The organism is Plantactinospora alkalitolerans, from assembly GCF_015690345.1.
Taxonomy (GTDB): Bacteria; Actinomycetota; Actinomycetes; order Mycobacteriales; family Micromonosporaceae; genus Plantactinospora; species Plantactinospora alkalitolerans.
Genome location: NZ_JADPUN010000225.1, coordinates 1 through 42,645, shown reverse-complemented (window position 1 = coordinate 42,645; position 42,645 = coordinate 1). Strand labels below are relative to the sequence as shown.

The following is a 42,645-nucleotide window of genomic DNA, read 5'->3' as shown; positions in this document are numbered from 1 at the left end:
TCGTCCGGCTGGACCTGTCGGGCCGGACCGCGCTGGTCACCGGCGGCGGCGGCGGAATCGGTCGGGCCTGCGCCGTCCGGTTGGCCGCGGCCGGCGCGGCGGTCACGGTGGTCGACCGGGACGCCGACCGGGCCGACGCCGTCGCGGCCGAGATCGGCGGTCGGGCGGTCGGGGTGGACCTGTCCGACCCGCGGGCGGCCGGCGAACTCGACGCCGAGGTGGACATCGTCGTCAACAACGCCGGCCTGCAACACGTCGCCCCGCTCGAGGAGTTCCCGCCGGAACGCTTCCACCACCTGCACCGGGTGATGGTGGAGGCACCGTTCCTGATCATCAGGCGGGCCCTGCCCCACATGTACGGGCGGGGCTGGGGCCGGGTGGTCAACATCTCCTCGGTGCACGGACTGCGCGCCTCGCCGTACAAGGCCGCGTACGTCTCGGCCAAGCACGCCCTGGAAGGGCTCTCCAAGGTCGTCGCCCTGGAGGGCGCGGCGCACGGCGTCACCGCGAACTGCATCAACCCGGCGTACGTGCGTACTCCGCTGGTCGAGGGTCAGATCGCGGCGCAGGCGAGCAACCACGGCCTCGCCGAGAGCGAGGTGATCGAACGGATCATGCTCGCCCGGGCGGCGATCAAACGGCTGATCGAACCGGACGAGGTCGCCGAACTGCTCGCGTACCTCTGTTCACCGGCCGCGGCGTTCATCACCGGTGCCTCGATTCCCCTCGACGGGGGCTGGACGGCGAGCTGAGTGGGCGACTCCCGCAGAATGGACGCCGTGTCCTCGCCGATCGAGTTTCTGGAGCTGATCGAGTTTCTGGAGCTGTTGGCCCGGGAGGCCGCTCCGATCGAGTTCGAAGGGCCACTGGTCGCCGCCCGGGCCGCCGGTGTCCCCGCCGAGCGGCTCGGTGAGCTGGAGCAGGCGAAGGTGGTGGCGCTGCGGGTACGGGCGCTGCTGGAGCGACGCCGACGCCGCGAGGCGGAACTCTCCGGCCTGTACGACACCGCGAGCGACCTGGCCGGGCTGCGGGACTCCGACGCCGTACTGCAGGCGATCGTGCGCCGGGCCCGGCATCTGCTCGGCACCGACGTGGCGTACATGACGCTTGTCGACGACGAGCGCGGCGACACGTACATGCGGGTCACCGACGGCTCGATCTCGGCCCGCTTCCAGGGTCTCCGACTGCCGATGGGCGCGGGCCTGGGCGGCCTGGTGGCCCAGACCGGCAGCCCGTACGCCACCGCGAACTATCCGGAGGACGCCCGGTTCCACCACACGGGGGAGATCGACGCCGGGGTGGGCGAGGAGGGCCTGGTCGCCATCCTCGGGGTACCGCTGCGGCTCGGGTCGCGCGTGATCGGGGTGCTCTACGCCGCCAACCGTTCGGTCCGGCCGTTCGCCCGGGAGGAGGTGGCCCTGCTGCTCTCGCTGGCCGCCCACGCGGCCGTGGCGATCGACACCGCCCGGCTGCTCGCCGAGACCCGGGCGGCGCTGGCGGAACTCTCCGCCGCCAACTCGACGATCCGGGCGCACAGCGCGTCGGTGGAGCGGGCCGCCGCCGCGCACGACCGGATGACCGCGCTGGTGCTGCGCGGCGGCGGGGTGGAGGACGTCGCGGCTGCGGTGACCGAGGTGCTGGGCGGGGCGCTGCTGGCGCTGGACGCCGAGGGCGGGACGCTGGCCCGGGTCGGCGAGATCGACGAGCCGGAGCGGGCCGCGCTCGACGAGGCGGTCGTCGCATCCCGCACCGAGGGGCGCAGCGTGCGCCGGGGCGGCCTCTGGTACGCCGCCGTGGTCGCCGGTGCGGAGAACCTCGGTGCGCTGCTGCTGCGCCCCGACGAGGAACTGGTCGACGCCGACCAGCGGATCCTGGAACGTGCCGCCCTGGTCACCGCGTTGCTGCTGCTGTTCCGGCAGACGGTCGCCGACGCCGAGGGGCGGGTCCGGGGTGAGTTGCTGGACGATCTGATCGCCCGACCGGTACGCGACGTGGCGGCGCTGCGTGGCCGGGCCCGCCGGCTGGGCGTGGATCTGGACGCTCCGCACGTACTCGTCGCGGTGGGCGACGACGCGGTGGCCGGCAGTGCCTCGGCCCGGCAGCGGGTGACGTCGTGGGCCACCACGTACGCCTCGACCCGGGGTGGCCTGGCGGCGGCCCGGGACGGCCGGGTGGTGCTGATGCTGCCCGGGGAGGATGCCGGGACCGCGGCCCGGACCGTCGTCCGGGACCTGTCCCGGGTGCTCGGCCGGCCGGTCACCGCCGGGGCCGGCGGATCGGCGGTCGGCCCGGCGTCACTGGCCGGGGCGGCCGTGGAGGCCGACCGGTGCCTGACCGCGCTCCGGGCGCTGGGCCGGTCCGGGGAGGGTGCGAGCAGTGCCGAACTCGGCTTCGTCGGGCTGCTGCTCGGCGCGGTCGACTCCGGTGGCGACCGGGAGGTGGCCCGGTTCCTCACCGACACGGTCGGGCCGGTGGTCGACTACGACGCGCGTCGGGGCACCGCGCTGGTGAAGACGCTGGAGGCGTACTTCGGGGTCGGGGGCAGCCTGGCCCGGGCCGCGGAACTGCTGCACGTGCACGTGAACACGGTGACGCAGCGGCTGGACCGGGTCGGGCAGCTCCTCGGCCCGCAGTGGCAGAAGCCGGAACGGGCCCTGGAGGTGCAGCTCGCACTGCGCCTGCACCGCCTGCGCGGCCAGCGGTCGAGCTAGCCGCGCCGGCCGGCCGTCGCCGATGCCGCCGGCCCCCCAGCAGGGCATCGACGCCAGCTTGCCGGGCGGCGACGCCAGCTCAGCGGGCGGCGATGCCGGAGATCACGGTGTCGACGATCCGGGCCGGCAGGTCCCGCTCGTCGAGGTCCGGCTGGGCCCGCAGCAGCCGCTGCATCGCCAGCGGTGCGGTCAGCAGCGCGACCGTGAGTTCGGGGTCGAGGTCGGCCCGCAGTTCGCCGAGTTCGATGCCCCGGCGCAGCACCTCGCGGAGCATCCGCCGCCGCGGCTCGACCAGTTCCTGGTAGAGCCGGTACTGCTCCGGGCTGCGGTTCATCATCGGCATCAGGCAGGGCATGATCTTCCTGACCCGGGGGTCGGGATTGTGCCCCGACGCTCCGACCAGGGTGATCAGGTCCTCCCGGACGGACTGCCCCGGCGGTTCCGGCGGTGGCGGCTTGAGCCGGCGCAGCGCGTCCTGGAGCAGTGCCTCCTTGCCGGACCAGCGCCGGTAGATGGTGGCCTTGCCGACCCCGGCCCGGGTGGCGATCGCCTCGATCGACAGCGCCTCGATGGTGCTGCCCTCGGCGAGCAGATCGAGCGCCGACTCCAGGATCGCCTCGTCCGCGCGGATGCTCCGCGGGCGCCCTGGCGCCCGCGGAGCATCCGTCGTTTCGGTCACGTCAACCATTGTCACTCAGTGGTTACGCCGCGACCAGTTCGGGATCCACCACCGGCTCGGTGGGCTGTACCGGCGCCTCGGCGGAGCGGCCGGGCATCCAGCGCAGCACCACCAGGATGCCGAGGGCGGCGAACACCGCCGACAGCCCCGCGGCCCAGTGCATGGCCGAGACGAAGGCGTCGTTGGCCGCGCTCAGCACCGGCTGACCCACCGGGCCGAGCCGCTCGGCGACCGCGTACGCCCCGGAGACCGACTCGGTGGCCGCGTCCCGGACCGGTGCCGGCAGCGCCTGCGCCGCCGGCTCCATCTGCTCGCGGTATACCCCGGAGAGTACGGAGCCGAGCACCGCGACGCCGAGCGCACCGGCGACCTGACGGACGGTGTTGCTGACCGCCGAACCCACTCCGGCCTTCTCCCGGGGCAGCGCCGACATGATCGACTCCGTCGCCGGCGGCATGATGTTCGCCATGCCGACGCCCTGGAAGAAGAAGATCGCCGCGACGATCCAGATCGGGGTGTCCTCGGTGGCGAAGGCGAACCCGGCGAGCGCCCCCGCGGTCAGCAGCAGCCCGACCAGCGCCACCGCCCTGCCGCCGTACCGCTTGACCATCGCCGCGCTACGCGGTGCGAAGACCAGTTGGGCGGCCGCGAACGGCAGGAACAGCAGGCCGGTCTCCAGCGGGCTGTAGCCACGGACGAGCTGCAGGTAGAACGAGCTGAAGAACATCACGCCCATGGCGGCGAAGAAGACCAGCCCGATCACCGCGACCGGGGCGGCGAACCGGGGCACCCGGAACAGCCGTACGTCCAGCGACGGGAAGGCCACCCGACGCTCCCAGGCGACGAACGCGGCCAGCACCGCCAGCCCGCCGATGATCGAGACCCAGACCAGCGGGCGACCGAAGCCGTGCTCGCCGCCGTCGATGATCCCGTACGACAGGGCGACCAGGCCGATCACCGAGAGCAGTACGCCGACCACGTCGATCCGGCCGGGCTTCGGGTCCCGCGAGTCGGGCACCAGCAGCGCGACCGCGATCACGCCGAGCACCACCACCGGCACGTTGATCAGGAAGACCGAGCCCCACCAGTAGTTCTCCAGGAGCAGTCCACCGAGGATCGGGCCGATCGCCACGCCGAGGCCGACCGCGCCGGCCCAGACCCCGATGGCGCGTCCGCGCTCCTTCGGGTCGAAGACGTTGGAGATGATCGACAGCGTCACCGGCATCACGGCGGCGGCACCGAGGCCCATCAGGGCACGGGCCCCGACCAGTTGCCCCGGGCTCTGCGCGTACGCCGACAGCAGTGAGGCCAGACCGAAGATCGCGAGGCCGACCATCAGGAACCACTTGCGCCCGTAGCGGTCGCCGAGCACGCCGAAGGTGAAGAGCAGGCCGGCGAAGACCAGCGTGTAGGAGTTGATGGACCACTCCAGCTGGCCCTGGCTGGCGCCGAGGCCGTGCACCGGGTCGGCGAGGGTGCGCAGTGCGACGTTCAGGACCGTGTTGTCCAGAACGATGATCACCAGGCTGACCACGAGTACGGCGAGAATCGCCCAGCGCCTCGGGTGCCCGGTGTTTTCGGATAATTCCATGCCTAGGTGTCCCCCCGACACCCCGCATCGCCGGATTCGGCGGCGGGGAAGATTTCTTGACCGCACCGACGATAACGAGAAGAGAACCGAAACGACACCGTCTCGTATCGTATTGTGAGCGGGCTCACCCGGGCCCGCGACCCCGGTGTGCGACGGCCGCCCCGCCGGCGTGCGGCAGCCCGAGTTCCGCACGGAACCAGCCCGCCCGGAACCGCGAAACCCGTGGTCAGAAGAGGTTCAGCGGGGATCAGGTCAGCGCCGCTGCGCGGTGATCCCACAGAGCCCGGAGACCAGGTGCAGGCGCTCCTCGGTCGGGTCGGTGAGCGGCGGCACCAGCAGGGTCGGGATGCCGACCTCGACCGCCGCGCCGTCGTAACCGGAGCGGTCGCCGACCATCAACGCCGCGCCCGGCTCCACCCCGAGCTCCGCCAGCGCGATCCGGAAGATCGCGGGATCGGGCTTGGAGACCCCGTGCTCGTACGAGAGCACGTAACTGTCCACGTACCCGGCCAGCCCCGCCGCCGCGAACACCGGCCGCAGGTCGAAGTGGATGTCGCTGATCACGCCGATCCGGATCCCGGCCCCGGCCAGCGCGGCCAGGGTGGGCGCGACATCGGGCGCGAACGGGTTCTCGGTCGGGTCGGACTCGACCTCGTACAGCGCCGCCGCCAGCGGATCCGGGATACCGGCGGTGGCGAACAGCAGGTCGTAGCTCTTCCGGTGCAACGCGACCGACCGGTCCGCCACCGCGTCGGCGCGCACGACCTCCGGCTGCTGGAACGCGTCCAGCAGCGCCGCCTCGATCCGCGCCACCTCCGGCGGTGCGGTGTCCAGCCCGGCCCGGCGAAGCGACCGCTCGACCCAGACCGTCAGCGGTGGCGTGTGGACGAGGGTTCCCCGCCAGTCCAGCAGCACGGCGGTGATCGACGGCAACGGTCCTCCCAGGGAACGTCGGATGTGCGTGCCACGCTCGACCGGCGTACCGCCCGTCACGCTACCCCGGCGGGCATCGGGCCGAGATCGGGCGCGGGAGCCGGCGTCGAACGACCATCCTGTTCGGCGGTGATCAACCGACGCAGGGAGAGCGCAACCGCCGAGGCCACCAGGCAGCCGCAGCTCACCAGCACGATCCAGAGCCCACCCAGTCCGGCGTGCAGGAGCGGGCCGGCGCTGACCGGAGCAACGACACCGGAGATGCCCCAGACCATCGAGGCGAGCGCGTTGTAGCGGCCCCGGAGCGCATCGGTGGCGAGCGCGTTGACCAGCGCGGGGCTGGTCGGTGACAGCAACGTCTCGCCGACCGCGAAGATCGCGCCGAAGGCGATCACCCCCAACGCGCTGACGATCGCGCTGTCGATGTCGATCACGGCGGCGAGGCCCAGCACCAGCCAGGCGGCGGCGAAGACGACACCGACGACGGCGAGTGCGATCGTACGGCTGCGCCCCTGCATCTTCTTGAGGACGAACAGCTGCGCCACCACGATCACGATCGTGTTCGCGGTGAAGGCGTACCCGATGATCTGTGGGGTCACTCCGACGGTGGCGGTGGCGAAGCCGGTGAAACCGACCTCCAACTGCGCATAGCCGGAGACCGTCAGCAGCACACTGAAGACGATCAGCCGCCGGAACGGCCGGTGCCGCAGCACGACCGCCCAGCCCCGGTTCCCCCGACCCGCATCGACATCGGCCGGATGCGGCTCGACCAACCGCCGACCCACCCCGGGCATGGCGAGCAGCAGCAGGAACGGCGCGAGGTAGCACACCATGTCGATGAGGTAGATCAACTGGAAGGTGCTGGGCCGAGCCACCTGGACGATCGAACCCGACACTGCCGATCCGACGCCGATGCCGAGGTTGAGGAGCGTGAACTGGAGCCCGAAGACATTCTGCCGCTCCGCCGGGGTGGTGAGCGAGGACAGGAGCGTGTTCTGCCCGGCCCAGATCACCCCGGCGCCCACCGAGGCCAGCGTCAACGCGATCCAGGCGTGCCAGACCTCGGTCACCAGCGCCAGCCCGCCGACGCCGGCCGCCTCGATCAGCAGCGCCGGCAACACGATCCGACGGGCGCCGAACCGGTCGATCAGCGTGCCGCCCAGCGGCGCGATCAGGAGCGCGCACAGGCCGAACCAGCCGATGAGCAGACCCACTGTCGTAGCGTCGAACTGACGGACCTCGGTGAGGTAGATGAAGAGAAAGGGAAGCGTGAGCCCGCGGCCGATGGCCGAGAAGATCGTGCCGACCAGGAGCCGGCGCGCCTCGGGGCGACTGGGCAGGGCGTTACGCAACATTCGGGAAGTCTCCCGCGTGCCCCTGACGGATTGCGACCGAGTTTGCCGGGCTGGTGACCAGACCCACAGCAGGGGGCGGGCAACGGACCCACCTCCGGGTTGACCTCAACCCGGCTTGAAGTGGCATCGTCCCGGGATGACGTTGACGAGCCGGTTGGTGCCGGAGGCGTACCGGGCGACGCTCGGCGTACCGGCCTTCCGCCGGCTGCTCTCCGCGCTGGTGGGCTCGCACCTCGGCGACGGGATGAGTGTGGTCGCCATCGCGTGGCTGGCACTCCGGCTCGCCCCGCCCGAGCGGGCCGGTCTGCTCATCGGGGCTGCGGTGGCCGCGTACACCCTGCCGGCCGCCGCCGGTGCGCTGCTGCTGGCCCGCTGGCTGAGCCGGGTCCCGGCCCACCGGCTGGTGATCGCGAACGCCGGACTCCGGGCCGGCGCCCTGGGCGCGATCGTCGTGCTGCACCTGCTGGGCCAGCTCACCGCCGGCCGGTACATCGCCCTGCTCGCCGGTTCGTCGTTGCTCACGGCCTGGGGCAGCGCCGGAACGTACACCCTGATCAGTCGGATGTTTCCGGCGGACCGCCGGCTGCCGGCGAACGCCCTGGTCGGCACGAGCCAGCAGGCGGCCTTCGTCGTCGGGCCGGCCCTGGCCGGCCTGCTGGTCGCCGGGGTTCATCCGGCGGTGGTGCTCGGCGTCGACGCGCTCACCTACCTGCTGCTGGCGGTCCAGGCGAGCCGGCTCGACCTGCCGGCGGTCACCGCCGCCCCCGACGGGGACGGGCGGCCGACCGGTACCGGTATCCGGCTCCTCCTCCGCCGGCCCGAACTGGTCGGGCTCGTCGGCGTCACCGCCGTCTTCTACTTCCTCTACGGGCCGGTCGAGGTCGCCCTTCCGCTGTACGTCGCCGACGAGCTGAACAGCGCCGCCCGCCTCCTGGGGGCGTATTGGACGGTGTTCGGAATCGGGGCGGTCGTCGGCGGGCTGCTCGGCGGCACGTTCACCGCCGCCCGGCAGTGGCCGGTCACCATCGCGGTCATCGCCGGCTGGGGTCTGTCGCTGCTGCCGTTCGGGCTGAGCGCACCGGTCTGGCTCACCCTGTGCTGCTTCGCCGTCGGTGGGCTGGTCTACGGGCCGTTCCCGGCGTTCAGCCTGGCCCTGTTCCAGAACGCGGCCGAACCCGCCGACCTGCCGGCGGTGCTCGCCGCCCGCAGCGCGGTGACCACCGCCGCCATGCCGCTCGGTGCCGCGCTCGGCGGTCCGCTGGCGACGGCGCTCGGAGCCGGCGGCACGCTGCTCGGATCCGGGGTCGCAACGGTCGGGCTGGCCGCCCTCACCGCCGGCACGCTGCTGATCCACGCCCGAACGAGGCGTCCGATCACCGCCAGACGACGGCTCGGGGTTGAACCACGATAGGTGGCATGAGCACCGTTCTTAACAGCAAAAATCTGGTTCTTGATGGAAAGGTGGCCTTCGTCACCGGTGGCGGACGAGGCATCGGCGCGGCGGTGGCCGTACGGCTGGCCGAGGAGGGGGCCGACGTCGCGTTGACGTACCAGAGCGACGCCGGTGCGGCGGCAGCCGTGGTCGACCAGGTCAAGGCCATCGGTCGGCGGGCAGTCGCCATCGCGGCGGACAGCGCCGACGTCGCGGCGGTCACCTCGGCGATCGACCGGACGGTCGAGGAGTTCGGCCGGCTCGACGTCCTGGTCAACAACGCCGGGGCGTACCTCGTCGCCCCGGTGCAGGAGATCGGGGCGGCGGCGCTCGACGAGACCATCGCGGTGAACATCCGGGCGCCGTTCGTGGCAGCGCAGGCCGCTGCCCGGCACATGACCGACGGTGGGCGGATCATCAACATCGGCAGCAACGTGGGCGTGCGGGCTCCGTTCCCCGGGCTCGCGCTCTATTCGATGAGCAAGACGGCGCTGACCGGGCTGACCAAGGGACTCGGCCGCGAACTCGGGCCGCGCGGGATCACCGTGAACCTGGTGAATCCCGGGCCGACCGACACGGCGCTGAACCCGGCCGACGGCCCGTTCGCCGAAACGATCCGGGGCTTCACCGCCCTCGGCCGGTACGCCGCACCGGCCGAGATCGCGGCGGCCGTCGCCTTCCTGGCCGGCAGCGGCGGCTCGTACGTCACCGGTGCGACCGTCAACGTCGACGGCGGTTTCACCATCTGATCGTCCATTCATGATCCCGAAGAGTTCGGACCGCTTCACGGCGGCCGAACTCTTCGGATTGGACTTCGAAGCCGGTCACCTGCGAAGACGCTTCCGTTGCCATTTCGCGGACCGCGAGTCGACCGCCCGACCGGTGCCGGCCGCGCTGGATACGGGCGAGGCATCCGGGCAGGGGATATAGCCGGGATCGGCCGAAGGTTACGGCCGTGATGTCATAGTCGGCATCATGTGCAACTCGTCGGTTGTCGACGGTGAACAAACGGACATCGGAAGTTGAGCCCTGCGGAACTTTCACGCTGGAGTCCCACACCTGTCACCGTCAATCGAGGGGCCAAAAAGGTTGATGGCTATTCGCAATCCCAGTGCCGTCGACCATACGGCCGTACGTCCGGACTGGACGTGTAGCTGCGGAGCGCTGCGCTGGCCCTGTCCCGACGCACGGACGCTGCTGCTGCGGACCACCGATCCGTACCGGCTTTCCACTCGGGCGGGTGACTGGATGCGGGAGGCGGCCCGGGACCTCGCCGACGTCACCCCGGCGGAACTGTTCGAGCGGTTCCTGAGTTGGACGCGGGACCGAGCGTGAAACGGACGCGGGCGCACCAGATCAGGAAGATCCGCAGCCGGGGGCCGTCGTTGCCCGGGGGGCGACAGGCTATTTTGCTCGGATGAGTCTGCTCGATGACGTCGCGAGGCGTGACAGTTGGCGATGCTGGGTGTGCGACGAGCCGGTCGACGCCGACATGTCGGTGAACGACCCGCGTGGTCCCAGCGTCGACAGTCGCACCGCCGACAAGAAGGCCAAGGTCGCCGAGCGACTCGCGCACCGTGCCTGCAACACCCGCAAGGGCGCGGTCAAGGTGGTCATCGCCTGGCCGGACCGTCTGCGCGTGGTCGAGCCCGCGCCGCTGATCACCGTCGCCGAGCGACTCGAACGCAAGGGCGGCCGCGAGCTGGTCGCACGCTGTCCGAGCAGGAAGGACGCCCAGGAGGCGGCGGACTGGCTGGTCGACCGGTTCTCCCGGCTGGTGCCCGGACTGCCGGTGACCGCAAGCGTCAACGCGGGCGGCGGACAGTACCTCGTCGCCCTGGCCACCCGCCGCCGCTGACCGGTCACCCTGGTCGGCGGCGGCGGATGAGGCATGGCGCCCGGCAGCCATCCCAGCACTGACATCGGCTGGGTCGCATACCGGCCGTTCTCCAGCCGCCGACATCGGTGGCGTCGGTGGCGTCGATCAGTTTCCTGATCAGAAGGGAGGCGCGTCCTGGCCCATCAGCGCCAGCACGACGCCTCCCTTCCCGCTCTTGAGGCTCTGGACCACGACCTTGCCGGTGCTGCCGTCGGGCAGCTCCAACGTGAAGGTCTTCCCGACCGCGTTCTTGGGGCCGTTGCCGGCACTGTTGGCGGGTCGGAAGTCGCCTGCCCACGGCGGGGTCCCACCCTTGCGGGCGGGCTCGGCGAAGAGTGCGGCGGTCCCGGGGGTCCTGGTGCCGTCCGAGGAGAGAAGCACTGAGGCGCTGCGATAGGTAGCCATATGCACCAAGGTTATCCCGGACTGCGCTCGTTCGGACCACGACAGTTCCGGGCAACGGGTTTTCCTCACTCCGGCCCACGTCTGGTGGCGGACGCTGGGGTTGCCTGGTCTCGTCTGTTCATGTCGTGCCGCGTCACCGATGTCGAGGATGTGCTGGTGCGACTCGAGTGACTCACGTCTTCGACGGCTCGGCACTGCGCCGGGCTGAGGCGGTCCGGTCTGACGGTCACGGTGTAGGTCTCGGGTTGGATGGTCCGCAGGAGGAGCGGATCGGCGATGGCGGGTCGGAGCCGGATCGCATCCAGGGCGGCAGTGAGGCGGCTCCGGGGCCATTCGAGCACGGTGACCAGTGCGCCCAGCGTGACCGGTCGACCGGCGTGCACCAGTGCGGCGAGCACGGTCAACGCGTCGTACCCGACGGGCTCGGCGAGGTTGCTGACGCTCATCTGCTCGCTCAGCCGGGCGAAGAACTGGCCCATCCTGCCCAGCCGGGCCCCGGCCGTCGTATCGGCACCGAAGATCTTGATGCCCCGCTGTGCGGCCACCGCGATCTCGCCGTGTGCGCCGGTGTCGGCGTGCCACGCCCGGAGCCAGACGTCGTCGTCGATGACGTACCGCTGCCGGCGCCCGCCGGGGTCCGGTCGGCGTACGGCCAGTTCCATGGCTTCCAGGTAGCCGATGGATTTGGACACCGATGCCGGACTGACCTGCAACCAGCGCACCAGATCGGCTGCCGTCAGGCCGCTGGCGTCCGCGGTGAGCAGGCAGACGAACACCCGGGCGGTCATCCTGGGCAGACCGGTCGCGGCCAGCAGGGTCGCGAACTGGTCCACGAAGTCGCGCACCGTCTCGGTCGACTGCCCGTCACGCATCGTCTCAGTCCGCCGGGGACGGCGTCGGCGGGCACGGTGGCCAGCGGCCTGCTGGGCGTCGTCGGCCAGGTAGGCGCCGGGGACGGCGTTGCGGGCGACCTCGCGGCTGATCGTGGAGGTCGGCCGGCCGAGTCGGCGGCCGATCTCGGCGTATCCGAGCCCGTCGGCCAGCCATGTCGCGATCCGCCTACGGTCCTCGTAGGTCAGCCTGACTCCTGGCACCGGCACCTCCTCCCCTTGCCTTTATCAACAGTACATTGCAACGGCTCGGCTGAGATAGTTGCATTGATTCACAATGCCGTTGCAACGATTGGCTCGTGGCCTGAGTTTTCTGCGCTGATTTGTTTGACGAAAGTAGAAATGCAACGTAGCTTTCAACAAACCTGAAGGGGAGGACAACGATCATGCACGTGATGGCCGTATCGACCGTCTCGGACAACAGCAATTTCTGGAGTGGCCTGAAGAAGGCACACACCATGCTCCCCAAGGGAGCCACCTGGAAGGTGGCGGTCGCGAGCAAGGACGGGGCCAAGGCGGTCAACATCATCACGCACGACTCCGTCGACGGCGTGCGGGACTTCTTCGAGACACACGCAGGCGCCTACGCCACGACGGAGTACTTCGAGGCGGACGCCGCGAACGCGGTCGGTCTCCCCCGATGACGATCGACGTGCCAGGCGTTCAGGCCCGGATCGCCGTACTCCTGGCGGAGTACGGCATCCCGAGCGCCGCGATCGGCGTGCTCCGCGCCGGCGAGTTCACCGAACTCGCGGTCGGCGTCAAGAACGTGGAAACGGGCGAACCCGCGACGATCGACACCGTCTACCAATGCGGCTCCATGACCAAGACATGGACCACGCTGGCCTTCATGCAGCTCGTCGACGAGGGGAAGGTCGACCTGGACACGCCGGTGCGGACCTACCTGCCCGGCTTCAGGGTGGCCGACCCCGAGACGAGCGCCAAGGTCACCCCGCGTCACCTGCTGCACCACACCAGCGGTGTCGAGGAAGCCTACGGCGATCCCGGCGAAGACGAAGACGTCTACGAGCGCATGGTCGACAACATCGCCGATGCGCCCCAGGTCGCCCCGCCGAGCCGCACCCACGGCTACAGCGCGGCACTGGGGTACGCGATTCTCGCCCGGATCCTGGAGGTCATCGACGGCAAACCCTGGGACGACGTCATGCGAAATCGTCTCTTCGAGCCCATGGCCCTGACCAGCACGAACAGCTGGCGCGACCAGGTGGACGAAACCCGGGCCGCGACCGGGCACCTGATCCGCTCCCTGGAAGAGGGCCCGATCGTCACACCGGTGGACCACCTGCCGCGCGCCTTCGGCCCCGGCGGCAACATCACCTCAACGATGCGGGAAGTGCTCGCCGTAGCGCACGTCCTGCTCCACGGAGGCACGGCTCCGAACGGAACGTCCATCGTCTCGGCCGGAAGCATCCGGGAGATGATGCGCTCGCGTGTGTCCGTACCCGATCCCTACATGTTCGGGCCGGAATGGGGACTCGGTCTCGTCGTCTGTGACTGGCGCGGCGAAACCGTCTACGCCACCGACGGCAGCACGATCGGCCAGAACGCCCGGCTACGGATCCTGCCCAACTCGAACACCGCCATCGCGATGCTCACAAACGGCGGGCCACGGGAGAGCTTCTACCGCAAGGTGTTCAACGAACTCCTGACCGAACTCGGCACGGTCACCATCCCGGACCTGCCCGCACCGGACCCGACGCTGAACCTCGACCCGTCCAGGTACGAAGGTGTCTACGAGCGCCCCGGCAGCCGGTACGAGGTGTCCGCCGACGGTGGAACCCTGGCCCTGACCCTGATCCTCGACCCGACGCAGGCGGAGTTCCTCCAGAAACCGGACCGGATCAGATACGAACTAATCCCGGTGAGCGAAACACATTTCCTGATGCCACCGACGGGTCCGTTGGAGGACACCCAGACGGTCGCGATCTACGACTTCGCCGACGGCACCGCCCGGTACCTTCACACCAACTCCCGGGTACACCCACGATCAGGGTGATCGCGTAAACAACGATGCGGACATCAACACCCTGACAGTGGTCGGTCTCAACCGAGGGCATCGAAGATCGACGGAGGATCATAAGATGCTGGTCCGGGCCGATCGGGGGAAACTCATGAACAGCAAGCCGACGCTGGCCGGTCACGTCGATACGGCGGACCCGCCGTACGCGTTGCATCCGATCGGGCGGGTCGAGTCCCCGCTGGTAGACCGGGCAACGGCGCCGAGGCAGGGCGACGAGGGTTCGCCCGAGGCGTGGCTGGTGTTCGAGCCGGAGATCCGCGAGGGCCTGCGTGATCTCGAGGTCGGCATCGACGTTCTGCTGCTGACCTGGTTCGACCGGTCCAGTCGGGACGTACTGGTGGTGCATCCCCGGGGTGACCTCGGCCGGCCACCGACAGGAGTGTTCAGCACCCGCTCACCGGACCGGCCGAATCCGATCGGGCTGCACCGGGTGTCCATCGTGGAGATCGACGATCTCCGGGTCCGGGTACGCGACCTGGAGGCCCTGGACGGAACACCCATCCTCGACGTCAAGCCGGTACTCGACCGGGACACCGAGCGCTAGTCGTCTGCCGGCCCGTCCGCCGGGTCGTCGTAGACGATCGTCAGCGTGCTCCGGTACGCCAACCGTGCGCCCGGGTCCGACTCCGGCATCCGATCGGGCGGCTCACCGGGACCGCCCGTCATCAGACCAGCATGGAACGGCGCCCGGCCCGTTCGGCATCCGGGGGGTGGGACCGGGCACCGACCGTACGCCTCAGCCGACCGCCGCCATGACCTCGTCGGAGACGTCGAAGTTGCCGAAGACGTTCTGCACGTCGTCGGAGTCCTCGAGGGCGTCGATCAGCTTGAACACCTTGCGGGCGCCCTCGGCGTCCAGCGGCACGGTCATGCTCGGGACCAGCGACGACTCGGCCGACTCGTAGTCGATGCCGGCGTCCTGCAGTGCGGTCCGGACCGCGATCAGGTCACCCGGCTCGGAGATCACCTCGAACGCCTCACCGAGATCGTTGACCTCCTCGGCGCCGGCGTCGAGCACGGCGAGCAGCACGTCGTCCTCGGACAGGCCCGCCTTCGGAACGATCACGACACCCTTGCGGGAGAACATGTACGACACCGAACCCGCGTCCGCCAACGAACCACCGTTGCGGGTCAGCGCGGTCCGGACCTCGGTCGCGGCCCGGTTGCGGTTGTCGGTCAGGCACTCGATCAGCAGGGCGACGCCGCCGGGCGCGTACCCCTCGTACATCACCGTCTGCCAGTCGGCACCGCCGGCCTCCAACCCGGAGCCGCGCTTCACCGCCCGGTCGATGTTGTCGTTGGGCACCGAGTTCTTCTTCGCCTTCTGAATGGCGTCGAAAAGAGTCGGATTACCAGCCGGGTCACCACCGCCGGTACGCGCCGCGACCTCGACGTTCTTGATGAGCTTCGCGAACATCTTGCCACGCTTGGCGTCGATGACCGCCTTCTTGTGCTTCGTCGTCGCCCACTTTGAGTGGCCGGACATAAGCTAACCTCCGTTGCTACCCGCCGTCTGCGTCGACTGCACCGCGCGCATCTCCACGAAGAACCGCCGAACCCGCGACAATCCTACCGACGCCGCTCCGGCCCATCCGCGCCCGGCACGGGGTCGGATCAAACGGTTCGCACATCGCAGTCCGGATCGACCACGCTCGGCGCCGCCTCCCCGCCCGGTTCAGGCCCCGGATCGGTCCTCGGACCGCCGGACGAGATCCACGAACCAGCGGTGCAGGCGCCGGTCCCCGGTCAACTCCGGATGGAAGGATGTCGCGACGGCGTTCCCCTGCCGAACCGCGACGATCCGGCCGGCGGCCGGCCCCTCGGTCACCCGTCCCAGCACCTCGACCCCGTCGCCGACCCGCTCGACCCAGGGCGCCCGGATGAAGACGGCGGAGAAACTCGGCCCGGGTACGCCGACGATCTCGACCGGCGCCTCGAAGGAGTCGATCTGCCGTCCGAACGCGTTGCGCCGGACGGTCATCTCGATGCCGCCGAAGCTCTGCTGGTCGGGGCGGCCGTCCAGCACCTCGGTCGCTAGCATGATCATCCCGGCGCAGGACCCGTACACCGGCATGCCGGCGTCGATCCGCTTGCGCAGCGGGTCGAGCAGCCCGAACTCGTCGGCGAGCTTGCTGATGGTGGTCGACTCGCCGCCGGGGATGACCAGGCCGTCGACCTGCTCCAGTTCCTCGGCCCGGCGGACCCGGCGGGCGGTCGCGCCAGCCGAGGTCAGCGCCAGCAGATGCTCGCGGACGTCGCCCTGGAGCGCGAGAACCCCGACGGTCACCTCCGCCGAACCCGCCGGGCCACCGTCCGTTCGCGACTGCGGGGCTCGCAACCCCGACTCACTCCTCGCGCTCACCGGGCCACCGTCCGTTCGCGACTGCGGGGCTCGCAACCCCGGCTCACTCCTCGCGCTCACCGGGCCACCGTCCGTTCGCGACTGCGGGGCTCGCAACCCCGACTCACTCCTCGCGCTCACCAACCCCGCTCCGCGAGGCGGTGCGGGGCCGGGATGTCGTCCACGTTGATTCCCACCATCGCCTCGCCGAGCCCGCGCGACACCTTGGCCAGCACGTCCGGGTCGTCGTAGAAGGTGGTCGCCTTGACGATCGCGGCGGCCCGCTGTGCCGGGTTGCCGGACTTGAAGATCCCGGAACCGACGAAGACGCCCTCCGCGCCGAGCTGCATCATCATCGCCGCGTCGGCCGGGGTGGCGATGCCACCGGCGGTGAACAGCACGACCGGCAGTTTCCCGGTCTCCGCCACCTCCCGGACCAGCTCGTACGGGGCCTGCAACTCCTTGGCGGCGACGTACAGCTCGTCGGTCGGCAGCGAACCGAGGCGACGGAGTTCGTCACGGATCTTGCGCATGTGCGTGGTCGCGTTGGAAACGTCGCCGGTGCCCGCCTCGCCCTTGGACCGGATCATGGCCGCTCCCTCGGTGATCCGCCGCAGCGCCTCACCGAGGTTCGTCGCCCCACAGACGAAGGGCACCGTGAACGCCCACTTGTCGATGTGGTTCGCGTAGTCCGCCGGGGTCAGCACCTCGGACTCGTCCACGTAGTCCACTCCGAGGGCCTGGAGCACCTGGGCCTCCACGAAGTGGCCGATCCGGGCCTTCGCCATCACCGGAATGGAGACGGCGTTGATGATGCCGTCGATCATGTCCGGATCGCTCATCCGGGACACCCCGCCCTGGGCACGGATGTCGGCGGGGACCCGCTCCAGCGCCATCACCGCGACAGCGCCGGCATCCTCTGCGATCTTGGCCTGCTCGGCGGTGACCACATCCATGATCACGCCGCCCTTGAGCATCTCGGCCATGCCCCGCTTGACCCGTGCGGTGCCGACCACGGGGGTGGCACTTCCGGCCTGCGCCGGGGCCGTCGAATGGTCGGAACCGGACTTGGCGGTGGAATCGGACACGGCGTTCTCGCTCCTCGACAGTGGTGTGGCGGATGAAATCCGCCCCCGATGTTACGCGGAGTACAACGCGCGACCGACAGCCAATCAGCCCCCGGGTGGCCTGCCCTGTGTCCCGGCTCACGGTCGCCGAAGCGGCCCGGTGCCGGGCCGAGCAGCCCGATCAGCTGACGGAGAGCCCGGTCCGGGTGTCCAGCGTCGGGTCGTCGATGTCGAAGTAGCGGGGCCGCTCGCGCTTCCGCGACATCCGCATCAGCCGGACCAGGGGACGCCGCCGCGCAGACAGCGCGTCACGGACCAGGTCGGTATGGACCTGACGGGCCAGTCCGAGCCGACGGCTGGCCCCGATCACCGCCCCGGCGACCTGGTCGTCCGGGTCGAGCGGCGTGATCCGCAGTTGCCGGGTCAGGTCGTTCTCGGCGGCCTCCCGCTCGTCGCCCTCGGCGTCCAGGGCGATCCGGGACGCGGCATACAACTCCACCGCGTACCGCTCCTCGGCCAGCACCGCGGCGGCGGCCGCCCGGCGGAGCAGATGCGCGTCAAGCGCCCGGGCCGCCGACTCCACCCGGGAGTGCAGGCGGTCGACCCGGGCCGCCGTCCAGGTCAGGTACGTCGTTACCAGGACGATCGCCACGACGACGCCCACCACCCACCACATGCCCGGCATCGTAGTGCGGCCCCATTCCCGTTTCCCTGGCACGTCAGCCGGACCGGCTCGGTCCAGCCGACCCGGATCAGCCCGATCATCCCATCGCGGCCCAGCCCGCCCAGGTCGGCGCGATCGGCGCAGTCCGGCCCGGTCGGCTCAGATCGGGCCGATCCACTCCTCGTCCAGCACGCGACCGTCGGTGGCCTCGATCGCTGTTGCGTATACCTCCAGAACCCGGCGGGCAACCGTCGGCCAGTCGAAGGCCGCGACCACCTCCTTGGCGCAGGCGGAGAGTTCCGCCCGGCGCACCGGATCATCGAGCAGCCTCGCGAGGGTGTTGCGCAACGCCCGGGCGTCCCCGGTGGGAAAGATCTCCCCGGCCCGGCCACCGTCCAGCACCCGCCGGAACGCGTCCAGGTCACTGGCCACCACCGTCGCGCCCGCTGCCATCGCCTCGGTGAGGATCATCCCGAACGACTCGCCACCGATGTTCGGCGCGACGTAGAGGTCGACGCTGCGCAGCATCCGTGCCTTGTCCTCCTCGGATACCCGGCCGAGGAAGGTGATCCGGTCCCGCAGCCCCGGCGGAACGCCCTCGTACAGGTCGTCCAGGTCCCCCGGCCCCGCGACCAGCAGCCGCAGCCCCGGACGCTCGGGGGCGAGCGCCACGAACGCGTCCCGCAACACCCCGAACCCCTTCCGGGTCTCGGTGAACCGGCCGAGAAAGCCCAGCGTGCCGCCCTGACCCGGGCCGCTGCGGCCGGGCCAGCCCGGCAACGGCTCGGCATTGGCGAACTTCGCCACCGCCACCCCGTTGGGGATCTCCACCGCGCCACCGTCGAGGTGCTCCACCTGGAGCTTGCGGGCCAGCGCGCTCACCGCGATCCGGGCGGTGATCCGCTCCAGCACGAGTTGCAGCATCCCCTGGGCGACGGCCAGCGCCCGGGACCGGGTCATCGCGGTGTGGAAGGTCGCCACCACCGGCCCCCGGGCGGAGAGCACCGCGAGCAGCGAGAGGCTGAGCACGAACGGCTCGTGTACGTGCAGCACGTCGAACTGTCCGCGGGCCAGCCAACGCCGGACCCGGGCGGTGGAAACCGGTCCGAAGGTGATCCGGGCCACCGAACCGTTGTACGGGAACGGCACCGACCGACCGGCCGGAACGACGTACGACGGCAGGGGCGAGTCGTCGTCCGCGGGCGCGAGAACGCTCACCTCGTGTCCGAGACCGATCAGCGCCTCCGCCAGGTCGACGATGTGGTTCTGCACCCCGCCCGGCACGTCGAAGGAGTACGGACACACGATGCCGATCCGCACTGGTGTCCCCTCCCCCTCTAGGCCGACCCGGGCATCGGGGTCGGGTTGGCCACTTCTGGCTCCGCACCGCCACGCCCCGCGTCGGACCGGCCCTTCGACGTTCCCGTCGCCCCTGTCGAGCCGACGGTCGTCCCCTCGCCGATCCACACCCGCTGCAGCATGTGCCAGTCTTCCGGATGCGCGGCGATGCCCGTGGCCAGGTGATCGGCGATCTGCTGGGTCAGTGCCCGGACCCGCTCGTCGAGTGGCCCGCTGTCCGGTTCCGGCACCTCCAGCGGACCCATCAGCCGCCCGCGCGGCCCGTCCGGGTCGTACCAGAGCGCCGCCACGTACAGGGGGGCGCCGGTGCGGATGGCGAGCAGGGCCGGTCCGGCCGGCATCCGGGCCCGCCCGCCGAAGAACCGCACCTCGATCCCGCGCGCCGACAGGTCACGGTCGGCGAGCAGCGGCACCAGGTATCCGGCGTCGAGCCGGTCGGCCAGCACCTCGAACGGTGCCCGTTCGCCGCCGTGGGTCGGCAGGATCTCCATCCCGAGTTTGCGCCGGAAGGCGAAGAAGCGCTCGTACACCCCCTCCGGCTTGAGTCGCTCCATGACGGTGGCGATCGGCCAGCCCATCGCGGCGACCCAGGCACCGGCGGCGTCCCAGTTGCCGGAGTGCGGCAACGCGACCACCGCGCCGCGGGCGGCCGCCATGTCGGCGGCGAGCTTGTCGGTGCCGTCGAGCTGGAAGTGGTTCCGGATCTGCTCCCGGCTCAGTGCGGGCAGCCGGAAGGCGTCCAGCCAGTACCGGGCGTACGAGCGCATGCCCCGGCGTACCAGTTGGTCGAACTCGTCCTCGGGCAGCTCCGGGCCGACCACCCGGCGCAGGTTCGCGGCGAGTCGGGTCGTACCCCGGCCACGCTTGCGGTGGGCGTAGTCGGCGGCGGCCCGGAACATCGCGGCGGCGACCGGCCGCGGCAGGGCCCGCACGATCCGCCAGCCCGCCAGGTAGGCGAACTCGACCGGGGTCACCGGCCCGCCCGGCGCCCGGTCACGCGTCCACCCGCCCGGCCGACGCGGCCGTTCGCCCGGCGCCCGGTCACGCGTCCACCCGCCCGGCCGACGCGGCCGTTCGCACGGTCACGCGTCGACACCCAGTTCGGCGCGCTCGGCCTGCCGGTAGACGTGCGTCATCCGCTGCCCCACCGTGAACAGCGAGACGGCGGCGAGCAGCCAGAGGGCGGTGGTCAGGGCCCAGTCGAGGCCGAGGCCGGTGAGCAGCCCGCCGACCCCGACGATCAGCAGCCGTTCGGTCCGCTCGGCGATCCCGACGTTGCAGGTCATGCCGAGCCCTTCGGCCCGGGCCTTGACGTAGGAGACCAGCCCGCCGGAGACCAGGCAGATCAGCGCGGCGGCCACCCCGACCCGGTCGTTCTGGGTGGCCAGCCAGTACGCGACGGCGCCGAAAACGGCGCCGTCGGAGACCCGGTCCATGCTCGAGTCGAGGAAGGCGCCGAACCGGCTGGACCCGCCGCGCATCCGGGCCATCGTGCCGTCGAGCAGGTCGGTGAGCGCGAAAAAGGTCACGACCAGCGCACCGGCCACCAGGTAACCCCGGGCACCGAGCGCGATCGAACCGACCAGCACCCCCAGGGTGCCGGTCACGGTGACGGCGTTGGGCGTCACTCCGACCCGTAGCAGGGTCCGGGCAATCGGTTCGACAACGCGGGTCATGCCCGCACGGGCCGACACTTGGAAGATCTTCGCCATGGCCGTCCCACCATAACGGGCCCGCAACCGGGCCGGTACGTCCGGTGGCGGCTAGTTCGCGCTGCGGGCTTGTGTCACGTCTTGTACGGGTGTGAGATCGGAGCAGGGACGTGACTTCGCTCACCTTGCCACCCGGCACGTCCCCCGGGCACGGCAGGCCACCCGAGGATATCGCCGCGGAGTCGCCAGGGCAGCTCCCCCGTCGCACGCGGCGGTCGCCACCAACCACCGGCTTAGGGAGGTGCGCCCGATGGCGCAGAGGAGCTCGGAGAAAGGACTCACCGGCCCGGCGCCGGTGGTGGATGAACCCGGCAGGGTTCGCAACGTGGTGCTGGTCGGCCACTCCGGCGCGGGCAAGACGACGCTTGTCGACGCGCTCCTGGCGGCGAGCGGAACGATCTCGCGGCCCGGTGCGGTGGTCGATGGCACCACGGTCTGTGACCACGACCCGGCCGCGGTCCGGCAGCAGCGGTCGATCGCCCTGGCCTGCGCGCCGCTGATGCACCAGGGCGTCAAGGTGAACCTGCTGGACACCCCCGGCTACGCCGACTTCGTCGGCGAGCTCCGAGCGGGGCTGCGGGCAGCCGACGCGGCGCTGTTCGTGGTCTCGGCGGTGGACGGGATGGACGGCGCCACCGCCGCACTGTGGCAGGAGTGCGCCGCGGTCGGCATGCCCCGGGCCGTCGCGGTCACCCGGCTGGACCATCAGCGGGCCGACCTCGACGAGACGGTGGCGCTGTGCCAGCGGGTCTTCGGCGACAACGTACTTCCGCTGTACCTGCCGATGCTGGACGACGACGGGGTCGACGTGGTCGGACTGATGGGTCTGATCACCCGGCGGATCTTCGACTACTCCGACGGCCTGCCCGCCACCGTCCGCGAGCCCGATCCCGAGCACCTGCCGGCGATCGGCGACGCCCGGAACGAGCTGATCGAGGGCATCATCGCGGAGAGCGAGGACGAGACCCTGCTGGACCGGTATCTCGGCGGGGAGGAGATCGAGGTCGAGGTCCTGATCGACGATCTGGAGACGGCCGTCGCCCGTGGGCACTTCTATCCCGTCGTACCGGTCTGCGCCGAGACCGGGCTGGGCATCGACGCGCTGCTGGAGCTGCTGACCTCGGCGTTCCCGACTCCGCTGGAGCACGACCTGCCCACCGTCAACGGGGTCGACGGAACCCCGCAGCCACCGCTGACCTGCGACCCCGACGGCCCGCTGGTGGCCGAGGTCGTGAAGACCACCATCGACCGGCACGTCGGGCGGGTGTCCCTGGTCCGCGTCTTCTCCGGCACGTTGCGGCCCGATCAGGTCGTACACGTCTCCGGGCACGGCATGGCCGAACGCGGCCACCCGGACCACGACGCCGACGAGCGGATCGCGCACGTCTACGCCCCGCTCGGCGCCGCGCTGCGCGAGGTGCCGCACTGCGTCGCCGGAGACATCTGCGCGCTCACCAAATCGGGTACGGCCGAGACCGGTGACACCATCTCGGCCAAGGAGCATCCGCTGCTGATCGCCCCGTGGGAGATGCCCGAGCCGCTGCTGCCGGTGGCCATCGTCGCCAAGAGCCGGGCCGACGAGGACGCGCTGGCCAAGAACCTGTCCCGACTGGTCGCCGGTGACCCGACGATGCGGCTGGAACGTAACCCGGAGACCCACCAGCTCGTGCTGTGGTGCATGGGAGAGGCACACGCCGAGGTGGTGCTGGAGCGGCTCCGGGGTGGCGGCGTGGACCTGGAGACCGAGCCGGTACGGGTGGCGCTGCGGGAGACGTTCGCGGTCGCGTCACAGGGCCACGGCCGGCATGTGAAGCAGTCCGGCGGGCACGGCCAGTACGCGGTCTGCGACATCGAGGTGGAGCCGCTGCCCCGCGGCGGTGGGTTCGAGTTCGCCGACCGGGTGGTCGGCGGGGCGGTGCCGCACAACTACATCCCCTCGGTCGAGAAGGGCGTACGCGGCCAGATGGACCGGGGCATCGTCGCCGGGTATCCGGTCGTCGACGTGAAGGTGACCCTGCTCGATGGCAAGGCGCACAGTGTCGACTCGTCCGACGCCGCCTTCCAGACCGCCGGTTCGCTCGCCCTGCGGGACGCGGCCGAGAAGGGCCAGCTCACCCTGCTGGAACCGGTCGACGAGGTGGTGGTCCGGGTGCCGGACACCTCCGTCGGTGCGGTGATGAGCGACATGTCCGGACGGCGCGGCAAGGTGCTCGGCACCGAGCCGGACCCGGGGGGCACGGAACACACCCTGGTCCGGGCGGAGGTGCCGGCGACCGAACTGGTCCGGTACGCCGTCGAACTCCGCTCGATGACGTCCGGCGGGGGCACGTTCCGGCGGACCTTCGCCCGCTACGAGCCGATGCCCCCCCACCTGGCGGAGCAGTTCCGCAAGGAGCACAGCAACGGCCACTGAGGTGCGCGGGCGTGCCGAGGTGTTAACAGGGGCCCCTTCCTATGCGGAAAGCGATAAGAAGGGGCCCTTCCTTACAGCTTGGCGAGGAGGGTGTCGACTTCGGCGAGTTGGTCCGGCTGGAGGGGGCCGTGGGCCAGCGCGCCGACGTTCTCCTCGACCTGGGCGACGGTACGGAACCCGGGAATGGGGAGCGTCCTGGCGCTGCGGGCCCAGAGCCAGCCGAGCGCGCCCTGGGCGAGGGTACGGCCGTCCGCCGTCAGCGCCTCGCGGACGGCGGCGACCCGGGCGAGGAACTCCGGGGCGGGTCGGCCGTCCCGGAACCAGTCCAGCCACATCGGTGCGATTCCGCGTACGTCGTCGGCGGCCAGCGTGGACGACTCGGTGAACTTGCCGGACAGCAGGCCCATGGCCAGCGGTCCCCGGTTGACGCTGGCGAGGTCGTACCGCTCGCAGACCGCCAGCACCTCCGGTGCGTCCTGGAGGACGGAGAAGGAGTGCTGGACGGCGGTGCAGTGGGTACCGGAGATCGCCCACGCCTCGGCCCGGTCCGGGAGGTCGGTGCTCCAGCCGTACGACCGGATCCTGCCCTCGGTCACCAACTCTTCCAGCGTGCCGAGCAGCTCCGCCGCCTGGTCGATGGCGAGGTCGCCCAGGTGCAACTGGTACAGGTCGATCCGATCCGTGTCCAGCCGGCGCAGCGACGCCGCCACCGCCCGGCGCAGGTACTCCGGCGACGGGTCCGGGCCGGTTGCCTGCCGGGTGGCCTCGTCGTACGTGTATCCCCACTTGGTCGCGATCACGACCTCGTCGCGGTGCCCGGCGAGTGCCCGGGCGAGGATCCGCTCGCTGTGCCCGGTGCCGTAGACGTCGGCGGTGTCGAAGAGGGTGACCCCGAGTTCGAGGCCGCGCCGGACCGCGCGGATCGACTCGTCGTCGTCCACCTGCCCCCAGCCCAACGGCTGGTCACCCTCGTGCCACACACCTCCGATGGCCAAGCAGCCGAGGCCGAGCGCGCTCACCTCGATGCCGCTGCGACCCAACATCCGGGTATCCGAATTCATGTCCGCAAGCGTGTCACATCCGGCCGACTCCGACCGCGACACCGTCCGCGACACCGGGCGGGACACCGGGCGGCTGGCCACCCGCCCGGCAACTCGGTGGACTCCATCGGGGACGGACGGCGATGATCGGTTGATGCGGATCGGAGTGGACATCGGCGGGGTCATCATCCAACAGGTGGATCGGTTGTATCCGATCGAGACGACCGGTCCGGGTGCGGAGCAGGTAGAACAGGCGGACCAGGCCGACCAGGACACCTCGCTGCTGGCGGACTTCCGGCGTACGCCACCGATGCCGGGGGTGTTCGAGGCGCTGGCCACCCTGGTCTCGGAGGTGTTCGGCGCGCACGTCCACCTGGTGTCGAAGTGCGGTGAGCGGGTCGAGCAGCGCAGCCGGCTGTGGTTGGCGCACCACGACTTCTACCGCCGTACCGGCATCGCGGCCGGCAACGTGCACTTCTGCCGTACCCGCGAGGCGAAGGCGCCGATCGCCGCCGCGTTGGGGCTGACGCACTTCGTCGACGACCGGTTGGAGGTCCTCTCCTATCTGGACACCGTGCCGCACCGCTTCCTGTTCCGGCCCAGGGAGCACGAGGTACGCAGCCACCAGCGGCATCTGGCGGCCGTGCACCGGGTCGGGTCCTGGCCCGAACTGGTCACCCTGATCGCCGAGCGGACCCCCAGCACGGGCTGAGCGGTCCGGGCCGTGAGCGGCGCCACGGCCGTGGACGGCTGTCAGGTCGGTGCGGACCGGAGTGTGTCCACGACCGGGCGCCGGGTGGCAACCATCGCGGGGACGGCGGTGAGCGCGGCGACGGCGAGCAGAACTCCGAGCGCGGTGGCGAGCAGCCAGGAACCGGGTGGGTACTGGACCTCACCGATGCTGACGAACGCGACGAGCCCGATGCCGGCCGGGATCCCCACGGCGACGCCGGGTACGGCGGGAAGCAGTTGCGCCAGCGCCAGGCCCACGCCCGCCTGTCCGGGCGTGGCACCGAGCGTCCTCGCGACGGCCAGCGGCTGCCGGGCGTCGAGGACCGCGGTCCAGGTGCTCACGACGGCGTTGACGAGCGCAAGAACGCACACCACGACGGTGAGCACGAGCGTGGCCTGCTCGCCCCGTTCCACCCGGGGATTGGCGAGTGCCGTGTAGCCGAGGTCGAAGTGCACCGCTTGGGTGTTGACGATGAGTACGGCGACGAGCGCGGTCGTGGTGATCAGGGTGTTCACGGTGACCAGTCGGGCGCGGCGCGGCCGGCGGGCGTTGATACGCACCCCGATCAGCAGGGCGGTGGGCAGCCGCCGCGACAGCCAGATACGCCACCGCCGGCGCCGCGGTGGCGTTGCGGCGTCGGCCAGCGCGTGGATGGTGCTGGTGGCGGCGGCACGAACCACCGGTACCAGAGTCGCCGCCACAGCGATCGTGAGGGCGAGGGCCGTGGCGGCGATCACCGTGCGCAGCGCGGGTGGCTGGGCGTTGACGGAGCCGATGAGTCCGGCGCTGGGGCGGATCAGCACGGGTGCGGCGAACCAGCCAGTGACCAGGCCCGTGGCGGCGGCGGCAAGCCCGATCACGAGGTACTCGGCGAGGTGGATGGCAGCGATCATGGCCGGTCCGGCGCCGACGGCCTTGAGCAGCCCCACCCGGCGGCGCTGGCCGATGATCCGGCCCGCGACGATGCCGGCGACGCCGGCCAGTGCGAGGCCGCTGAGCAGCCAACTGCCGACGAGCAGCGTCATCTGCGCGTCGCTGTACAGCCGACCGTTGAGGCGGTCGATCGCCTGCCAGGTGGTGAGTTGGTCGCCGACGGGGTATGTGGCGCTGGCCGCCGGGTCGGCGAGTTTGAGGTTGAGGGTGTACGACAGCGACTGGCTGCCCGCCAGCGTGGCGATGTCGCTGCGGTCGACCCAGACCAGGCCGCCCCGCTCGACCAGGACGCTACCCGAGTAGTGCCACCCGGCGTACGGATATGTCGCCCTCGCGGCGGTGACCGCGGTCCCGGTCACGCGCAGCGGATGGCCGTCGATGCTGACCGTGTCGCCGGTACGGATGCCGAGGGCGTCGGCGAAGGCTCGCTCGACGACCACGCCGCCGGGGCGTACCCAGGTGCCGTCGGTCACGGCGGGTCGGTCGATCGATACGGGTGCGTCGTCCCGGCCCTCGACGACGGCGTGCGCGGACCTGCCGTGGGCCGTCATCGTCAGGTAGGCGATCGGGAACGGGCCGCTGTGATCGGTGACGCCGGCCGCGGTGGTCCGCGCTGCGAGTTCGTCCAACGCGGCCTGGCCGGTGGTCCGGGGGGTCACGATCACGTCCGGACCGGCGGTGGCGGTCCGGGTCTGCTGGTACGGCCGGTCGGCGATTTCGTTGAGGGTCAGGCCGAGGGTCAGCGTGGCGGTGGCGGCGGTGATGGCGACCAGCAGCAGCACCGTCTCGGTCCGGCGTCGACGCAGGTCGCGTACCAGCAGCTGGCAGATGAACAGGAGGCGGCCGGCCATCTCAGCGCCGCCGTCCGTAGACGGTGCCGGTGGCGGCGCCGACGACCTGTCTGTCGTCGGCGAACGCCCCGTCGCGCATGGAGATCACCCGGTCGGCGACCGCGGCGATGCGGGGATCGTGGGTGACCACCACGAGGGTCTGTCCTGCGGTGTGCAGCTCCTCGAAGAGCCGCAGCACGTCCAGGGTGGCGGCGCTGTCCAGGTTGCCGGTGGGTTCGTCAGCCAGCACGACCAGCGGCTCGTTGCACAACGCGCGGGCGATGGCGACCCGTTGGCGCTGGCCGCCGGAGAGCGCCGACGGCAGGTGCGCGGCGCGGTCGGCGAGCCCGACCCGCTCCAGCAGGTGCAGGGCGCGTTGCCGGGCCCGGCGGGGCGGCTGCCCGGCCAGCAACGCGGCCAACTCGACATTCTCCATCGCGGTGAGTTCGTCCATGAGGTGGAACGACTGGAAGACGAACCCGAGGCTGTCGCGCCGCAGCCGGGCCGAGGCCCACTCGCTCATCGTGTCGATCCGACGGTCTGCCAGCCACACCTGCCCGCCGGTGGGGCGTTGCAGCCCGCCGAGCAGGTGCAGCAGGGTGGACTTGCCGCAGCCGCTGGGCCCCATGATGGCCAGGGCCTGTCCGGCGGGTACGTCCAGGTCGACCTCGTCCACCGCGCGCACCAGCCCGCTGTCCCGGCCGTAGCGCCTGGTCAGCCCACGCGCCCGCAGTACCACCGATCCGCTCACGCCCTCGCCTTCCGCCCAGTCCGATCACCCTTGGTCCACATGCGCTCGCACGCCTCCAGCCATTCCATGTCGGCCCGCAACCGCAGCACGACACCCTCCAACAGCAAGCCGGCGACCGGGTCCACCGCCTGACCCAGTGCGGCCCGCTGGGCGTCGCGCAGCCGGCGCAGCACCTCACGTCGCTGCGCGTCGACCAGCGCCACCGGATCGGCCAACCGGGCGGACGCGGCGGCCACCAGTTTGAGATGGAACTCGGCCAGGTCCGGCTTCGGCCAGGTCACTTCGGTCAGCCAGGCGGCGACCCGCTGCTGTCCGGCGGGGGTCAGTGTGTAGACCCGACGGTCGGGCCGGTCCGGCAGGCCGTCGGCCCGCTCCGAGGTCACCAGTCCGGCCTTGGCCAGCCGGGTCAGCGTCACGTAGATCTGCCCGGCGTTCATCGCCTCCCCCAGAGGACCGAGCGCGTCACGCATCCGGCTGCGCAGCTCGTACCCGTGCGCCGGCTCCTTCGCCAGCATGGCCAGCACCACGTCCTGCACCAGACACACCCTTCGTAGAGATCACTATTAGATAGCCGCTAGCCATAGGGCTGTCAAATCCGGCGGCGGTATCGCCCACATCCGATCGACAGATAGCACACATGTTCGAATATCCTGGTAGCGGGTATCCGACTGGCGAGGAGGTCGGGCAGATGTCACCGCTGCTGCGCGCCGCCCTGAAGTACGCCGCTGCCGGCGTCCCCGTACTGCCACTGCACACCCCGACCGAGGCCGGATGCAGTTGCGGCGGCACCGACTGCGACCGCCCCGGCAAACATCCGCGCTGGCACCGCAGCCTGCTCCGGCACGGCCTGCACGACGCCAGCACCCGCCCCGAGCTGATCCGGCGGTGGTGGACCCGCTGGCCGGAGGCGAACGTCGCGGCCCGGACCGGCGTGCGCTTCGACGTCTGCGACGTCGACGTACCCGACGGGGTGTCCGCACTGCGTGAACTCGTGTCCGACCACACGATCCCCGGCCCGGTGGTCCGGACCGGCTCCGGCGGCTGGCACATCTACCTGCGGCCCACCGGCACGGGTAACCGGACGGCGCTGCTGCCCGGCGTCGACTGGCGCGGTGTCGACGGGTACGTCGTCGCGCCGCCGTCGCGGCACGCCAGCGGCCGACGCTACCGCTGGATCCGCCCACCGGACGTCCCGCTCGGCGACTGTCCGGCGGAGCTGGCCGCCCTGCTCTTCCCGCCCGTCCCGGCCGGCGACCTTCCGGGCAGCCGGGGCCCGGACGGCAACCGTCCGGGTATCAGCGCCCCGGGCAGCGACGGCAGCGGCGAGCGGGTACGGCATCCCGAGCGCTACGCCAGCGCCGCCCTGGCCGCCGAGGCCAGCACGGTCGCCAGCGCGGTCACCGGCACCCGCAACACCACGCTCTACCTGGCCGCGTACCACCTCGGGCAGCTCGCCGCCGTCCGTCTGCTCGACGACCACGACATCACGGCGGTGCTCGGTGACGCGGCGCGGCAGGCGGGGCTGGGTCGACAGGAGATCGACCGGACGATCCGCTCCGGACTCCGTACCGGCCACCGCCGCCCCCGGCCCGGTCTCGCCGCATAGCGGAGCCGCACCAGTCCCGAAAGCCGCAGGTCAGCCCAGGGGAAGAGACGCCAGGGCGATTACTTGATCTTCGTCCGGCGTTCATCTGAGCGCCGGCTGCCGCTCGTCCATCCGTGGGACCTTCCGAACCGGAAGTCGGAAAAGCAACGGAGAGACGATGCCCTCGAGAAAGACCTACGCCACGCTCGCCGCCGTCGCGCTCGCCGCCGGCACCATCGCCGTCGCCACCTCCGGGGTGGCCGGCGCGGGTACGGCGACACACGGCAAGCCACGGCCGGACCGGCAGTTGGCGTTCGACCGTACCGCCACCTATCCCGTGTTCTCCAACCGTCCGGCGGGTGAGGACCCGGCGACCCCGACGGTGGCGGAGATCTCCACGGTCAGCTCCGACGGCCGGACCCTGATCTACACCGACGCACTGGCCCGCCGGATCGGCTTCCTGGACATCAGCGACGCCGACCGGCCACGTGGACTCGGCACCCTCGCGCTCACCGAACTCGGCGACGCCGAGGACGAGCCGACCTCGGTCGCGGTGGTCGGCCAGTACGTCCTGGTCGTGGTGAACACCAGCGCCAGCCACACCGACCCGTCCGGCCGGCTGGACGTGATCAGCCTGGCGAACCGTCGCCGGGTGACCAGTTTCGACCTCGGCGGACAGCCCGACTCGATCACCATCAGCCACGACCGCCGGTACGCCGCGATCGCGATCGAGAACGAGCGCGACGAGGACGCCGCCCCGTCCGGTGGCGAGGACGGCGACCTGCCGCAGGCACCCGCGGGCTTCGTCCAGCTCGTCGACCTGGACGGGAACTCACCGGACCGCTGGCGTACCCGGGCCGTACCGCTGACCGGCCCGAACGGTACGGCACTGCCCGCCCTGGCCGCCGCCGGCATCGCCGCACCGACCGACCCGGAGCCGGAGTACGTCTCGATCAACAGCCGCAACCAGCTCGCGGTGACCCTGCAGGAGAACAACGGCATCGTCCTGGTGGACGTGCCGACCGGCCGGATCGACAAGGTCTTCAGTACCGGCACCGCCACGGTGCGGGGCATCGACACCGAGAACGACGGCACCATCGACCCGGCCGGTGCGATCACCGACACCCCGCGCGAGCCCGACGCCGTCGCCTGGGTCGACGACCGATACCTGGCGACCGCGAACGAGGGCGACTGGCGGGGCGGCACCCGGGGCTGGTCGGTCTTTGACAGCCGGACCGGCCTGGTGGCCTGGGACGCCGGCAACAGCTTCGAACAGCTCGCCGTCCGGTACGGCTTCGCCAACGACGACCGGGCGGACAACAAGGGCACCGAGCCGGAGGGCGTGGCGGTCGCCGAGTTCGACGGAGTGCGGTACGCCTTCGTCGGCTCCGAGCGGAGCAACTTCGTCGCCGTCTACGACCTGAGCCGGCCGACCGCTCCGGTCTTCCGGCAGGTTCTGCCGGCCACCAACGGTCCGGAGGGACTGTTGCCGATCCCGTCCCGCGACCTGCTCGCGGTCTCGAGTGAAGAGGACGACGCCTCCGTCGGGGTACGCGCCTCGGTGACCCTCTACCGGCTCGGTCGGGGCACTCCGGCGTTCCCGAGCATCGTCTCCGCCTCGGAACACGGCGGACCGCAGCACGGCGGACCGCAGCAGGACGGTGCGGCGTCGATCGGCTGGGGTGCGCTCGGCGCCCTCTCCGCCGTACCCGGCAAGTCGCACCTGCTCTACAGCGTGACCGACGCGGCGTACCAGCCGAGCCGGATCCTCACCGTCGACCCGACCTCGACGCCGGCCGTGATCGACCACGCGTTGACCGTCCGGGCCGCCGACGGGACCCCGGTGGGCTACGACGCCGAGGGAATCTTCGCCCGTCCGCAGGGCGGGTTCTGGCTCGCCGTCGAGGGTGCGTCCGGTGCCGGCAACCAGTTGGTCCGGCTCGACCAGGCCGGGGTGACCCGAGAGGTCGTACCGATGCCGGCGGACGTCGCGGCGGGCCTGGCCAAGCAGGGCTTCGAGGGCGTCACCGCGACCACCGACCCGCGCGGGCGCGAGGTCGTCTGGGCGGCGTTGCAGCGTGAGGTGGCCGGCGACCCGGCCGGCGTCGTCCGGCTGGGCCGGTACGACGTCACGGCGGGCACCTGGAGCTGGTTCGGCTACCGGCTGGGCAGCACGAGCACCCCGGGCGACTGGATCGGGCTGTCCGAGGTGACCGTGGTCGGGAACCGGCTCGCGGTGATCGAGCGGGACAAGCTGAACGGTCCGGCCGCCACGCTCAAGCGGATCTACACCGTGGAGCTGCCCCCGGCCGCCGCCCCGGGACCGCTGCGGGTGCTGCCCAAGACCCTGGCGTACGACGTGCTGCCCGACCTGCGGGCGACGCACGGCTGGACCCAGGAGAAGCTCGAGGGGTTGACGGTCGCCGGTGACGGGCAGGTCTACGCCGTCACCGACAACGATGCCGTACAGGACGCCACCGGTGAGACGGTCTTCCTGCGCCTCGGCTCCGAGAAGCGGGTCTTCAAGGGGCGCTGACGTCGCCTCCGTACCGCCCGATGGTGGCCGCCGGATCCGCTCGGTTCCGGCGGCCGCCGCTGTTCGGCCAGCCGCCGCCGTTTCGCGGTCGTGGTGCGGCGGTCGCGGCCCGGACGGTCAGAGTCAGGCCGGCCCGGGCCAGGCCTGGGCCAGCAGCGTACGGGTGTCGGCCAGCAGTTGCGGCAGCACCTTGGTCCGGCCGATCACCGGCATGAAGTTGGCGTCCCCACCCCACCTCGGCACGACGTGCTGGTGCAGGTGGGCCGCGATGCCGGCACCGGCCACCCCGCCCTGGTTCATCCCGATGTTGAAGCCGTGCGCGTTGCTGACCTGCCGGACCACCCGCATCGCGGTCTGGGTGCAGTCGGCCAGCTCGGCCGTCTCCTCGGTGTCCAGTTCGGTGTAGTCGGCCAGGTGCCGGTACGGGCAGACCAGCAGATGTCCGGGGTTGTACGGGTAGAGGTTGAGCACCACGAAGACCCGCTCACCCCGGTGCACCACCAGGTTCTCGTCGCCCTCGCGTTCCGGGGCGAGGCAGAACGGACAGCCGGCCGGTTTCTCGTGCCCGTCGGCCGGCCGGTCCGGTCCGGAGATGTAGGTGAGCCGATGTGGTGTCCAGAGCCGGTCCAGCCCATCGGGCATGCCGGGTTCCGCGTGGGGCGCCGCGCCTGTCACGCCGATGATCCTACGACCAGCGCATCGGGTCCCAACCATCCGGACCGGTCCGGATGGTTGGGACGTCAGCGCCTACTCCGACACCGCCTCGGGCCCGGGCTCCGCGCTCGGCCCGGAGTTGGTACGCGACCGGACCACCTCGACCACGTGCGCCACCGCCTCCGCCAGCGGTACGCCGTTGCGCTGCGAACCGTCCCGGTACCGGAAGGAGACCGCCTCCGCCTCCACGTCGGCATCCCCGGCGATGGCCATGAACGGGATCTTCTGCTGCTGGGCGGTACGGATCTTCTTCTGCATCCGGTCGTCCGAGGTGTCCACCTCGGCACGGATCCCCTCGGCACGCAGTGCCGCCACGAACCGGTCGAGATGGGTGGCGTGCTCGTCCCGGATCGGGATGCCGACCACCTGCACCGGAGCCAGCCAGGCCGGGAAGGCCCCCGCGTAGTGCTCGGTCAGCACGCCGAAGAACCGCTCGATGGAACCGAACAGCGCCCTGTGGATCATCACCGGCCGCTGCCGGGTGCCGTCGGACGCCTGGTACTCCAGCCCGAACCGCTCCGGCTGGTTGAAGTCGACCTGGATGGTGGACATCTGCCAGCTCCGGCCGATCGCGTCCTTGACCTGGACCGAGATCTTCGGACCGTAGAAGGCCGCACCGCCCGGGTCCGGCACCAGATCCAGCCCCGACGCCTCGGCGGCGACCCGGAGCGCGTCGGTGGCCTCCTGCCACTCCGCGTCGGAGCCGATGAACTTCGGCGAGTCGTCCCGGGTCGACAACTCCAGGTGGAAGTTGTCCAGGCCGTAGTCCCGGAGCAGGTCGAGCACGAAGGTCAGCAGCGTGGTGAGTTCCCCGGGCATCTGCTCCCGGCTGCAGTAGATGTGCGAGTCGTCCTGGGTCAGCCCGCGCACCCGGGTCAGGCCGTGCACCACGCCGGACTTCTCGTACCGGTAGACGGTGCCGAACTCGAAGAGTCGCAGCGGCAGCTCCCGGTAGGAACGCCCGCGCGCCCGGAAGATCAGGTTGTGCATCGGGCAGTTCATCGCCTTGAGGTAGTAGTCCGCGCCCTCCAACTTCATCGGCGGGAACATCGTCTCGGCGTAGTACGGCAGGTGGCCGGAGGTCTCGAAGAGCTGACCCTTGGTGATGTGCGGGGAGTTGACGAACTGGTAACCCGCCGCCTCGTGCCGGCGCCGCGAGTAGTCCTCCATCTCCCGGCGGATGATCCCACCCTTCGGATGGAAGACCGCCAGGCCCGAGCCGATCTCGTCGGGGAAACTGAACAGGTCGAGGTCCGCGCCGAGCTTGCGGTGGTCGCGCCGGGCGGCCTCCTCCAGCAACCTCAGGTACGCCTTCAGCGCGTCCCGGGTCGGCCACGCGGTGCCGTACACCCGTTGCAGTTGCGGGTTGCGCTCGTTGCCCCGCCAGTACGCGGCGGCCGAACGCATCAGCTTGAACGCGCCGATCAGCCGGGTACTGGGCAGGTGCGGGCCCCGGCACAGGTCCGACCAGCAGACCTTGCCCGAGTCGGCGTCCAGGTTGTCGTAGATGGTGAGGTCACCCGCGCCGACCTCCATCACCTCACCGGCGTCGAACCCCGCGCCGCCACCCTCGGTCCCGGCCCCCTTGACCTCGATCAACTCAAGCTTGTACGGCTCGTCGGCCAGCTCGACCCGGGCCGCCTCCAGGCTGTCGAAGCGCCGCCGCCGGAACCGCTGCCCGGCCTTGACGATCTCCTGCATCCGCTTCTCCAGCCGGGCGAGATCATCCGGCTGGAACGGGCGGTCGACGTCGAAGTCGTAGTAGAAACCGTTGTCGATCGGCGGGCCGATCCCGAGCTTGGCCTCGGGGAAGGTGTCCTGGACCGCCTGGGCCAGCACGTGCGCGGTCGAGTGCCGCAGCACGTTCAGCCCGTCCGGCGAGTCGAGCCGGACCGGCTCGACCGGGGTGTCCGCCTCGGGCGTCCAGTCCAGGTCGCGCAGCCGGCCGTCCGGGTCGCGGACCACCACGATCGCCCCCGGGCCGGCGCCGGGCAGACCCGCCGCGGCCACCGCCTCGGCCGCCGTCGTCCCGGCCGCGACGACAACGGGGTCGGCCACGACAGGGGTACGGGCTTCGGACACGGGGGACTCCTTCGATCTAGGACGAAACGGACTGCACCGGAACGTTCGGCTCCTGAGATGCTATCGGTCCTGGCTTTTCCGCCTGCCGGCGCCGCTACCTCGGCGTTAGATTGACGCCGTGACACCCATGGACGCCGTGAGCGCACTACAGCGCAGATACGAGACCTTCTTCGCCACCGAACCGGCGGTGCCGTTCGCGGTGGCTCCGGCCGGCGGGCCGGCACAGATCCTCGGCAGCGGAGAACCGCTGTTCACCATCATCATCAAGGACGAGCGCGGCGCCAAGGCGCTCGCCGCCCTGGACCAGTTCGCCGTCGCCGTCGCGTACCTCCAGGGTTCGCTGGACGTCGACGGCGACCTCGCCGCAGCGCTGCGGATGCGGTCGTTCTTCCCGGACCGACATCCCATCGCCTGGCTCGGCCGGTTCGTCCCCGCGCTGCTGCGGGGCGGCCGGAAGGAGGACGACCGCCGCGCCATCTCGCACCACTACGACGAGGACTCGGACTTCTTCCTGACCTTCCTCGACCAGCGGCACCGGTGCTACACCGAGGGCGTCTTCGTCTCCGACAACGAGCCGCTCGAAGACGCGATGACCCGGAAGATGGATCTCGCCCTGGACGCCATCGGGGTGAAGCCCGGGGACCACGTGCTGGAGGTCGGCGGCGGCTGGGGCGCCTTCTCCGAGCACGCCGCCCGCAAGGGCATCCAGGTCACCACCACCACGCTGTCGGTGGAGTCGGAGCGCTTCCTCACCGAACTGTTCGAGCGCGAGCGACTGCCGGTACGGGTGGTCCGGGAGCACATCTTCGGCTACTCCCCCGGCGAGCGATTCGACGCGATCGTCAACATGGGGGTCACCGAACACCTGCCCGACTACCGCACCACGCTGCGCAAGTACGCCGAACTGCTCCGCCCCGGCGGCCGGGTCTACCTGGACGCCCTGGCGATGCGCCGCAAGCACCTCGTCTCCACCTTCATGAAGCGGTACGTCTACCCCGGCGGTTCGGCCCCGCTACTGCTGCACCAGTACCTGCGGCACGTGGCCCACTCCCCGTTCGAGCTGCTCAGCCTCGCCGACGACCGGCACAACTACTACCTGACCTGCCGCGAGTGGGCCCGCCGGCTGGACGGCGCCCGGGACGAGATCGAGCAGCGCTGGGGTGCACCGCTCTACCGCCGCTTCCGACTCTTCCTCTGGGGCTCGGCGGCCGGCTTCGACACCGGCATGGTCCAGGCGTACCGCTGGGTCCTCCAACTGCCCGCCCGGTAAGGAAGGGCCCCTTCTTATCGTTTTCTGCATAAGAAGGGGCCCTTCCTAACACCTGCCGTGGCTGCACGCCGGGGATCGGCGGCTCGGTCGGGAGCAGGCCGCTGCGAAACGGGTCGATCGACCTATACCGGACGTCGATTTCTCCGACTTGCCACGGGCAGTACGGTCATCAGGTGGCCACGGTGCTTTTGGTCGAAGACGACCATGTCGTACGCGGCGCGATGCTGCGCTCCCTGGCCGACCGCGGGCACGCGGTGCACGCGGTCGGCACGGCTCTCGATGCCCTCCGCCGGGTTGCCGCGGAAACACCGGACCTGGTCGTCCTCGATCTCGGGTTACCCGACCTCGACGGCGCCGACGCACTCCGGATGCTGCGTGGCATCACCGACGTTCCGATCATCATCGCCACCGCCCGGGACGACGAGCAGGCGATCGTCCGGCTGCTCCGCGCGGGTGCCGACGACTACATGGTCAAGCCTTTCACCGGTGCCCACCTGGATGCCCGGATCACCACGGTGCTGCGTCGGGTCGGCCGGGCGAGCCGGACCGTCGAACCGGCCGTACACTCCGTCGGCGGGCTGCGGATCGACGTCGGCGAACGGAGCGCACTCCTGGACGGGGTGCCACTGGCGCTGACCCGCAAGGAGTTCGACCTGCTGGCCTATCTCGCGGCCCGGCCGGGCCGGGTAGTGTCCCGCCGGGAGCTCTTGGAGGAGGTATGGCGGCAGCCATCGGTCGGCGAGGACCAGACCATCGACGTACATCTGTATTGGCTCCGCCGCAAAATGGGCGAGTCCGCGGCGAAGCCGCGCTACCTGCGCACCGTGCGGGGGGTCGGATTCCGGTTGGTGGTACCGGACTGAGGTTGGCCCTGGCCTACCTCGGGGCCGGCATGACCACCATCGTCGCGCTGGCCTTCCTGATCCCGCTCGGTACGGCGCTCGACCGCGACGTCCGGGAGGACGCGCTCGCCGACGCGGCCCGACGCAGCGCCATGATCACCGGGGCGTTGGCGGTCAGCTCCGATCCGGCGGTGGTCCGGCGGGTCATCGAGGCGGGCAGCGGCAACTCGACCGACCCGCCGGTCGTGCACGGGCTTTCCACCGGCGGTTCGCCCCGGGCCCAGTCGCAGGACGTCGACCGGGCGATCCGGAACGGCTCACCGGTCGTCGCGGACGTACCCGGCGGAGTCGTCCGGCTGGAACCGGTACCGGTCGCCGGCCGGGTCCTCGTGGTCGAGGTCTTCGTGGCCGAGGCCGCGCTCAACGCCGGCACCGGAGGCACCTGGCTGATGCTGATCCTGGTCGCGATCGGGCTGGTGGTGGCCTCGGTGATCGTGGTGGACCGGCTCGCCGCCCGGGCGGTCTCGTCCGCCCGCGGGTTGGTCGACGCGGCCCTGGCGGTCGGCGACGGAAACCTGGAGCTGCGGATCCAGCCCAGCGGACCACGCGAGCTGGCCGAGGCCGGGTACGCCTTCAACCGGATGGCGGACCGACTGGTCACGTCCCGCACCGACGAACGGGAACTCGTCGCCGACCTGTCGCACCGGCTGCGTACCCCGCTGACCGTGCTGCGGCTGGACGCCGACGCCCTGGACTCCGACGACACCAGCGTCGGATCGTTCAGTGCCGCCGAACTCGACCGGCGCCGGACGATCCGACGAATCCGGCAGGCGATCGTGACGCTGGAAGGCGAGATCGACGTACTGATCAACACGACCCGCAAGACGGTCTCCCAGGAGGCCCTGCCGGGTAGCTGCGACGTCAGCGAGGTGGTTCGGGACCGGATGGTGTTCTGGGCGGCGTTGGCGGGTGACCAGAACCGCTCGCACCGGGTCACCGGCGCGCAACTGCGGATCCCGGTGCCGGTGCCCCGCGCCGAGCTGGCCGCCGCGCTGGACGCGGTGCTGGGCAACGTGTTCCGCTACACCCCGCAGGGCACCGCCTTCGAGGTCGCGGTCTCCCGCCGGGACGGGTACATCGCGGTCCGGGTCGACGACGCGGGCCCCGGCATCGCCGACCCGGACCGGGCGTTGCGGCGGGGAACCAGCGATCGCGGCTCCACCGGCCTGGGCCTGGACATCGCCCGCCGGGTCGCGCAGCAGGCCAACGGGTCGGTCAGCATCGACCGGGCCCGGCTCGGCGGTGCCAGCGTGGTGATGCTGCTGGCCGATCCGGACGCGGCACCACGGCAGGTCAGCCGATTCGGTCTGGTCGGCCGGCTGGCCCGGGAGAAGGAGTCCGCCACCCGCCGCCGCTGGGGTCGTCAGCGCCAGACCGACGAGTGACCGCCGGCCCCGCCCGGTGAATGCGCTTTCCTAACCGGGCGGGCCGGCGATCCGGCGATTTCCTGACCGGGCGGGCCGGCGATTTCCTGACCGGGCAGGCCCGCGATCCGGCGATTTTCTGCTCCGGCGCAAGTCTTCCTTAGGTCTGAATTAACGCTCGTCCGGCGGCCCGGCTCCGATGGCAACATCAGTCGCGATCCCATCCCGCTCCACCGGACCACTACCCGCAGATGTTCGCCCCAACCCGGTCCGGGGGAGCCGTGCACGCGGCGGGAGCATGGTCCCCCACACCTCGCTCCCGCCGCGCGCCAACAGCTACGACCTCGCACCAACCCGGCGACCCGACCGGGACCCGCACCGCCGCGACACACGTTGGCGCGAACACGGTGCGACAGCGGTCGGGACGCCCACGATCGCTGGCCCGGCGCGGCCGCCCGCAGCACCCCGCGCCGGGCCAGCCTCCACTCTCCGGCACTGCGTCAACGCGGCGTTGTCCGACCAGTCGAGCCACTGGATCAGCCACCGAGTGGGAGGGGCGCTCCCTCCACAGAGGGAGGTGGCCCCACGCGCCCGGTCCTAGCGTGAGCGGCATGAGGAGAGCTGACGGGCCTGACGGTGCCGCGCCACCACCTCCGGCGACCGCCGAGGCAGAAGGATCGCGTTCACCTGCGGCGTGGAGGGCCGCCGACGCCCCGGACGCGACACCGGGGAACCACTGGTCGCGGGTCGGGCGCATTGCGGCGTACGGCGCGGTGTTCGCAATGGCGCCGTACTTCGTCATGAAGATCTTCTGGACGATCGACGGACTGCGCGGCGGAGGACTGCACGAAGGAGCCTGGAGCCATCTGAACTGGGCGGCCATCAACGGGCTGACGGTGGCGATGTCTGGGCTGGCCATGCTGCTCGGCCTCGCGCTGGCGCAGCGATGGGGCCGACGGGTGCCAGCCTGGCTGATGCTGCTCCCGTCCTGGATCGGCATGGGTTTCCTGGTACCGATGATCCCGCTCATCCCGATTCTCGCGCTGGTGGGCACGGACACCGGCGACACCGCCCCGGAAGCGCAGATGACCGCCGCGGAAATCGGTCTGCTGTCGGTGTCGTTCGCCGGGTTCGCGCTCGGTGTGGCGATCGCCGCTCCGGTCTACGCCGTACTGCGGTGGCCGTGGGCGTTCTCCGGCAGGGATGTCCCTGTGCGGCCGGGCGTACGGGTCACCGTGGCCCGACTGGCGGCGGCGCTTTGCGTCGCTCTCGGCCTGCCGCAACTGTTCTGGGCGCTGGGCGGGACGATCGGCTTGAACGAGGCGACCCTCGACAGCCGCGACGCGCAGTGGCACCTGCTCACCGCCAACAGCGGAGTGTGGTTGTCGGCCGCCGCGTGGAGCGCATGGATGCTGACCCGCCGCACTGGCCGGGCGTCCCTGCTGCTGTCGTGGCTGGCTTCCGGGTTCCTGTTCGCGTGGGGGTCGTGGAAGGCAGTCTTCTCCTTTGCGGTGACGCCGGAGTTCCCGCCGCCGGAGCAGCCGTGGGTGCTGACAGTGCAGAACCATTTCGGCGCGGTTGCCGGGCTGCTGATCCTTGTCGTGGTCCTCTTCACGGTGTCCGACAACGCCGAACGGTGCTGCCCCCCGGCTGCCGCCGGGGGGCAGGGCAGCGAGCTCAGTGGACGACGTCGTAGATCAGCTTGGTGATGCCGTTGGCGTACGTCTCGGACTCGACCACCTTCAGCATCTGCTTGCCCTTGTCGGTGTCGCTGAACATCCGCTTGCCGGCTCCGAGCAGCACCGGGAAGAGCAGCAGGTGGTAGCGGTCGATCAGGCCGGCGTCGGAGAGGTTGCGGGCGAGGGTGGCGCTGCCGTGGATGACGATCGCGCCGCCGTCGGTCTCCTTGAGCTTCGCGACGTCCTCCAGGGAGCGCAGGATCGTGATGTCACCCCAGTTGTCGACGAGGGCGTCCTGGCCGAGGGTGGTCGAGACGACGTACTTCGGAAGTTCCTTGAGGGCGGCGAACTCCTCGATGCCCGGCCACAGCGGCGAGAACGCCTCGTAGCTGGCCCGGCCGAACATCAGCGCCGTGGTCTCCTCGGTCTCCCGCCCCTTGAGTTCGTACGCCTCGGGCCGGAACTCCAGGTCCTTGTACGTCCAGCCGCCGCTGCGGTGGGCTTCGGAGGGAAGTCCGCCGCCGGGCGAGTCGACGACGCCGTCCAGCGAGACGAAGGCGGTGTAGATCAGCGTACGCATTCTCGATGTCCTATCCGTGGTCCGATTGGGTGTCCTCAGTCGTTCGTGGCCACAGGCGCGGCCACGAACAGGCTAAGGGCTCATCGGAGGCTCTTGTTCCCCCACCGGTCCTGGAGGATCAGGAGTTGTGCGCCGCGAGGTAGGCGTCGATCTCGGCGGTCAGCTTCGCCTTGTCCGGACCGGGCAGGAAGGACGCCGCGACCGCGTTGCGGGCCAGACCGGCCAGGCCGGCCTGGTCGAGGTCGAGCAGCCGGGCGGCGACCGCGTACTCGTCGTTCAGCGTGGTGCCGAACATCGGCGGGTCGTCGGAGTTGACGGTCACCAGCAGCCCGGCCGCGACGAGCTGGGGCAGCGGATGCTCCTCGATGGTGCCGACCGCCCGGGTACGGACGTTCGAGGTGGGGCAGACCTCCATCGGGATCTGGTGCTCGGCGAGGTAGTCCAGCAGTTCGGGATCGCGTACGGCGGAGATGCCGTGCCCGATCCGCTCGGCGCCCAGCTCACGGATCGCGTCCCAGATGGTCCCGGGGCCGGTGGTCTCCCCGGCGTGCGGCACGGACCGCAGGCCGGCCGCCCTGGCCTGGTCGAAGTACGGCTTGAACTGGGGCCGTGGGACGCCCACCTCCGGGCCGCCCAGCCCGAAGCTGAGCAGACCGTCGGGCCGCTCGTCGAGGGCGATCCGCAGGGTCTGCTCGGCGGAGGGCAGCCCGGCCTCCCCCGGGATGTCGAAGCACCAGCGCAACGAGATGCCCAACTCGGCCTCGGCGCTGCGGCGCGCGTCCTCGATCGCCTCGCAGAACGCCGGCGCGGGGATTCCCCGGTGCACGTGCGAGTACGGCGTGACGGTCAGCTCCGCGTACCGGACCTGCTGGCGGGCGAGTTCCCGGGCCACCTCGAAGGTCAGCAGCCGAACGTCCTCCGGGTCCCGGATCAGGTCGACGACGCTGAGGTAGATCTCGACGAAGTGGGCGAAGTCCCGGAACTCGAAGTAGTCGGCGAGGGCGGCCGGGTCGGCCGGCACCCTGGTCCGGCCCTCGTGCCGGGCGGCCAGTTCCGCCACGATCCGCGGCGACGCGGAGCCGACGTGGTGGACGTGCAGCTCCACCTTTGGCAGTCCGGCGATGAAGGCCGATAGGTCGGTCACGGTTGCTCCCTAGTGACGTGCGCCGGTACGGGCGACGAAGAAGACGCGGCGGAACGGGAAGTACACCAGCCCCTCCCGGATCGGGTACGCCTCGACGAGCCGCCGCGCCAGGCGGGCCCGGAAGGCGTCCCATTCGGCACCTTCACCGCCCAGTGCCGCCCGGACCGGACGTAACGCCGTCCCCTCCATCCAGGTCAGCACCGGATGGTCGGTGCCGGAGGCCGACAGGTCTGCGCCGGAGGACGACAGGTCGGTGCCGGAGGCCGATAGCAGGTGCACGTAGGTAGTCTCCCAGGCGTCGACCAGGCAACCCGCCCCGGTCAGCAGCCTCGCGTAGCCCACCGCGTCGGAGACCGGCGCGTCGCGCAGGACGGGATCGACGACAGCGTGCCAGCGGGGTTCCTCGGCGGTCGCGTACAGCGCCCGGTGCGAGGCGGCGTCGAAGTTGCCCGGCACCTGGACCGCGAGCCACGAACCGGGGGTCAGCTCGCGGGCCCACCGCACCAGTAGCGCCTCGTGTCCGGGTACCCACTGCAACACGGCGTTGGAGACCACCACGTCGACATCGGGCCCGGGCGACCAGGTCCGGGCATCGGCCACCGCGAACCCGACACCGGCCCCGCCGAGCGGCCCCGGCCCAACACCTCGGCTCGGTGGCGAACGGAATCCCGCCCCCGGGGTGCCGTCGGGCGGTGTCGCGGCATCGACCCCGGACGTGTCCGGAGAGTTGCCGCCGAGCGCCGTCGCGGGCCCGATCATCTCGACCGAGGAGTCGAGCCCGATGACCCGGGCCGCCGGCCAGCGCGTCGACAGGGTCATGGTGAGGTTTCCGGGCCCACAGCCCAGGTCGACCACGACGCGGGGCTGTTCGGCGCCGATCCGGGCGGTCAGGTCGTAGAACGGCCGGGACCGCTCGTCGCCGTACCGGAGATAGGTTGCGGGATCCCACATGACGCCTCCAAACCGTACGTACGTCTTGTTTACCACAACCATCGGGCTCGGCGGTTAGGAAGGGACCCTTCTTCTACAG

The 42,645-nt window shown here is 71.0% G+C and carries 39 protein-coding genes and 1 pseudogene; 17 read left to right on the top strand and 23 right to left on the bottom strand.

Annotation, left to right across the window (positions count from 1 at the left end; all coding sequences use genetic code 11):
- Both I0C86_RS25490 and I0C86_RS25485 read left to right on the top strand, forming a co-directional pair.
- The coding region (locus I0C86_RS25490) for a 3-hydroxybutyrate dehydrogenase (RefSeq protein WP_230394761.1) at positions 1-752 on the top strand (752 nt) is incomplete at its 5' end.
- A gap of 18 nt (positions 753-770) precedes the next feature.
- Positions 771-2,711, top strand: a complete 1,941-nt coding sequence (locus I0C86_RS25485) for a helix-turn-helix domain-containing protein (protein ID WP_196203802.1) — start codon at positions 771-773, stop codon at positions 2,709-2,711.
- Between the two features lie 79 nt (positions 2,712-2,790).
- On the opposite strand, the gene I0C86_RS25480 is transcribed toward I0C86_RS25485, so the two are convergent.
- The 4 genes from I0C86_RS25480 to I0C86_RS25465 form a co-directional block, all read right to left on the bottom strand.
- Positions 2,791-3,399: a TetR/AcrR family transcriptional regulator gene (locus tag I0C86_RS25480; protein ID WP_196203801.1), complete on the bottom strand. Its 609-nt coding sequence runs from the start codon at positions 3,397-3,399 to the stop codon at positions 2,791-2,793.
- Between the two features lie 13 nt (positions 3,400-3,412).
- Positions 3,413-4,981: an MFS transporter gene (locus tag I0C86_RS25475; protein WP_196203800.1), complete on the bottom strand. Its 1,569-nt coding sequence runs from the start codon at positions 4,979-4,981 to the stop codon at positions 3,413-3,415.
- 252 nt (positions 4,982-5,233) lie between these two features.
- A complete protein-coding gene (locus tag I0C86_RS25470) occupies positions 5,234-5,914 on the bottom strand; it encodes an HAD family hydrolase (RefSeq protein WP_230394760.1) in 681 nt (226 codons plus the stop codon).
- A 56-nt stretch (positions 5,915-5,970) separates the two neighbouring features.
- Entirely contained in the window at positions 5,971-7,269 is a 1,299-nt protein-coding gene (locus I0C86_RS25465; RefSeq protein ID WP_196203799.1) for an MFS transporter, read from the bottom strand.
- A 136-nt stretch (positions 7,270-7,405) separates the two neighbouring features.
- On the opposite strand from I0C86_RS25465, the gene I0C86_RS25460 reads away from it, so the two are divergent.
- From I0C86_RS25460 to I0C86_RS25445, 4 genes are all read left to right on the top strand, one after another.
- Positions 7,406-8,680, top strand: a complete 1,275-nt coding sequence (locus I0C86_RS25460; protein ID WP_196203798.1) for an MFS transporter — start codon at positions 7,406-7,408, stop codon at positions 8,678-8,680.
- A 5-nt stretch (positions 8,681-8,685) separates the two neighbouring features.
- Positions 8,686-9,450, top strand: coding sequence for an SDR family NAD(P)-dependent oxidoreductase (locus I0C86_RS25455; RefSeq protein WP_196203797.1), 765 nt, complete (start codon positions 8,686-8,688; stop codon positions 9,448-9,450).
- Positions 9,451-9,793: 343 nt separating this feature from the next.
- Positions 9,794-10,036 carry a hypothetical protein gene (locus tag I0C86_RS25450; protein WP_196203796.1) on the top strand — a complete coding sequence of 81 codons (243 nt, stop codon included), beginning with the start codon at positions 9,794-9,796 and terminating at the stop codon, positions 10,034-10,036.
- A gap of 82 nt (positions 10,037-10,118) precedes the next feature.
- A complete protein-coding gene (locus I0C86_RS25445; protein WP_196203795.1) occupies positions 10,119-10,559 on the top strand; it encodes a hypothetical protein in 441 nt (146 codons plus the stop codon).
- Between the two features lie 138 nt (positions 10,560-10,697).
- Here the strand turns inward: I0C86_RS25445 and I0C86_RS25440 are convergent, their stop codons facing one another.
- Positions 10,698-10,985, bottom strand: coding sequence for a hypothetical protein (locus I0C86_RS25440; RefSeq protein ID WP_230394759.1), 288 nt, complete (start codon positions 10,983-10,985; stop codon positions 10,698-10,700).
- Between the two features lie 65 nt (positions 10,986-11,050).
- Positions 11,051-12,079 carry a GbsR/MarR family transcriptional regulator gene (locus tag I0C86_RS25435; RefSeq protein WP_323373841.1) on the bottom strand — a complete coding sequence of 343 codons (1,029 nt, stop codon included), beginning with the start codon at positions 12,077-12,079 and terminating at the stop codon, positions 11,051-11,053.
- 191 nt (positions 12,080-12,270) lie between these two features.
- Between I0C86_RS25435 and I0C86_RS25430 the strand changes: the two genes are divergently transcribed.
- The 3 genes from I0C86_RS25430 to tsaA all read left to right on the top strand — a co-directional run bounded on the left by I0C86_RS25430 (position 12,271) and on the right by tsaA (position 14,460).
- Positions 12,271-12,519 carry a hypothetical protein gene (locus I0C86_RS25430; RefSeq protein WP_230394758.1) on the top strand — a complete coding sequence of 83 codons (249 nt, stop codon included), beginning with the start codon at positions 12,271-12,273 and terminating at the stop codon, positions 12,517-12,519.
- Positions 12,516-13,892 (top strand): serine hydrolase domain-containing protein, encoded by a 1,377-nt coding sequence (locus tag I0C86_RS25425; RefSeq protein ID WP_196203793.1) that lies wholly within the window; start codon positions 12,516-12,518, stop codon positions 13,890-13,892. Before I0C86_RS25430 ends, I0C86_RS25425 begins: the two co-directional genes overlap by 4 nt.
- An 85-nt stretch (positions 13,893-13,977) precedes the next feature.
- Positions 13,978-14,460 (top strand): tRNA (N6-threonylcarbamoyladenosine(37)-N6)-methyltransferase TrmO, encoded by a 483-nt coding sequence (gene tsaA, locus I0C86_RS25420; RefSeq protein ID WP_230394757.1) that lies wholly within the window; start codon positions 13,978-13,980, stop codon positions 14,458-14,460.
- Here tsaA and I0C86_RS44575 read toward each other — a convergent pair.
- From I0C86_RS44575 to pgsA, 8 genes and pseudogenes are all read right to left on the bottom strand, one after another.
- Positions 14,457-14,582, bottom strand: coding sequence for a hypothetical protein (locus tag I0C86_RS44575; RefSeq protein WP_255527820.1), 126 nt, complete (start codon positions 14,580-14,582; stop codon positions 14,457-14,459). The two genes, tsaA and I0C86_RS44575, sit on opposite strands and share 4 nt — an antisense overlap.
- A 70-nt stretch (positions 14,583-14,652) precedes the next feature.
- Positions 14,653-15,402: a YebC/PmpR family DNA-binding transcriptional regulator gene (locus I0C86_RS25415; RefSeq protein ID WP_192768442.1), complete on the bottom strand. Its 750-nt coding sequence runs from the start codon at positions 15,400-15,402 to the stop codon at positions 14,653-14,655.
- A 189-nt stretch (positions 15,403-15,591) separates the two neighbouring features.
- Positions 15,592-16,203, bottom strand: coding sequence for a pyridoxal 5'-phosphate synthase glutaminase subunit PdxT (pdxT, locus tag I0C86_RS25410; protein ID WP_196203807.1), 612 nt, complete (start codon positions 16,201-16,203; stop codon positions 15,592-15,594).
- A 191-nt stretch (positions 16,204-16,394) separates the two neighbouring features.
- Positions 16,395-17,273 carry a pyridoxal 5'-phosphate synthase lyase subunit PdxS gene (gene pdxS, locus I0C86_RS25405; RefSeq protein WP_196203806.1) on the bottom strand — a complete coding sequence of 293 codons (879 nt, stop codon included), beginning with the start codon at positions 17,271-17,273 and terminating at the stop codon, positions 16,395-16,397.
- A 232-nt stretch (positions 17,274-17,505) separates the two neighbouring features.
- A complete protein-coding gene (locus tag I0C86_RS25400; protein WP_196203792.1) occupies positions 17,506-18,009 on the bottom strand; it encodes a hypothetical protein in 504 nt (167 codons plus the stop codon).
- A gap of 138 nt (positions 18,010-18,147) precedes the next feature.
- Complete coding sequence (locus tag I0C86_RS25395) at positions 18,148-19,308, bottom strand: glycosyltransferase family 4 protein (protein WP_196203791.1); 1,161 nt, start codon at positions 19,306-19,308, stop codon at positions 18,148-18,150.
- Positions 19,309-19,394: 86 nt separating this feature from the next.
- Positions 19,395-20,321: pseudogene (locus I0C86_RS25390) on the bottom strand (phosphatidylinositol mannoside acyltransferase); the annotation flags it as partial.
- Positions 20,322-20,429: 108 nt separating this feature from the next.
- Entirely contained in the window at positions 20,430-21,059 is a 630-nt protein-coding gene (gene pgsA / locus I0C86_RS25385) for a phosphatidylinositol phosphate synthase (protein ID WP_196203789.1), read from the bottom strand.
- Positions 21,060-21,309: 250 nt separating this feature from the next.
- On the opposite strand from pgsA, the gene I0C86_RS25380 reads away from it, so the two are divergent.
- Positions 21,310-23,472, top strand: coding sequence for an elongation factor G-like protein EF-G2 (locus tag I0C86_RS25380; RefSeq protein ID WP_196203788.1), 2,163 nt, complete (start codon positions 21,310-21,312; stop codon positions 23,470-23,472).
- Positions 23,473-23,543: 71 nt separating this feature from the next.
- Here the strand turns inward: I0C86_RS25380 and I0C86_RS25375 are convergent, their stop codons facing one another.
- The gene (locus I0C86_RS25375; RefSeq protein ID WP_196203787.1) at positions 23,544-24,533 is read right to left on the bottom strand and encodes an aldo/keto reductase; all 990 of its coding nucleotides are present in this window, start codon (positions 24,531-24,533) and stop codon (positions 23,544-23,546) included.
- A 133-nt stretch (positions 24,534-24,666) separates the two neighbouring features.
- Between I0C86_RS25375 and I0C86_RS25370 the strand changes: the two genes are divergently transcribed.
- Complete coding sequence (locus tag I0C86_RS25370; protein WP_196203786.1) at positions 24,667-25,224, top strand: hypothetical protein; 558 nt, start codon at positions 24,667-24,669, stop codon at positions 25,222-25,224.
- Between the two features lie 41 nt (positions 25,225-25,265).
- Here I0C86_RS25370 and I0C86_RS25365 read toward each other — a convergent pair whose 3' ends face one another.
- From I0C86_RS25365 to I0C86_RS25355, 3 genes are read right to left on the bottom strand one after another with little or no spacing between them, the layout of a single operon-like run.
- Positions 25,266-27,029, bottom strand: a complete 1,764-nt coding sequence (locus tag I0C86_RS25365; protein WP_196203785.1) for an ABC transporter permease — start codon at positions 27,027-27,029, stop codon at positions 25,266-25,268.
- A 1-nt stretch (position 27,030) separates the two neighbouring features.
- Entirely contained in the window at positions 27,031-27,759 is a 729-nt protein-coding gene (locus I0C86_RS25360; RefSeq protein ID WP_323373840.1) for an ABC transporter ATP-binding protein, read from the bottom strand.
- On the bottom strand, positions 27,756-28,295 hold the full coding sequence (locus I0C86_RS25355; RefSeq protein ID WP_196203784.1) for a PadR family transcriptional regulator: 540 nt from the start codon (positions 28,293-28,295) through the stop codon (positions 27,756-27,758). The genes I0C86_RS25360 and I0C86_RS25355 overlap by 4 nt, the downstream gene beginning before the upstream one ends.
- Positions 28,296-28,447: 152 nt before the next feature.
- On the opposite strand from I0C86_RS25355, the gene I0C86_RS25350 reads away from it, so the two are divergent.
- Positions 28,448-29,365 carry a bifunctional DNA primase/polymerase gene (locus tag I0C86_RS25350; RefSeq protein WP_196203783.1) on the top strand — a complete coding sequence of 306 codons (918 nt, stop codon included), beginning with the start codon at positions 28,448-28,450 and terminating at the stop codon, positions 29,363-29,365.
- Positions 29,366-29,522: 157 nt separating this feature from the next.
- Entirely contained in the window at positions 29,523-31,880 is a 2,358-nt protein-coding gene (locus I0C86_RS25345) for an esterase-like activity of phytase family protein (RefSeq protein ID WP_196203782.1), read from the top strand.
- 123 nt (positions 31,881-32,003) lie between these two features.
- On the opposite strand, the gene I0C86_RS25340 is transcribed toward I0C86_RS25345, so the two are convergent.
- Both I0C86_RS25340 and thrS read right to left on the bottom strand, forming a co-directional pair.
- Entirely contained in the window at positions 32,004-32,522 is a 519-nt protein-coding gene (locus tag I0C86_RS25340; protein ID WP_196203804.1) for an HIT family protein, read from the bottom strand.
- A gap of 105 nt (positions 32,523-32,627) precedes the next feature.
- Entirely contained in the window at positions 32,628-34,676 is a 2,049-nt protein-coding gene (gene thrS / locus I0C86_RS25335; RefSeq protein WP_196203781.1) for a threonine--tRNA ligase, read from the bottom strand.
- A 127-nt stretch (positions 34,677-34,803) separates the two neighbouring features.
- On the opposite strand from thrS, the gene I0C86_RS25330 reads away from it, so the two are divergent.
- The 4 genes from I0C86_RS25330 (at position 34,804) to I0C86_RS25315 (ending at position 39,921) form a co-directional block, all read left to right on the top strand.
- Positions 34,804-35,946, top strand: coding sequence for a class I SAM-dependent methyltransferase (locus I0C86_RS25330; RefSeq protein ID WP_196203803.1), 1,143 nt, complete (start codon positions 34,804-34,806; stop codon positions 35,944-35,946).
- A 173-nt stretch (positions 35,947-36,119) separates the two neighbouring features.
- Complete coding sequence (locus tag I0C86_RS25325; RefSeq protein WP_107262887.1) at positions 36,120-36,809, top strand: response regulator transcription factor; 690 nt, start codon at positions 36,120-36,122, stop codon at positions 36,807-36,809.
- A gap of 29 nt (positions 36,810-36,838) precedes the next feature.
- Positions 36,839-38,233, top strand: a complete 1,395-nt coding sequence (locus I0C86_RS25320) for a HAMP domain-containing sensor histidine kinase (protein WP_196203780.1) — start codon at positions 36,839-36,841, stop codon at positions 38,231-38,233.
- 590 nt (positions 38,234-38,823) lie between these two features.
- A complete protein-coding gene (locus I0C86_RS25315) occupies positions 38,824-39,921 on the top strand; it encodes a hypothetical protein (protein ID WP_196203779.1) in 1,098 nt (365 codons plus the stop codon).
- Here the strand turns inward: I0C86_RS25315 and I0C86_RS25310 are convergent.
- The 3 genes from I0C86_RS25310 to I0C86_RS25300 all read right to left on the bottom strand — a co-directional run bounded on the left by I0C86_RS25310 (position 39,890) and on the right by I0C86_RS25300 (position 42,566).
- Positions 39,890-40,471, bottom strand: a complete 582-nt coding sequence (locus I0C86_RS25310; RefSeq protein ID WP_196203778.1) for a dihydrofolate reductase family protein — start codon at positions 40,469-40,471, stop codon at positions 39,890-39,892. The two genes, I0C86_RS25315 and I0C86_RS25310, sit on opposite strands and share 32 nt — an antisense overlap.
- A gap of 118 nt (positions 40,472-40,589) precedes the next feature.
- Positions 40,590-41,615, bottom strand: a complete 1,026-nt coding sequence (locus tag I0C86_RS25305) for an adenosine deaminase (protein WP_196203777.1) — start codon at positions 41,613-41,615, stop codon at positions 40,590-40,592.
- A 9-nt stretch (positions 41,616-41,624) separates the two neighbouring features.
- Positions 41,625-42,566, bottom strand: coding sequence for a methyltransferase domain-containing protein (locus I0C86_RS25300; RefSeq protein ID WP_196203776.1), 942 nt, complete (start codon positions 42,564-42,566; stop codon positions 41,625-41,627).
- Between the last annotated feature and the right edge of the window lie 79 nt (positions 42,567-42,645).

Excerpts from the sequence above, each read along its gene's own strand:
- I0C86_RS25485 (WP_196203802.1), top strand. The coding sequence starts at position 771 with ATGGACGCCGTGTCCTCGCCGATCGAGTTTCTGGAGCTGATCGAGTTT.
- I0C86_RS25480 (WP_196203801.1), bottom strand. The coding sequence starts at position 3,399 with ATGGTTGACGTGACCGAAACGACGGATGCTCCGCGGGCGCCAGGGCGC.
- I0C86_RS25475 (WP_196203800.1), bottom strand. The coding sequence starts at position 4,981 with ATGGAATTATCCGAAAACACCGGGCACCCGAGGCGCTGGGCGATTCTC.
- I0C86_RS25465 (WP_196203799.1), bottom strand. The coding sequence starts at position 7,269 with ATGTTGCGTAACGCCCTGCCCAGTCGCCCCGAGGCGCGCCGGCTCCTG.
- I0C86_RS25460 (WP_196203798.1), top strand. The coding sequence starts at position 7,406 with ATGACGTTGACGAGCCGGTTGGTGCCGGAGGCGTACCGGGCGACGCTC.
- I0C86_RS25455 (WP_196203797.1), top strand. The coding sequence starts at position 8,686 with ATGAGCACCGTTCTTAACAGCAAAAATCTGGTTCTTGATGGAAAGGTG.
- I0C86_RS25450 (WP_196203796.1), top strand. The coding sequence starts at position 9,794 with ATGGCTATTCGCAATCCCAGTGCCGTCGACCATACGGCCGTACGTCCG.
- I0C86_RS25445 (WP_196203795.1), top strand. The coding sequence starts at position 10,119 with ATGAGTCTGCTCGATGACGTCGCGAGGCGTGACAGTTGGCGATGCTGG.
- I0C86_RS25440 (WP_230394759.1), bottom strand. The coding sequence starts at position 10,985 with ATGGCTACCTATCGCAGCGCCTCAGTGCTTCTCTCCTCGGACGGCACC.
- I0C86_RS25430 (WP_230394758.1), top strand. The coding sequence starts at position 12,271 with ATGGCCGTATCGACCGTCTCGGACAACAGCAATTTCTGGAGTGGCCTG.
- I0C86_RS25425 (WP_196203793.1), top strand. The coding sequence starts at position 12,516 with ATGACGATCGACGTGCCAGGCGTTCAGGCCCGGATCGCCGTACTCCTG.
- tsaA (WP_230394757.1), top strand. The coding sequence starts at position 13,978 with ATGCTGGTCCGGGCCGATCGGGGGAAACTCATGAACAGCAAGCCGACG.
- I0C86_RS44575 (WP_255527820.1), bottom strand. The coding sequence starts at position 14,582 with ATGACGGGCGGTCCCGGTGAGCCGCCCGATCGGATGCCGGAGTCGGAC.
- I0C86_RS25415 (WP_192768442.1), bottom strand. The coding sequence starts at position 15,402 with ATGTCCGGCCACTCAAAGTGGGCGACGACGAAGCACAAGAAGGCGGTC.
- I0C86_RS25400 (WP_196203792.1), bottom strand. The coding sequence starts at position 18,009 with ATGCCGGGCATGTGGTGGGTGGTGGGCGTCGTCGTGGCGATCGTCCTG.
- pgsA (WP_196203789.1), bottom strand. The coding sequence starts at position 21,059 with ATGGCGAAGATCTTCCAAGTGTCGGCCCGTGCGGGCATGACCCGCGTT.
- I0C86_RS25380 (WP_196203788.1), top strand. The coding sequence starts at position 21,310 with ATGGCGCAGAGGAGCTCGGAGAAAGGACTCACCGGCCCGGCGCCGGTG.
- I0C86_RS25375 (WP_196203787.1), bottom strand. The coding sequence starts at position 24,533 with ATGAATTCGGATACCCGGATGTTGGGTCGCAGCGGCATCGAGGTGAGC.
- I0C86_RS25370 (WP_196203786.1), top strand. The coding sequence starts at position 24,667 with ATGCGGATCGGAGTGGACATCGGCGGGGTCATCATCCAACAGGTGGAT.
- I0C86_RS25365 (WP_196203785.1), bottom strand. The coding sequence starts at position 27,029 with ATGGCCGGCCGCCTCCTGTTCATCTGCCAGCTGCTGGTACGCGACCTG.
- I0C86_RS25350 (WP_196203783.1), top strand. The coding sequence starts at position 28,448 with ATGTCACCGCTGCTGCGCGCCGCCCTGAAGTACGCCGCTGCCGGCGTC.
- I0C86_RS25345 (WP_196203782.1), top strand. The coding sequence starts at position 29,523 with ATGCCCTCGAGAAAGACCTACGCCACGCTCGCCGCCGTCGCGCTCGCC.
- I0C86_RS25340 (WP_196203804.1), bottom strand. The coding sequence starts at position 32,522 with ATGCCCGATGGGCTGGACCGGCTCTGGACACCACATCGGCTCACCTAC.
- I0C86_RS25330 (WP_196203803.1), top strand. The coding sequence starts at position 34,804 with ATGGACGCCGTGAGCGCACTACAGCGCAGATACGAGACCTTCTTCGCC.
- I0C86_RS25320 (WP_196203780.1), top strand. The coding sequence starts at position 36,839 with ATGACCACCATCGTCGCGCTGGCCTTCCTGATCCCGCTCGGTACGGCG.
- I0C86_RS25315 (WP_196203779.1), top strand. The coding sequence starts at position 38,824 with ATGAGGAGAGCTGACGGGCCTGACGGTGCCGCGCCACCACCTCCGGCG.
- I0C86_RS25310 (WP_196203778.1), bottom strand. The coding sequence starts at position 40,471 with ATGCGTACGCTGATCTACACCGCCTTCGTCTCGCTGGACGGCGTCGTC.
- I0C86_RS25300 (WP_196203776.1), bottom strand. The coding sequence starts at position 42,566 with ATGTGGGATCCCGCAACCTATCTCCGGTACGGCGACGAGCGGTCCCGG.